Source organism: Hwangdonia seohaensis, from assembly GCF_031932625.1.
Lineage (GTDB): Bacteria > Bacteroidota > Bacteroidia > Flavobacteriales > Flavobacteriaceae > Hwangdonia > Hwangdonia seohaensis.
The window spans coordinates 1-57671 of the sequence record NZ_JAVSCK010000003.1; the positions used below are offsets into that span (position 1 = coordinate 1).

Sequence of the window (57671 nt, forward strand, 5' to 3'; positions counted from 1 at the left end):
AGCGGATTGCCCTATGATGAGAACTTTGTTTCTAAATTAGCTTAAAATTGCTTGTTTTTTAACTCAGTTCTTTGTTGTAACACGTTTTTTATTCCGCTAAATATTGTATTCAGTTCTATTTCTCTCTTTTCAATTCCGTCCATTTTGTCAATTTTCTGTCCAAAAATTTTTTTCCAAAAACCTCTTTTTGTAAAGTCATATGAATAGCTAAAGTTCGAGTCAGATTCCGCAATGTAAAGTTTGGATTTCAGAATTTTGTCGTTTTTAACGAATTGAACTTCTTTTCCTTTAAGTCCTTTTTCGAGAATTGAGATAATTCCGTTTCGATTCCGCTCATTAAATTCCAAAGCTGGGTCTCCATAATCTGGCGGTTCGCTAAAATGATATTGATAAAAATATTCTCCGTAAACATATTTATTATAACCTGGAACTGTCGGATTGAAAATATGAAGATAAATCAGTTTATTTTCTTCTGTAAAATATCCAACTCGTATTTCAGTCAGAGATTTTTTGTCAGTCGATTTGAATGTTTCGATTTCCGTTGCATTTGTTATATCAGAAGTTGGATTTTCAAATTTTCCGCTGTCAATTAATATTCGGTTAATAAACTCTTTCCAATCTTTAAATTCCTGCATTTTCTTGATTTGGTCAAATGTGTTACAACAATTATATATAATTAATATTAACTATATACAAATTATGTGTGTCATAGTTTTAATGCTGCAAACGAATTAAGATATTTTTTCTGACAAAATCAAAAGAGGCGTAATCAAAAAAAACTTTTATTTTTAACCCTTTTTGGCTTGACTTTAATTCTTTTTGTAGTTTTAAAAAAGTCATTCTGTTAATTATTACCATAGGCACAAAGAAGAAAGGCATAAAAACAGGAAAACTTAGTCCGCTTTCTTGGTAATTAAAAAAGCTTGCTACAAACATTATTAAAACGAGTATGTTAAGCACAATTGTAGCCATTTTATAAGTTTTGGTCTTTTTTTCGAGTTCTTGAATACTCATTTTTTCGATGTGTTCTTTTTTCATATTACTATCAGTTAATTGAATTTATACTTTTTCAGATTAACACAGAGTTCAATTAACATTTTTAATTTTTTTCTTCCATAAATATTTTCTCAAAGGCACTATATACTGCTAAATGAAGGGTATCTCCGTGATTTTGCTTTTCAAAAAACTCAAAATATATATTCGTATTTTCTTTCTTAAGTAGGTTTAATTTATGGTATAAAGCTTTAGCTGTCCGTTCCATAATTTGGCCTTCTTTTCCAACTGCAATATAAATGGATTTTTTGGACGAGTATGGCCTCGGTGTGTATTTAAGCAACGATTCGTCGTCCCACCATAAACTAGGACTTGCGATAATATAATTATCAAATAAATTGGGGGTTTTAAATAATATTTCAGTTGCCAAAAGGCCTCCAAGTGATTGCCCAATCAAAGTTTTAAGTGAATCTGTTTTATAATTTGTGTCAATATATGGCTGCAATTCCTTTTCAATAAAATTGATGAATCTTTCGGATTTTCCCGTTGTTGGAAAGTCTTCTTTGTCTTTTTTGTTATTCGTTGGAAATGTAAAATCTCTTTTTCTATCAACATTAGAAATTCCAACAACAATTGATTCCGGTATCATATTAATCCAAGAGAAGGAACCAAATTGTACAATTCCAGAAATATGAATAAAATCCTCATCAATGGAACCATCTAATACATAAATTACGGGAAATTCTTTTATTGAATCCGTGGTGTATCCGTTTGGCAGATAAACGTTTAAAATTCTGTTTTCATTAAGTATTTTCGATTGGAAATTTATTTTCTCTCCAATCGAGAGTGGAGTTATCTTATTCTGTTCGTTTTCGTTTTGGCCAAAAATAAAATTGCATAATATTATACTAATAAATGTTAGGATTATTTTTATTCGAATCGTTTTAATTGGCGACATTTATGATATAGGTTTAATGTTTTGTATTGGTAGTTAAACGAAGGTAGTAGATTTTTTTACAAGGCCAAATGCAATTAAGTTGAGTTTTTATAAATTATTTAGGAAACAAATACTCTACAATAACTTTTGCCGCTGCTTCACTTCCTTTTTTAGAAGGGTGAAATCCGTCGGCGCCATAATAATCATAGTTGTTTGTCGCGTTAAAATGTTTTTTCCAAATCGCGCCAACGGGACAAAGAATAGCGTTATTTATTTTGGCGGCATAACTATGGTTGTTTATTACACCTTTAAAGCGTTCGGGATGATTTATCGGCGGCCATACCATAAAATAGGCGAGTTTTGCATTGCTGTTTTTGCATAGTACACTATACTTTTTGCCATAATCTACCAATAATTCTTTGCCGTTTTGTAGCGACGATGGGCCTTGTTGAATAATCACAAAATCGTAGTTTTTACTTGTTATTAATTTTTGTACCTCGCCTTCTTCCCAATGATCTGAAATCGCATAATTGGGTTTGGCAACCATTTTTGTTTTTACAGTAATGCCGTGTTTTTTGGCTTGCTTTTTAACCAATTGCGGTAAATTGTTGGAATAGGTTAAGCTATTGCCAATAAACAGAATATGAAACTCGGTTTGTTTCGACTGACTTTCTAATTGCAAAAAAAGACAGATGCACGTAAAAAAAGTTCCTATATATTTAAAAAGATTCATCTTAACTAATTCCCAGTTTCCTTATTTTTAAAGGCGTCAAATTCACTTTCTGTTTCAACTTTAGGAAAACTATTGTTGGTGGTATCAACATCGGCAAACTCAAAATTTGGGTCAAGATTAACCTCGGTAACTTCCTTTTCTTTTATAAAGGTCTGCTTTACTTCGTATTCGTTTCTGCGCCAAATTTGAGCCGGTAGTTTATCGATTTCTTTAGAGCCATCGGTATAAATCCACTCAATGGTTACGGGCATAATTAAGCCGCCTTTATTTTTAATGCTTACTTCGTAAATATTTTTTCCCAACACTTGTTTTCTAATTTTGGTTTCATCAAGTCGCGATAAAAACTGACCATAAGCTGCATCGGGTGTGGTGGTCATATTTATAACCTCGGGACCGCTAGAAAAATCTTTGGCTTTTACCGTAGTGTTTTCGCCTTCAATTTTAAATTGCGATTTTTGCTTTTGGTCTTCAATATTCGTGTTTTCTTCAAAAACCTTGAACCATTTTACATCGGTTAATTCCATATCCACATTATCGGTTGTAAAAAACCAACCTCTAAAAAACCAATCTAAATCGGTTGCGGTGGCATCTTCAAGCGTTCGGAATAAATCTGCTGGATTGGGGTGTTTGAATTTCCAACGGTTGGCATATTCCTTAAATGCTTGGTCGAATAGCTCTTTACCAATAATGGAGTTGCGCAACATTTGTAATCCAACGGTGGGCTTTAAATAGAAATTGGCTCCAAACTGACTCATTAATTCATTATCGGAGGTCGTCATTATAGGGCGCAAAATGTTTTTATCGCCACTCATAAACGGCACGATGCTTTTTGGTGTTGTGCTGTTAAAATCCGGGTAGCGTTCGGCAACGGTGCGCTGGTGCAAAAAGGTGTTTAAGCCTTCGTCCATCCACATCCATTTACGCTCGTCTGAACTCACAATCATGGGGAACCAGTTATGTCCCACTTCATGTATTATTGTTCCTATCATACTTTGTTTGGCGGCATCGCTCATTTTGCCATTAATTGCACGACCGCCATTAAAACTAATCATCGGGAATTCAATTCCAATATTGGAGGTGTTAACCGAAATACATACCGGATATGGGTAATCAAAGGTTGCTTCAGAATACACTTCTAAAGCATGCTTAATGGCTTTTGTAGATTCCTCTTGCCACACCGGCAAACCTTCTTTGGGGTAAAACGACATGGCCATAACCGTATTGCTTGGCAACTTTACAGCTTGCGCATCCCACAAAAATTTTCTGGACGATGCAAAGGCGAAATCGCGAACATTGGTTGCCTTGAATTTCCAGGTTTTTAGTTTTTTTGATTTTGTTTTTTCGTTTGCTTCGGCTTCTTCTTTGGTAATAATCATAACGGGTTTATCAAACGATTTACGTGCCGTTTCGATTCTGTTTTGTTGCGTTTTTGATAAAATATGGTCACTGTTTTGAAGGCTTCCGGTTGAAGCGACAATATGGTCTTCGGGAACCGAAATTTCAACCTCATAATCACCAAATTCGAGAGCAAATTCACCTAACTTTTGAAACTGCTGATTCTGCCAACCCTCGGTATCGTTATAAACAGCCATTCGCGGAAACCAATGTGCAATTAAGTAAACAGTGTTATCGTCTTCAGGAAAATACTCGTAGCCTTCTCGGGATAATAAATACATGCTTCGATCGGTTATGGGATACGACCAGGCTATGGAAAAAGTCATGGAAGTGCCCGATTTTAAAGGCTCTTCAAGCAATACTTTCATCATGGTGTTATTAACGAGTGATTTTATGGCATGCCCATTTTGGTCTTTTATATATTTAATGGAATAGCCCGCAGGAAAATTGATGGCTCTGCTAAGAAACTGCATTTGTCTGGCATTCATGCCATCTTTAATACTGTTGTTTATACTGCCAAAGTCTTCATTCCCTTTTTTATTCACATTTTGTTCCAATTGAATCCATAAATAACTTAAATCGTCTGGAGAGTTGTTGTAATACGTAATGGTTTCTTCGCCAGAAAGTGTGTTGTTAGCTTCGTTTAAAACAGCCTTTATTTTATAATCGGCACGTTGTTGCCAATACGCTTTTCCCGGAGCACCACTTGCAGTACGATAGGTGTTTGGGGGTGTTATCATGCGGTCAATCGGTTCAAATTTACCTTGCCATTTTTGGGTTTGGGCTTGCAAGGATAAACATAAAATAGCTGTAATTAGGAAAAATAGAAAACGACGCATAATATTGATTTATAATTAATTATAACAGTGAAGCAATATAATAATTTTTAAGTCTTACAGCTGGTTTTATACTTGGTTTTAAGCAAAAAACAAATAGATTTTGTTGTTAAATCTTAACATGTTCAGTACCTTTGCAGGCCAAAATAATAAAGATGACTAAGAAAAAAGACGTGACTTTTGATGTATTAATTGAAATACCAAAAGGGAGTAGAAATAAATACGAATACGATTTTACACTGAATAAAATACGTTTTGACCGTACCTTGTTTTCGTCCATGATGTATCCAGGCGATTATGGTTTTATTCCAGAAACATTGGCTTTGGACCAAGATCCGCTTGATGTTTTGGTTTTGGGCATAGAGCCAACGTACCCCATGGTTGTTATGGAAGTAAAGCCTATAGGCGTTTTCCATATGGCGGATGAAAAAGGACCGGATGAAAAAATTATTTGTGTACCGGTTTCAGACCCGATTTGGAGCAAAAATAAAGATTTGAGTGATTTGAACCCGCACCGCATAAAGGAAATCGAGCACTTTTTTCAGGTTTATAAAGATTTAGAAGAAAAGAAAGTAGATGTTGGCGGTTGGGGAGATGCCGAAAAAGCCATAGATATTTATCATAAATGCGTAGAGCGTTATGAGCAAAGTGAGCACAAGAAAAAAAGAACTTTTACAATATAGTATCGTTATTTTACGACGGGACAAAAAAACAAACCATTTTAATATTTAAGGTGGTTTTTTTTATCACTTATATTTTCCTATTTTTAGCCCCGTTAAAAAATATTAACTAAATAAACTAACTGAATAAATATGGAATTAATAGTAAATTTTTTACCCGCTTTTGGTGTTTTGGCACTAGTGTTTGTATTAATAAAAAGTGGCTGGGTTTCAAAACAAGAAGTGGGAGATGCTAAAATGGCTAGAATTGCAAAAAACATTGCAGACGGTGCCATGGCATTCCTAAAAGCGGAATACAAAGTTTTAGCAATTTTCGTGGTTGCAGTAGCTATCTTATTGTTTTTTAAAGGGAATAATGAAGTGGGTTCAAACTGGATGGTAGCCATATCGTTTATAGTTGGCGCTATTTGTTCGGCGTTGGCTGGATTTATTGGAATGAAGGTTGCAACTAAGGCCAATGTTAGAACCACACAAGCGGCAAGAACATCATTGGGAAGAGCCTTAGAAGTGGCTTTTGCAGGTGGTGCTGTAATGGGATTGGGCGTTGTTGGTTTAGGTATTTTAGGATTAAGTGGCTTATTTATGGTATATCAAATGATGTGGCCGGGAGCAGATAATATTCCAATGGTACTAAACGTACTTTCCGGGTTTTCTTTAGGTGCATCTTCAATTGCTTTATTTGCACGTGTTGGTGGCGGTATTTATACCAAAGCAGCCGATGTTGGTGCAGACTTGGTTGGTAAAGTAGAAGCTGGTATTCCAGAAGATCATCCATTGAATCCTGCTACAATTGCAGATAACGTTGGTGATAACGTTGGTGATGTTGCTGGAATGGGTGCCGATTTATTTGAATCGTATGTAGGTTCTATTATAGGTACCATGGTATTGGGAGCTATTATTATAACACCTAATTTTGATGGTTTAGGCGCCGTATATTTACCATTGGTTCTTGGAGCCGTAGGAATTATAATGTCAATTATAGGAACGTTTTTCGTAAAAGTAAAAGATGGTGGGAATCCACAAACAGCATTAAATATTGGTGAATTTGGTTCAGCGGGATTAATGATTGTAGCATCTTATTTCATAATTAATGCATTAATTCCTGAAGCTGTTGAAGGTTTACCTTTCGGAGCTATGGGTGTATTTTGGGCAACAATCGCTGGTTTAGTTGCTGGTTTGGGTGTTGGTAAAATAACTGAGTATTATACGGCTACGGGTAAAAAACCTGTGTTGTCAATTGTTAGACAATCTGAAACCGGAGCAGCTACAAATATTATTTCTGGATTGGGTGTAGGTATGATGTCAACAATGATTCCCATTTTGTTGATCGCTGCGGCTATTATGGTTTCACATCATTTTGCAGGTTTATACGGTATTGCTATTGCTGCGGTAGGTATGCTGGCAAACACGGGAATTCAATTAGCTGTTGATGCTTACGGACCAATCTGTGATAATGCAGGTGGTATTGCTGAAATGGCTGAGTTACCTCATGAAGTTCGTGAACGTACCGATAAATTAGATGCTGTGGGTAATACAACTGCCGCTGTTGGAAAAGGTTTTGCTATTGCTTCTGCGGCCTTAACGGCGCTAGCTTTATTTGCAGCTTTTATGCAAACAGCTGGTGTATTATCAATTGATGTGTCACAGCCTAGAATTATGGCAGGCTTATTAGTTGGAGGTATGTTACCATTTGTGTTTTCGGCCTTATCTATGAATGCCGTTGGTAGAGCTGCTATGGCAATGATTGAAGAAGTTCGTCGTCAATTTAGAGATATTCCACAATTAAAAGCCGCTTTAGAAGTTATGCGTAAGTATGATTCTGATATGACAAAAGCATCAGATGCGGATAGAAAAATATTTGATGATGCCGATGGTGTAGCTGATTACAGAAAATGTATCGATATTTCAACCAAGGCATCGATTAAAGAAATGGTGTTACCAGGATTATTGGCAATCGCTGTTCCTGTGGCTGTTGGATTTATTGGAGGCGCAGAAATGTTAGGAGGTCTTCTTGCTGGCGTAACTACTTGTGGTGTGCTTATGGCCATCTTCCAATCGAATGCCGGAGGTGCTTGGGATAACGCTAAGAAAACTATTGAAGAAGAAGGTCGTAAAGGAACAGAGGCTCACAAAGCCGCTGTTGTTGGTGATACCGTTGGTGATCCTTTTAAAGATACGTCTGGACCATCATTAAACATTCTTTTAAAATTAATGTCTGTTGTAGCGTTGGTTATCGCGCCTAGTATCGCTATTACTTCCGATGGTGTTGCAGCTTATACCGAAGAAAAAGAAGCTACTGAATTGGTAGCCCAAAATATTTCAAAAGAAATTAAAGTAGAAATGAATGAAGTTGAAACTGGCGTTTTTAAAGCAGTTGTAACTACCGTTATCAACAAAAACGGTGAGAAAACGACCAATTATGAAACGTTTGAAGGTACTGAAGCCGAAGTAAAACAAGCGGTTTCAAATTTGAAGAAAGCAGATAATAGTTAATTATAATATTCCTTATAATAACAAAAAAAACCACATCAATCGATGTGGTTTTTTCGTTATAAAATATCTAAATAATTCTTTTAAAAAAGCCCATTAATTTCAGCCTCCACTTTATTGATAATGTACCCTAAATCTTCGGGATTCGAAACAAAATCCAATTGGTCGACATCAATAATAAGCAAATTGCCTTTATCGTATTTTGATATCCAAGCTTCGTAACGCTCGTTTAATCTGCTTAGGTAATCAATACTTATGGAGTTTTCGTAATCGCGACCGCGTTTATGGATTTGATCCACTAAATTAGAGATGGAACTGCGCAAATAAATAAGCAAATCCGGCCCTTGTACAAACGATTCCATAAGTTCAAATAGCGATGAGTAATTCTCAAAATCACGATTGGTCATTAAGCCCATGGCATGTAAATTGGGGGCAAAAATATGCGCATCTTCGTAAATGGTGCGGTCTTGAATAATGTCTTTTCCGCTTTCACGGATTTGAGCCACTTGACGAAATCTGCTGTTTAAAAAATACACCTGCAGGTTAAAGCTCCAGCGTTCCATTTGATTGTAAAAATCGTCTAAATACGGATTGTCCACAACGTCTTCAAGCTGCGCTTCCCATTTATAATGTTTTGCCAATAATTTTGTAAGCGTTGTTTTTCCCGCGCCAATGTTTCCTGCAATTGCAACGTGCATAATTTAATCTTTTATTAGTTGGTATTCATGAAGAAATTCATTGTCGTAAAGATACAAGCTTCCTCTGTTTAGTAAAAACTGATTTATTAACAATTTTGGTGTTTCAATCGAGGAAATAACCTGACTGTTTTTTGGTAAATAGTACAAGCTTTTATCGTTGGATTGAAGCACTATGTTGCCATAATTTAAAGCCATGGCTATATAGTTTTTATTTTCGATTTTATAAATAAGACTACCATAGGCATCGTATTTATACAAGTACTTTTCTGTAAGCAACCAGCAATAGGTATAGCTGCTTACAAGCTGAATTACAAGCGACTGCACGGGGAGTGCTTTTGCCCAAACCTCTCCGGTTTTATAGTTGAAAAGCTCTAATTGTTGCAAATCCTGATTGAAAACCCAAAGTTTGCTGCCAAAACCTGTAGAAACATGCGATATATTTTTATACGGTTTTATGGTGTTGAAATCGATTTTATCCATTTCGGAAAACCGATTGTCTAAAACCACAATCGTATTAAAGTTTTTGTAAAAGACTTTGATTTTTAAAGGACTAAAAGCATCAACCGATGTGATGTCGCCCAATTGTACGTTGCTGTAATTATAAATAATAGCGTCTTTATGCTTTCTAAATAACGTGTTGTTATCGATGTATTTAATGACTTCGAAATTGCTGACTTTATCAACGGAAATTATGCTTTCTGCTTTAAGCTCAATTTTTTTAACGAATGTTGTTTTAATCCTTTTTTGTGGAAACGCGACTGTGGAAACAAAAAAGAAAAAGAAGGGTATTAATCTCATTAATTTAAACTGAACAAACCTTAAGCAATCATAAAAGAAGTAAAGTTCGTTTCTGCATTTTATCCTAAATACCCATTATGGGTTTTCATTGTATTCGGAAAAATACAAAAATCAAACCACATTCAGCAAATTAGTTTATATCCAAACCCACGAACATTTAAAATTTGAATGCTTTCGTCTTGATTTAGTTTTTTGCGAAGTTTGGTTATAAAAACATCCATACTTCTCGCCGAGAAAAAATCATCATTACCCCAAAGTTTTTTCAGAATTACAGACCGATTTAAAACCGCGTTTTGGTTTTTTATTAAATGAAACAATAAGTGCGCTTCGCGGTGAGTTAATTGCACGGGTTCTTCACTGTTAAATTGCAGCATTTGCTTGGGGAAATTAAAGGTATAGTGCCCAATTTTTAAGAGTTCCACGGTTTTTTGAAGCTCGGTTCTACGCAATAAATTGTTGATTCTAACAATTAACTCTTCTATGCTAAAAGGCTTTTTTAAATAGTCGTTTCCGCCAATGTTAAAGCCTTCAACCACATCTTGGGTTTGCGATTTTGCGGTTAAAAATATAATAGGAATGCTGTCGTCAATCGTTCTAATGTCTTTGGCTAAGGTAAACCCGTCTTTTTTTGGCATCATCACATCCAAAACCAACAACTCGGGACTTTCATTTTTATACACTTCGAAAGCCTTTTCGCCATTTTCGCATAACAGCACATTAAAGTTTCGGGTTTCTAAACTTTCTTTTATAATTTGCCCTAAAGCTTGTTCGTCCTCCGCTAAAAGTATGGTTGTGGGCTTAGTCATTTGGGAGCGTAATTTTAAAAGTGGTTTGGTTGTTTTCTAAATTTAAATGAATGCTGCCGCCGTGTTTTTCTGCAATTTTTTTGGCATAATACAAGCCAATTCCAAAACCTTTTACATCGTGGGTATTGCCTTTTGGTACGCGATAAAATTTTTCAAAAATCTTTTCTTTATTTGCTTTCGTTAATGTGTTCCCATCATCTGAAACAGATACCGTAAAAGCAATGGCATTTTGTGATAAATCAATATTAATGGTGTTTCCGCCGTATTTTATGGCGTTATCTAAAATATTATTTATGGCATTTTCAAAATGAAAGGCATCAATTTTGGCGGTAACTTTATCCGAAGTCGCTTTAAAATGTATCGGTTTTTCGGTTTGTATTTTATGTTTGTCAACTATGGTTTGCAATATATCCGCAATATGGCAATGGTCTTTTTCAAGTGTTAAACTATCGCTATCCAAAGTGGCGGTTTCCAGTAGTTTTTCAACCATAATATTGAGTTTTGACAATTGATTGTTAGACATATCCAAATAGGTTTTTGTCTTCTCTTTATCATCAATAACATTAAAGTTTTTAATGCTTTCAATGGCAACACCAATAGTCGCAATTGGGGTTTTAAACTCGTGGGTAATATTGCTGATTAAATCGTTTTTTACTTCGGCCAATTGCTTTTGGTTTTTAATGATTTTTAAAAGATACAGCAAACAACCAATAACGGCCAAAACAAGAAAGGTAGATATTAAAATACTAAGTGCGCTTCTTTTTAATATGATTTTTGTGGCGTTCGGATAAGCAATTTCTAAACTTTCATTTTGCTTTAAAAAAGTGGATTTGGATGTGGTTCTTAAATAATCGGGGCTTTCAATTGCGGTATTAAAGGTGTTAAAAACACGGTCGTTTTTATAATGTTTTAATGCAAAATTGATGTTTAACTGTTTTCTTTCAAACTCATTTTTTATAATGGGATTTAGCTTTTTAAAATCTAAAGTATCATTTTGAATGGATATAAAAATAGAAGTAATGCCTTTTACGAGTTTTAGGCTATCGGCGGCTTTTTTACCTTTTATAACCTTAATTTGTTTGATGTGGTTTTCGGCTTTCGAAAAAGTAAAACCGCTATCGGAACCGTTAATTTGTGTAAAGCCCGAAATTTCTTTATCAATGTCGCCTCTATAATCTTCTTGTATTTTTCTGAAAATAGAATCGTTGCGTAACCCATTCAACCGGTTTTTAAAATTTAAGCTATCCGTTTCAATGTCTATAAAAGTCATTTGGTTCGCTTCGGCAAGATCGGCATAATAGGTGTCTAAAGCATTATCAAAACCAACCTGTACTTGATTTATAAAATTCTGTTTGTTCTGTAAATAATTTTTGTAATTCCAATAGCATTGCACAACTATGGTTAGCAATATAGTGGTTACAATTAAATATAAAATCCATTTATATTTCTTCTCATTCATATTTCAAAAGTAAGGGTTAAACCGTTACAAAACCAATGGGTTAACACACGTTAACACTCGTTAACTATAAAAAGCCCATATAGTTTTAATATTTGTACTTCATCAATCAAAAAACGAACAGTAATCAATTTTATTAAAAAAAGATATTATATGAAAACAATTATGAAATGCATTTTTATGGTATTTACTTTGGTGGTAGCAAAAGGAAATGCGCAAGATTTTCAGGGTGTGGCCACCTACAAATCGCACAGAAAAGTGGACTTAAAAATGAACGACGAGAACACGAATGCAGAAATGCAAAAGCAAATTCAAGAGCAATTGCGAAAACAGTTTCAGCAAGAATACACATTAACGTTTAATAAAAACGAATCGATTTATAAGCGTAATGAAAAGTTGGAGGCACCATCGTTGGCAAATTCTGGTGCTCAATTTAAAATTAAAATTTCCCAGGGATCCGATGTGATGTACAAAAACGTAAAAGAAAACAGATACACCAATAAAACAGAAATTTACGGTAAACAGTTTTTAATAAAAGACACGCTAAGCAACCGAAAATGGGAATTGGTAAACGAAACCAAAAACATTGGCGATTACACTTGTTTTAAGGCGGTTTTTAAAGATGATTATACCACACAAACATTTAATGAGAAAGGTGAAACAGAAGAAGTAACCAAAGACCGGACCACCACGGTTTGGTACACACCGCAAATTCCCATTAATAATGGGCCAGATGATTTTTATGGGCTTCCCGGGTTGATTTTAGAAGTTAACGATGGCGATCTAACCTTGGTTTGCAGCAAGATTGTAATAAACCCAAAAACGCCTCTAAAAATTGAAGAACCCACAAAGGGAAAAGAAGTCACCCAAGCAAAATTTGAAGAGATTATGGAGAAAAAATCCAAAGAAATGTTGGAGCAATTTCGGTCCAGAAGAGGTAGGGACGATGGCGAAAGAGTTATGATTAGAGTTGGCGGATAAATAAACGGATGGCCGTATTAAACCATAGTGATTTTTAGTAGTCTTATAGATATTATTTAATACCTAACCAAAAGACTTTATAAAATGAAAATCACTGATTTTTTTAAATATGCTATTTCTAGTTTAATCCTGTTTGTTGGCGTTTTCGCTTTTGCCCAAAACGACTTTCAAGGTAAGGCGTACTACATGTCGAAAACCTCTATCGATATGGATAATTTTGGGCGACCCGGAATGAGCGAAGATCAAAAAAAGCAAATAGCAGAACGCATGAAAAGCATGCTTGAAAAAACATACGTATTAATCTTTAATAAAACAGAATCCATTTATAAAGAAGAAGAAAAATTGGAAGCTCCCGGTCAAGGTCAAGGCGGCCGATTTAGAGGAATGATGTCTAGTTTTACAGGTGGCGACCAATACAAAAACGTTAAGGAAAAAGCGTTTTTGCAAGATCAAGAATTGTTCGGGAAACAGTTTTTAATAAAAGATTCTTTACCTCAAATAAATTGGGTAATGGGTAGCGAAACCAAACAAATAGGACAGTACATGTGTTTTAAGGCCACGGCAACAATTGCAGATTCCAGTTTCGATTTTACAAGATTTAGAAGACCGCGGGAAAGCAGAACCAGTGAGCAAGATTCAACCCAAACCAAAGAGCCAGAAACCAACGATTCCGAGAGGTTAATTCAGGTTGAAGCGTGGTATACACTTCAAATTCCAATCAGCCAAGGCCCAGGTGAATATTGGGGACTTCCCGGTTTAATTTTAGAAGTAAGCGCAGGGAGAACTACCGTTTTATGTTCAAAAATAGTGATGAATCCCAGTGAAAAAGATGCCATTAAAAAACCTTCAAAAGGAAAGGAAGTCACCAAGGTGGAATATCAGGAAATCTTAGAAAAGAAAATGGAGGAATTACGCGAAAACTTTAGAGGACGAGGTCGAGGCGGTAGAAGAGGGTAACATCATAAATTAACCAATCAAGAATCACTTAATGAAATTAAAAATAACCACGCTATTTATTTTAATAGCAAGCTCAGCTTTTGCCCAGATAAAATTAGAAGGCGTCGTAAAAGACAGTATAGGCAATCCGCTTGAATTGGCCAATGTGATAGCCATAAATCAAGAAACCCAGGCTTTGGAATCTTACGGTATTACCAATGATGACGGGCGTTATAAATTAAATTTAGAAAAAAACACAACCTATAGTTTACAAGTAAGTTATATAGGCATGAAGGCTTTTAAGGAAACCATTTCCACCAAAGAAGTGGATCTTGTTAAAAATGTTTCCATGATGCCGGACAATGCTTTGGACGCTGTTGAACTCACTTACGAAATGCCGGTAACGGTAAAAGGGGATACCTTAATTTACAATGCCGATTCGTTTAAAACGGGCACAGAACGAAAACTTGAAGATGTTTTGGAAAAATTACCGGGTGTAGAAATTAATGACGATGGGCAAGTAGAGGTAGAGGGTAAAGTGGTTAATAAACTTATGGTTAACGGAAAGGATTTCTTTGATGGCGACACCAAATTGGCTACCAAAAATATCCCATCAAATGCTGTGGATAAAGTGCAGGTATTGCGAAATCATTCCGAAGTTGGTCAGTTAAGAAGCGTTACAAATAATCAAGATAATGTCGCTATAAATATCAAACTTAAAGAAGGTAAAGAAAATTTTTGGTTTGGTAATATTACTGCTGGCGGTGGCGAATCGCCAGACAACGAACTCTATTTAGTGCAGCCCAAACTGTTTTATTACAGTCCCGAGTTCAGTCTTAATTTTATTGGCGATTTAAATAACACGGGAGATTTGGCATTAACACGTCGCGACCTTCGCGGATTTGGAGGTGGTTTTAGGGCTCCGAGCAGAGGCAGCGGAACCAGCATTAATTTGGGCGATAACGGACTTAATTTTTTAACGAGCCAAAACAATGCGCTCGAAATCGAAAACAAATTAGCGGCTTCAAACTTTAGCTATTCACCTAAAAAAACACTCGATTTAAGCGGTTTTGCAATTTACAACAGTAGCCGAATATCATCGAAAGAAACAAGTTTTGTACAATACACCGATGCCGATTTGGGCATTCCTGATGAGGCCACCGAGCAAAGTAGTAAAGAACGCTCCAATCAAGGATTAGCCAAATTAAGTGCGTCTTACAAACCCAATTTAAACAATCAATTGGATTACGATATTTTGGCACGTTTTTCTAAAGATGAACAAAATCAAAACCTGTTTTCTTCGGTTGTGGGCAATACAAATCAGTTGGATGAGGTTACGCCATTCAGCATCAATCAAAACCTGAATTATTATTACACACTTAACGATACCAATATTTTTGCTTTTGAAGCACAGCATTTAATAAAAAACGAAGACCCATTTTACAATGCATTACTGGTTAACGACCCCAATAATAACGATGAAATAGATCCAAACGATAGAGATGCCTTTGATACAACGGCACAAGCCATGGGTTTTAATACCATGTTAAATAATTATGATTTGGCCCAAGACAGGCGTATAAAATCCAATCAGCTTGATGCCAAATTGGATTATTACAATATCCTCAATGCAAAAAGCAATATCAATTTTACTTTGGGAACAATTTTGAGCCGACAGGAATTCAACTCCAGTATTTTTCAATTTTTAGACGATAATACACAATTTAAACCCACGCCAACCTTTAATAACGGTCGCGCCACAAACGATACCGATTACAATTTTACCGATGTGTATTTAGGCGTTCATTATACATTAAAAACCGGTAAGTTCACCATAACTCCAGGGTTTTCCGTGCATGCTTACGGTAATAAAAACAGTCAGTTTGGAGAAACCTTTAAAAACAACTTTTTGAAGTTTTTACCAGATTTCGAAACCCGTATTCAATTTAAAAAGAGCGAAAGCTTAACCCTGCGTTATACTATGCAAAATCAATTTACCGATGTTACGCGATTAGCACAGGGCTTGGTGTTTAACAATTACAACAGCATTCAGTTTGGCGAACCCGATTTGCAAAATGCCCTATCGCACAATGTAAGCTTGTTTTACAGCAGCTTCAATATGTTTAATTACACCAATGTTTTTGGGCGTCTTTCCTATTCAAAAAATATCGACCAGATTAGAGGCTTAACAGATTTTGAAAACGTGATTAGAACCAGCACCTTTTTCAACTCAAATTTTGCCGACGAAAGTGTATCGGCAAACGGACGCATACAGCGCACCTTTGGTAAATTAAGAGCTGGTTTATCCGCCAATTTCAACTACAGTAAAATCAATCAATTTGTACAAGGCAGGCAATCGTTAAGCGAGCGGTTTACCCAGAGTTACAACCCCGAGTTGCGCACTAATTTCAGGGAGGCACCAAACCTAAGGTTTAGGTATCGTTACAGCGTTTCCAACAACAATTTGGGCACAAGCACAACCAAGTTTATTACCAAGGCACCATCGGTAGATTTTGATGCTTACATCTGGCAATCGGTTACTTTCAGAACCGAATATACCTATACCAATCAAAACAGCGGTTCACAGCCATCGCAGTCCTTTAAAACCTGGGATGCGTCGTTGGCTTACCGAAAAGATAAAGATGCCAAATGGGAATACGAAATTAAGGCCACAAACCTATTGGATATCGACTCGCGCGTGCAAAACAGTGCCAGCAATCTCGCCGTTTATAATTCCGAAACCTTTATACAACCGCGCTTTATAACATTGCGGGTGCGTTACGAGTTATAATACAATTATATTAATTTCTTTAAGTTTAACACTTTTTATTTGGGCGTTACCACAACCCTTCAACTACGTTCAGGGCAAGTGGTCGGGCTTTCGGCAGTCGCTTCCTCCTACGTCGACGAGCTCCAACAAATGCCTCAATCCCTAACGCACATATGTGCTAGCTCAAGTTTTTTAACCGAGGATTGTTTTATTTTTGTAGGGGGTCAATTAGCCATTTTGTGTACCATGGGTAGCGTCACGTTAGGCGTTAAGGCCTATTAGGTTTAGTTGTAGCGCGTTATTGTTCCTTTGGTGGATTCAAGATAATATCTCTTTTTCCTACCCAAATGTTTTCTTCATTTCTTGAAAGTTCAATGATATTCGAAAAACCTCCCGTCCGATTTAGTTTTTCGGTCATTTCTTTCGTAATTATCTTGTCTCCTTTAAACCAAGTGGCATTTATCCAATATTCTTTAAAATCTTCCCGCATGAGGGTCATGTGCACATGGGCGGGTTCTACATGATTCGGATAGGGTGCTGGTTTTATTGTGTGAAATCTATAATTACCTAAATGGTTTGTTTTAGCCCATGCTCGTAAATAGCCGTGCCGTACGCCATTTCCTGTTTCATTTCCTTTCTTTTGATAGCGTCCTTTGGCATTGGTGTGATAAGCATAAACGATTACATTTTTAGCAGGGCTTTTACCATCGGCTTCAAAAATTGTCCCTTCCAAAATTAGGCGTTCCTCCTCTGTACTTTCATCAGCAATGCTTGTTTCCCAACTTATGTTTGCAGGTGCTTCACCGGCTCCGCACCATTCACAGTTTGGTGTTTTTTGATGGGTTGTTGTGCGCTCTACTCGAGGCTGTTTAACCGCAATGGTTAGAAAAGTAACAAGTGTACTATCATCCGTTTTTCTCAAATCTGCAAGGAAATGTTGGTCACTTCCTGAAATGAAATTTTTACCCATGTGTCCCGTAAATTGTTTGAAGTGTATATCGTAAGCTTCAGGTTTGGCATTTTCAACAGTGGTATGAATATGTCTATTATCGGCTGAACTTCCATAATCACCTGGCAATATAGTTTGAACAAATACCTGCCCCTTTTCATTTGTAAAAACCTCGCCATTTAAACGAGCAGTAGATTCATCATTGGGGTTTGAAGGTTCATATTCCCCTTTTGAAGACGTATGGTACATTTGAATCTTTTGGTTTATTAGAGGCTCATTGTTTTCTTTTGACTCGAACGTAAGACATAACCATAATTTTTGTCCAACCTCGCTTTCATCACTTATTTGAATCCGGTTATTTGGTTCAAAATCTTTGAATGTTTCTAACCTTTCAAGCTCAATGTTGTTCAAAGGCAGAATATTTCTGTCTATTGAACAATGAGTATATAAGAGACTTGTCAATATTAAAGCTACAAGTTTTTTCATATTCATTTCGTACGGTTTTTAACTACCCTTTCCAACGCTTTTATTTTATCCGATGGTTTTCCACGCTCTCCAATCCTTACTATAAAAAATATAAGGCGCACCACAATTTTATGAACGGTTATAGATTTTGATAAGGCTGCTATTTTATCGTCCCGTAAAGCCATATAGTGTTCTCTGCTTTTTAATTCTTTTTGGGCCACCAACTCATTGGCAAATTTCCATGCGCCATCTCGGGCTATGCTCATGCTAAAGTTTATAAAAAAGTCATCCACCTTGTTTGCAAACTTCAAGATTTTGACTAAAGTGGGCCAAATCTTCGATAAATCTTCCTGCACTTCTTCTACTAAAGAAGCCAATACCCCATTGATTTTGTTAAAATCGGAGTGTAATGTATTAATGGATGATGCATCCGATATTTCGGCAGCAGCGATGCCTAAATCCAAATTAATATGGGCATTCATACCAAGCAATAAGTGTTGAAGCACAATTAAACTGTTGTTGCTTGAGGCCTGAAAAGCCATGTCCCAGGATTTTGTAATGGGTTTGCCTTGTTTGTAATCTGTATAAGCCAATAAATATCGGTTGGCGAACAGAACATCCAGCTGTTCCATTCTTGCGTCATCATCAAAATAATTGGTGTGTAGTTTGTCTTTTACGCTAATGGTTACTTTTTGGTACAAGCAAGCAAAATACCCTAAAGTACTTTCGTCATTTCGTGAAGATTCAATAATATCTCCTAAAATGTCTATGACTTCATCAATTGTATTGGCAACCATTTTGCACCTTAAAGTTTAGAGTTTTATGGTACAATTTACATTTTTTATCGCAATGAAGTTAAAAGAAGCTGGATTTTGGTTTTAATTGATTGGACGTAACACAATCCTCATACCGCGCTTGTAATTTATCTTGGGCGCAGTCTAAGGGCTACAATCTTTGTGTTCGTGCCTCACAAAAAGATTTCTACTGCAATCGCTAACACGGAAACAAAGGTTTGATTGTTGGTCTTGCTATTACATTTTAATCGTAGGGATTTTAAAAGTGTCAATTTTCAACGTTCGTTTGAAATGCTCTTTCCGAAACATGTACATCTTTCGTTCCTCTATATTTAAAAGTGATTTTTACTAGTATGTGAGTCCAATTTTTAGGAATCTTTAGGACAATTGGAAATCTTTGTTTTACTCCAGGTCTTACAAAATAGGGTATATACTTTTTAGGTATCATTTCCCACTTGTTTTTGGAATTTAATGGAAAAACAAGTCGGGGTTTATGTTTTTTTAGCTCATTCAATTCACTGTTTTTATCAATTCCTCGAATTCGAAGTAGCATACTATCAAATTTTTGCTCTACATTACCTTTATTTTCTGCTAACGCTCCAATTTCTATAATTCTATCAGTGTTCAGTACTCCCAGATTATAAAAATCAATATCAAATTCAATACGTTGCTTATGTGTTCCTTCTCGAAAAAATTTATAGTATGTAAAAAGAGCTGCTAATACAATTAGAGTAAATTTGATTATCTCGAATATGATTTGACCTTTTTCCATGACGCTTTTTAGCTTTCGCTTAGAAATTGCTCCTTACGAATTTAGAAAAAGTTTCTGACGAAATCAAGTTTTACAAAAAACAAAAAGCCTTGTAAAACAAATTACAAGGCTTTTTAAATATTATAAAACGTTTTGGTGTTACAAACCAAAGGCTTTTTTTACTTTGTCAACATAATCCAGTTTTTCCCAAGTAAATAACTCAACGTCTAAGGTTACGCTTTCACCATTGGGTTGGGTAAAGGTTTTGGTAACGGTTTCATTTTCGCGTCCCATGTGTCCGTAAGCAGCGGTTTCGCTGTACATTGGCGCGCGTAATTTTAAGCGTTCTTCAATGGCAAATGGGCGTAAATCAAATAATTTAGAAACCTTTTCTGCAATTTCGCCATCGGTCATATTAAAAGGGCAAGTGCCATACGTGTCAATAAAAACACCCATAGGCTCAACCACCCCAATAGCGTAACTTACCTGTACCAAGATTTCATCGGCAACACCTGCGGCAACCAAGTTTTTAGCAATATGGCGTGTGGCATAAGCGGCACTTCGGTCTACCTTACTTGGGTCTTTTCCAGAAAACGCACCACCACCGTGAGCGCCTTTACCGCCATAAGTATCAACAACTATTTTACGTCCGGTTAATCCTGTATCGCCATGCGGCCCGCCAATAACAAATTTCCCGGTTGGGTTAATATGATAGGTAATACCATCATTAAACAACACTTGTATTTGCTCTGGTATTTTGGCAATTACCCGCGGTATTAAAATCTCTACGATGTCCTTTCTTATTTTGGCGAGCATAGCCTCGTCTTCATCAAACTCGTCGTGCTGTGTCGACACAACAATGGCGTCAATACGTTGCGGGACATTATCATCGCTATATTCAATGGTAACCTGACTTTTAGAATCTGGCCTTAAATAGGTGATGTCTTTGTTTTCTCTGCGCAATTCGGCAAGTTCTTTTAAAATCCGGTGCGACAAATCTAAAGCCAAAGGCATAAAGTTTTCAGTTTCTCGCGTGGCATAACCAAACATCATACCTTGGTCGCCGGCACCTTGCTCTTCTTTATTCGCTCTATCCACGCCACGGTTTATATCATCAGATTGCTCGTGAATGGCCGATAAAACACCACACGAATTGCCATCAAACATATACTCGCCTTTGGTGTAGCCGATTTTATTGATGGTCTCTCTCGCTATTTTCTGAACATCTAAATAGGTGGACGATTTTACCTCGCCAGCCAAAACAACTTGTCCCGTAGTTACTAAGGTTTCGCAAGCTACTTTCGAGTCTTTGTCGAACGCTATAAAGTTATCGATTAAAGCATCACTAATTTGGTCTGCTACCTTATCCGGGTGTCCCTCAGAAACACTTTCCGAAGTAAATAAATAAGCCATATTTTAAATTTTATTACAGATTTGACGATAGCGTCGAAGGAAGTTTACACTGCCTTTAGCATTTTTACTTGTGCTTAACCCGCTTCACCTGTATTTATTCAGGTTTTTTGCATAATTATTTGTAAAACTAGGTCTGCACAAAGAGGTTGCAATCAGTCAAATCTTTCCTCTGTTATTTGTGTTGGCAAAAGTAAAAAAATAAAAGAATATGCGAGCCGATTTTTCTTTTTTTAAGAAAAAGAATTGTCATGTAAATATTATTTACAATATTTGTGGCAACAAATGAAAAAGCAAATTTTAAATATCATTTCAATTATTATCATTGTGATTATTTCACAACGTTAGGGAATGCTATATTAAAACTTAAAATAATTTTAAAAGCCTTCCCTAAACGGAAGGCTTTTTTTATTGCATATTTTAAAGGTTTTTGAACGTCATAAAAAATACGCTCTAAAACATTGATAATCAATCTAATAAATTGGTTTTATTGGTGCTGGATTTAACCATAAAATCCAGCGAAAAACAGATTTAAAAATGTAATAATTTAATTTCGTAGCCGTTTAAGGAATTTTGTTGATTTTTTAATCAAAATCTTAAATCGCAAGAATATTTATACTGAAAACAAAGTAAAGCAAAAAATTTTGCAATAAATATGAATAAACTTAATAAACATAGTAGGAGATTAACACAAGATGAATCTCAGCCAGCATCACAAGCCATGTTGTATGCCGTGGGTTTATCTGATGAAGATATGCAAAAAGCCCAAGTGGGCATTGCAAGTACAGGGTACGATGGCAACCCGTGCAACATGCACTTAAACAATTTGGCCGCAGAAGTAAAAATAGAATGCAAAATAGCCAACATGGTTGGTTTGGGCTTTAATACCATTGGGGTGAGCGATGGTATTTCAATGGGTACTTCGGGTATGAACTATTCGTTGGCGTCAAGAGATATTATTGCAGATTCTATTGAAACGGTAATGAATGCCCAAAGTTACGATGCGCTGGTTTCTGTGGTGGGTTGCGATAAAAATATGCCCGGAGCCGTTATTGCGATGCTGCGTTTAAATCGCCCATCGATAATGATGTATGGCGGTACCATAGCTTCGGGAAGTTACAAAGGTAGAAAACTAAATATCGTTTCGGCTTTTGAAGCGTTGGGACAAAAAGTGGCAGGCGAAATTGATGAGGAAGAATATAGAGACATTATAAAAAGAGCCATCCCGGGCGCAGGAGCTTGCGGCGGTATGTACACCGCAAATACCATGGCTTCGGCTATTGAATGTATGGGCTTTTCGTTGCCTTATAACTCATCTATTCCGGCTGAAAATCCAAATAAATTATCGGAAAGCGAAAGAACAGCAAGAGCCATTAAAAACTTATTGGAATTAGATTTAAAACCTTTGGATATCATTTCTAAAAAATCTATTGAAAATGCCGTTGCACTTGTTAACGCCTTAGGTGGATCAACCAATGCGGTGCTGCACTTTTTGGCTATTGCACATGCTGCGGATATTGAATTTACTTTAGAAGATTTTCAACGTGTTAGTGATAAAACACCGTTGATTGCAGATTTAAAACCATCCGGAAAATATTTAATGGAAGATGTTCACGGCATTGGTGGTACGCCCGCGGTTATGAAATATCTGTTGGACAACGGTTATTTACATGGAGATTGTTTAACCGTTACGGGTAAAACTTTAGCTGAAAATTTAGCAGATGTTGAACCACTTAAATTTGAAGACGACCAAGATGTTATCTATCCAAAGGACAAAGCTTTGAAATCTTCAGGAAACCTACAAATTCTTTATGGAAACTTAGCCACTGAAGGTGCTGTTGCCAAAATATCAGGAAATGAAGGTTTGTTGTTTGAAGGAAAAGCGGTGGTTTACGATGGCGAACAGGCTGCGAATACGGGTATTTCAAATGGCGAAGTAGAAAAAGGCGATGTGGTTGTTATTCGTTATGTCGGCCCAAAAGGAGGTCCGGGCATGCCGGAAATGTTAAAACCAACCTCACTGATTATGGGAGCAGGCTTAGGAAAGTCGGTGGCTTTAATAACCGACGGACGTTTTTCCGGAGGGACACACGGTTTTGTGGTTGGGCATATTACACCTGAGGCACAATCGGGTGGCACAATCGGATTGATTAAAACAGGCGACAAAATTAGAATTAGCGCTGAAGACAACTCTATAAATGTGTTGTTATCAGAAGAAGAAATAGCCGAAAGAAAATCGCAATGGGTTGAACCCGAATTAAAACATAAAAAAGGAATATTGTATAAATACGCTAAAACAGTGGCATCGGCATCTCAAGGCTGTATAACTGATGCGTTTTAATTGAAATTTATGGAAACAAAAACCATGACAAAAGCAAAATACTTAGAGCAACCAAGCGAACGCATTACAGGTAGTGAAGCGATAGTTAGAAGTTTAATAGCCGAAGGTGTTGATATTCTTTACGGATATCCCGGAGGTGCTATTATGCCAGTTTATGATGAATTGTTTAAATACAGAGATGAAATCCATCATGTATTAACACGTCACGAACAAGGTGCAGCACATGCGGCCCAAGGGTTTGCTAGAATTTCCGGACGTGTAGGAGTGGCCATGGCAACTTCCGGCCCGGGAGCAACAAATTTAATTACTGGAATCGCCGATGCGCAAATAGACTCCACACCGTTGGTTTGTATTACAGGGCAAGTGCCATCGCACTTATTAGGTAGCGATGCCTTTCAGGAAACAGATATTGTTGGTATTTCTACACCGGTTACTAAATGGAATTGTCAGGTTACAAAAGCCGCGGATATTCCCGAGGTTTTAGCCAAAGCATTTTTTATTGCAAGAAGCGGAAGACCGGGACCCGTTTTAGTCGATATTACAAAAGATGCCCAATTTGGAGAACTCGATTTTAAATATAAAAAATGTACAGGGGTACGTAGTTATATTCCGGTGCCTAAAACGAATTTAGAGGCGGTTAAAGCTGCTGCCGATTTAATCAATGCCGCTAAAAAACCCATGATTGTTTGGGGGCAAGGTGTTATTTTAGGACAAGCCGAGGCAGAACTGAAAGCGGTTGTTGAGAAAGCGGGAATTCCTGCAGCGTGGACTATTATGGGGGCTTCGGCCTTACCAACCTCACATCCATTAAATATTGGTATGGTTGGGATGCACGGTAATTATGCGCCAAATAGGTTAACCAATGAGTGCGATGTGCTAATTGCCATTGGGATGCGTTTTGATGACCGTGTTACGGGGAGTTTGGATACCTATGCCAAACAAGCTAAAGTTATTCACTTTGAAATAGATCCTGCCGAAATTAATAAAAACGTATTTGCAGACGTGGCTGTTTTGGGTAATTCCAAAGATAGTTTAGCGCAGTTATTGCCACTATTAAACAAAAATTCGCATGAGGCGTGGCATCAAGAATTTAAGGATTTATATACGATTGAATACGAAAAAGTTATAAAAGACGATCTTCATCCAACCAAAGAAGGCCTAACAATGGGTGAGGTTTTAAAGGAAATAAACATACAAAGCGAAGGTAATGCGGCCATTGTTTCAGATGTGGGCCAGCATCAAATGATCGCTTGTCGCTATTCAGAATTCAACAAAACCAAAAGCAACATCACCTCAGGAGGTTTAGGTACCATGGGCTTTGCATTACCAGCAGCAATTGGTGCAAAAATGGCTGCGCCAGAGCGGGAAGTGGTAGCCATTATCGGCGATGGGGGGTATCAAATGAATATTCAAGAATTGGGGACTATCTTCCAGCAAAAAGCCGCGGTTAAAATCGTGGTTTTAAATAACGAATTTTTAGGCATGGTACGTCAGTGGCAACAGTTGTTTTTCGATAAGCGATACGCCTCTACCGAAATGATAAACCCAAACTTTGTGGCCATTGCAGAAGGTTATTACTTAAAAGCCAGAAAAGTTGTTAAGCGCGAAGATTTGGCCGAAGCCGTAAAGGAAATGATGGCATCAAAAGAGCCTTACTTCTTAGAAGTTTGCGTAGAAAAAGAAGATAACGTGTTTCCTATGATTCCTTCGGGCGCATCGGTTTCAGATATCCGTTTAAGTTAAATGAAGAATAAAGAATAAAGAAATAGAACAAAGAAAAAAGATGTTTAATGAATGAAAATAAACTTGTAGCATTGTTGAATCAGTCTATTTTCTAGCATCTATTTTCTATCATCTTAAAGAACATGAACGAAGACATAAAAACATTCACATTTTCAATATATACTGAAAATACCATCGGGTTGTTAAACCGTATCTCTGCCATTTTTCAGCGCAGACACATGAATATTGAAAGTTTAACCACATCGCAATCTGAAATTGAAGGTGTAAATAGATTTGTAATAGTTGTAAATATTACCGAGCATCAAGCAAAAAAAATAATCGGACAATTTGAAAAGCAAGTGGAGGTGATTCGTGCCTATTATCATACCGAGGATGAAACGATTTATCAAGAATCCGGTATGTTTAAAATAAAGTCCGATTTACTGTTTGAAGAGCCTCAAATTCAAAATATAATTAAAGAAAGTAACGCTAGAATTGTAACGGTAAATAAAGAGTTTTTTGTGCTGGAAAAATCTGGAAGACGACAAGAAATAGAACTGTTACGACGCGAACTGAACGCGTTTGGCATCATGCAATTTGTGCGTTCTGGCCGAATAGCCGTTACTAAAGAAGAAATGAAAATAACTGAAATGCTAAAAGCATTCAATAACCAATAATTAACAATAAAATTAAAAATGGGAAATTATTTTAACACCCTTTCATTAAGAGACAAATTAAGCCAATTGGCAAAGTGTAGATTTATGGATTCTTCAGAATTCCAAGATGGTGTAAATGCGCTAAAAGGTAAAAAAATAGTGATTGTAGGCTGTGGCGCTCAAGGTTTAAACCAAGGTTTGAACATGCGGGATTCCGGATTGGATATTTCGTATGCCTTACGTGATGCTGCCATTGCGGAAAAACGTGCATCTTTTGTAAATGCCACCGAAAACGGATTTACAGTTGGTACATACAAAGAGTTGATTCCATCAGCAGATTTGGTGCTAAATTTAACACCGGATAAGCAGCACACCAATGTGGTAAATACCGTAATGCCTTTAATGAAACAAGGGGCTACATTATCGTATTCTCACGGTTTTAATATTGTTGAAGAAGGCATGCAAATCCGTAAAGACCTTACCGTAATTATGGTGGCGCCAAAATGCCCAGGTACCGAGGTGAGAGAAGAATACAAAAGAGGATTTGGCGTACCAACCTTAATTGCGGTGCACGATGAAAACGATCCAGAAGGTAAAGGTTGGGCACAAGCAAAGGCTTACGCCGTAGCTACCGGTGGAGATAGAGCAGGTGTGTTGGCATCGTCTTTTATTGCTGAGGTTAAGAGTGATTTAATGGGTGAGCAAACCATTTTATGTGGCTTGTTGCAAACTGGTTCTATTCTTTGTTTTGATAAAATGATTGAAAAAGGCGTGGATGCTGGCTATGCTTCAAAATTAATTCAATACGGTTGGGAAACCATTACCGAAGGTCTTAAATATGGTGGTATTACCAATATGATGGACAGACTTTCAAATCCAGCAAAAATTAAGGCTTTTGAATTGTCAGAAGAATTAAAAGAGATTATGCGTCCGTTGTTCCAAAAGCACATGGACGATATTATTGAAGGTCGTTTCTCTGCAGGTATGATGGCAGATTGGGCTAACGATGATAAAGATTTATTAGGATGGCGAGCTGAAACTGCTGAAACCGCTTTTGAAAAAACACCGGCGGGTGATGTTGAGATTTCCGAGCAAGAATACTACGATAATGGCGTATTAATGGTCGCTATGGTTAGAGCCGGAGTAGAATTGGCTTTTGAGGCCATGACAGAGTCTGGAATTATCGATGCTTCTGCTTACTACGAGTCGCTGCACGAAACACCGCTTATTGCGAACACCATTGCCAGAAGAAAATTATACGAAATGAACAGTGTAATCTCTGATACTGCGGAGTACGGATGTTATTTGTTCGATCATGCTTGTAAGCCTTTATTAGCCGATTTTATGAAAAACGTAGATACTGATGTTATCGGTAAAACTTATGCTGCCGATAATGGTGACGGTGTTGATAACGCTCGATTAATTGAAGTTAATGCAGCTTTAAGAAATCACCCGGTTGAAAAAGTAGGTGAATTTTTAAGAGCCTCAATGACGGCTATGAAGCCTATAGTTTAATATGAAAATTCATCCTGCAAGGTTTCAAAAACCTTGTAGGTATTTTTAAAATACAATTAATGAATAAGGAGAAAACCACATATTTTCCTAATCTTAATGATATAAAGCTAGCTGCCGATACCATTAAAAACGTATCGGCAGTTACGCCTTTAAGCCTTAGTTTTAGATATTCCGATACGCATAATGCACAAATTTATTTTAAACGCGAAGATTTGCAACAAGTCCGTTCGTATAAAATTAGAGGGGCTTATAATAAAATAAGTGCATTGTCAAAAGAAGAAGCTGAAAAAGGCGTGGTTTGTGCCAGCGCCGGAAATCATGCTCAGGGTGTTGCGCTATCTTGTAAACTATTAAAAATCAAGGGCACAATTTTTATGCCTGCACCAACGCCAAAGCAGAAAGTAGAACAGGTTAAAATGTTTGGTGGGGCATATGTTTCTATTGTTTTGGAAGGCGACACATTTGATGATGCCAATCAATTGGCCATTGCCGAATGTGAACAATTGCACAAAACCTTTATTCATCCTTTTAACGATAAAAAGGTTATTGAAGGACAGGCCACCATAGCATTGGAGATTTTAGAGCAGGCTACAGAACCTATCGATTATGTGTTTATAGCCGTTGGCGGTGGCGGATTAGCTGCAGGTTTATCAACGGTTTTTAAGCAACTGTCTCCAAAAACCAAAATTGTTGGTGTTGAGCCTAAAGGCGCGCCATCTATGTCGGTTTCAATCAAAAACAATAAAAACACTACTTTAGAAAGTATTGAAAAATTCATTGACGGTGCTGCGGTTAAACGCGTTGGCGATTTAACTTTCCCGATATGTAAACAGAATCTCGATGATATGATTAGCATTCCAGAGGGTAAGGTTTGTCAGTCTATTTTAGACTTGTACAACAGAGATGCCATTGTAGTGGAACCTGCGGGTGCTTTAAGTATATCGGCGTTGGATTTTTATGCCGAAGAAATAAAAGGCAAGCACGTAGTTTGCGTTGTAAGTGGAAGCAATAACGATATTACACGAACCTCCGAAATTAAGGAGCGCGCTTTGCTTTATGCCAATTTAAAGCATTATTTCATCATTAAATTTCCGCAACGTGCCGGAGCTTTAAAAGAATTTGTAGTTGATATTTTGGGCGAAAACGACGATATTACCTATTTTCAATATGCTAAAAAAACCAATCGTGAAAACGGGTCTGCCGTGGTTGGAATTGAGTTAAAATCGTCATCAGATTTAGAGCCGTTAATCACTAAAATGAAAGCGCAAAATTTTTACGGCGATTACTTGAATAACAAACCCGATTTGTTTCAGTTTTTGGTGTAAACATGCATCGTAATCAAATCAATATTTTAATTCGAGCAATTCCTTTTCACTAAAAGTGCCACCATCTTTTGGTTTTATTTCTCGTAATGATTTTATTTTTTCAATACTGATGTTATTGGGCTTTTTGGCAAAGGCATTGTTTAAATAACTAATAATGTCTTGCAAATCTTTATCGGTGAATTCTGGGTTCCCAGCTAAACCGGGCATTGTTGCATTTAAATCATATAACTTGCCGTTAACGTGGATAGGACCCGATAAACCATGTAAAATAATTAAAGCCAATCTTTCGGCTGATTTTGTTACGTACTCTGAATCTTTTAAAGGCGGCGCAAGTCCATCAACCCCATTGCCGTTTATTCCATGGCACGCCGCACATGTGTTTTTGTAAAGTTTATATCCAGCTGTTCGGGCATCGGTGCCTACCGTTGTTTCGGTAAATATGGCATTTTTTACATCTTTGCTTTTATTGTTTATAGTTTGAGTTAATAACTCGAATAACATAGTCTCGGAAGAATCTTTTTCAAACTGATTTAAAAACATAAGAAAATCTTCCTCAACACTTCTTAAACTATTTATGATGCCTTCTTGATATGCTTTTTCGGTTTTATATTTGTGTGATAATTCCATTAATAAAGGAAAAAACGTTTCGGTTGAAAACGGGATCCATTCCCCTAAAGTGTTTGCTATATACAAATCGATTTCTTTATCGTTTTTTTGAAGGAAATGGCTTATTATTTTTTTAGTTGAAACCAAGTTATCAGCCGAAGCAAATTGTTCTAACAATGTTAAAGCATGATTTATAACGGCACTGTCACTGTTTGAATACAATATGTTTTCCAATATAATGTAATCGAGAGCCTGCAACCCATTTAAAGTATGCATGGCATGTATTTGGGAAATGGGATTCGTTATATCCGCAGTTATCTCCTTTATAAGAGGTATGGTCTTTTTGTCGTTTTTAAATACAAGCAATTGTTGTGTGCGATCTCTTATCCATCCATTGGAATTTTTAAGTAAATCAACTAGTGCTTTGCTTTTTAATTCTTCAATTTTAATGGTTTCTTTAAAAGTGCTGTTTTGGTGGCTTACCTTTAGTATGCGTCCCATGCCTATAATCGTGTCAAGCTTTTTGTCGGCATAATGTTTTTGTAAATAAGGGGTTAAAAAGGCTTTGTCCTGTATGATTCCGCGGTGCATGTCTACTATATACATATGGCCATCGGGACCGTTAAATAGATTTACGGGCCGAAATCCTTCATCAGTAGAGGCTATAAATTCTTTCTCTGGAATGGCTTGATTAGCGGTTATTTTATAACCTGAAAAGGTTAAGATATTACGCTTCACAAGATTAGCTTCTGGAGCACAAACAAAGGCGTTTTCAAAATAATTTTCTGGGAACTGACCACCTCGATAAACCAAGGGGCCACAGGCCGAAGTAACATTAACCAAAATACTATCTTTATCTAATACCCCTTTTTGATAGCCTCTATTCACAGAGGTTGCATGCAAGGGATACACGCGCTGGTCTGGGGTTAAGGTTTTGTTTAACGTTGCATTTGGTTTGTAATAAGGGTTTTTTATCACGGTATTGGGTAGCACATAATCGCCTATTAATTGTGTGGAGTTGTTGTTGTAATACAGTCTTCCAAAATTATCTTTGGTTATTCCCCATTGCCCTCTAAACGAGGTGGGTTCTTTAATCCACTTCCCATTTTTCATTTGATAACGAAAATTCGATTTGGCATTGTAAATCCAATTATCAATGTGTATCATTAATCCATTGGGTTGATGCTCAACATTTCCGCCATCGGCATATAAAGAATCTACTAAAACCTTATTTACAGGCTTGTCATTTTTTATATTGACAAACCACAGATTTGGTGGTTCGGCATACAATAAACCGCCATAAACATGGGCAATAGCTCTTGGAAGTATAAGCCCATCAATAAATATCTTTGAATGGTCGGTGATTCCGTCATTGTCTAAATCCTCCAAAATAGAAATAGTGCCGTTTGGCATGTCGGCACCACTATCTTCTAAATTTTGCATATAGCCTTTCATTTCAACCACCCACATTCTACCTTTGTTGTCAAAGTCCATGGCTACGGGGGCTTCAATAAAAGGTTCTGAGGCTATAACATCAAGCTTAAAACCTGGTTCAATATGGTAATTGTCCAATGATATGATGGGCTCATCATACGAAACGGTGTTGCATCCTGCCATAATAAGCGCAAGCGCAATAGTTGATAAGATGCCTAAAACTGATTTTTTATTATTCAAAAAATTAAAAGATTTTTATGGGTAAATGTGTTATCGATTGACTAAAATTCCCTGATTTTGATGCTTCTAAAATACACGGTATCGCCATGGTCTTGCAATAAAATATGACCACCTTGCCATTGCCCAAACCCCTCCCATTTATTGAATTTGCTATAAGCTACAAGGGTTTTAAACATTTGTGAATGCCTATCGTATTCAATCACTTTTTCATTGTTTAACCAATGCTCTACATGCGAGCCTTTAACGATTATTCGTGCTTTGTTCCAGCTGCCAACACCTTTAAATGTCTTATTTCTTTCTGGTATCGAGAGGTTTTCTGCTTTAATTAAATCGTATAGCGACCCAAGGGTTCTGTTTCCATTTATACCCGCTTTTGCATCGGGATGGTTTTTATCATCTAAAATTTGAAATTCACAGCCAATGGCAGACCCCGTTTCTTTATTAAGTTGGGCATCGACGAAATATTTAATGCCACTATTCGCACCTTCAGTAATTTTGAATTCTAGTTCTAACTCAAAACTGCTGAATTGTTTTTCGGTAACCAGGTCTCCGGGACCTGTCGATTCGCCTCCGTCCGTAGCCAAAATAGCTAATTCACCATTCTTAATTTCCCACCCAGATTCTGGGAAATGATCCAGTTTTGCGCCACGCCAACCTTTGTTGGTTTTACCGTCCCAAAGCAAACGCCAACCTTTATCTATTTCGTTTTGGGTTAGCGTGTTTACCAAATAACTCATTTCCTTAACTTCTGGATTCGAGGGCAAACGCGCCTCATTTAAGTTATTTGTTTTAATTCTAATATTCCTCCATTTAATTTCTTTTCCGGCAAGATTTTCATTGGTGCCGATACCGTGAACCTGCAATGCAATGAAACCTGAAGGTGTTAAATCGTCCACCAAGTTTGAACATGGTACACCATTTATCCAAGTTTTAACAGACTTGCCAATGGCCTCAATTCTACAGTGGTTCCATATCCCATTTTTAAAAGCCTTTCGGCCTTTTTGGTTTAAGGATAATGGGTACAACCAGCCTCTTCTGCCTTCGTCGTAAATGCCGCCACTAAAAGCACGATCGCTGGGGTCCAACTCGAATTGATAGCCATGAACCCTTCCGTTGTTATACGCTTCAATACTGTTGGACCTAAATTGTACACCGGAATTAATTGTTGGATCGACTAAAACCTCAAATTCCAAAATAAAATCGCTATAATTTTTTTCAGTAGCTAAAAAACTATTTGGGATTTTGGTTTTGGTGGTTCCTATTATTTCTCCGTTTTCAACACGGTATTTTGCCGTACCGTTTAGCTGTTTCCAACCCGTTAAATCTTTACCGTTAAAAAGGGCTATCCATTCATCGCTAAATGCTTGCGCACATACATCATAGTTACCAAAGCCTATTGTTAAGGCACAAATTAAAAAGTATAATTTAAATGTTGACATTTTAAAATTCACGATAATCCCCATCTAAATACTGATTGGCTTTTTCCTCAGAAAATTTTGCATTTTCACTATCCCAATGCAGTGTTTGATTTGGAAAACGACCCGCAATAACCCCTAAAAGAATGGTTTCTGTTAATTTTGAGGCATACGAAAACGGTGCCGTACATTCATCTTTACCAAAGCAGGCATCTACAAATTGATGGTAATGTTTTGGTCCTTCGGAAGCATAATTGCGTATGGGTTTGCCCATATTATTTGCTTTTTCAACCGCTTCAATTTCCGAGGATATATCAACATACTCCCCGTTTACAATTTTCTTTGGTAATTGCATAAAATGAGGTAAAAGCAAGCGTCCTTTTTCGCCAACAAACATGGCGCCTTGTTCGGGTAAAACACCTTCTGAAGCAACTTTGGTATCAAGGGACATTTTGTCTTCTAAACTTTTGTCTTTTGTCGCTGAAGAAGTCTCTTTTTTTGCGCCCGGTAATATTAAATCTTCGTGTTCTTTTGGCGCTCCTGGGCCGTCGTACCAAATCCATTTTAAGGTTTCGGTAGTGTACTTTGTTTTAGGAAATACATAGGTTACCGTGTTTTTTTCCGGAAAACCGAAACCGTTGGGCTCACGGCATTCGTTTTTTATGGTTTTAGGGACGTCAAGCTCAAGAGCGTTGTACGGTGTATCAAAAATATGAACACCCATATCGCCTAAAGTGCCACAGCCGTAATCCATTAATTTACGCCAATTTCCTGGGTGATAAACCCCTTCTTTGTAGGAGCGTTTAGCCGATGTGCCTAACCATAAATTCCAATCTAAAGTGTCGGGAATGGGGTCGTTGCCTTCAGGTGCCGGACCATCGTATCCCCAGTTTTTTGGCGACCAAGCATGTACAGTATGTACTTTTCCTATTATCCCGGATTGGATTAATAAAGTCGCCAATTTATAATCATAAAAAGAATGTACTTGAATACCCATTTGTGTCACCAAGTTTTTCTCTTTGGCGAGCTGGCTCATCGCACGAGCTTCAGAGACGTGGTGCGTCAATGGTTTTTGGCAATACACGGGTTTATTCATGTTCATGGCAAGCATAGAAGCTGGAGCGTGGGTGTGGTCTGGAGTTGAAACAATTACGGCATCAATTTCGTCTTCCATCTCCTTTAGCATAACCCTATAATCTGAAAACGTTTTTGCGTTCGGGTAAAGTTTTTTGGCTTCGTTAAGAAAATTTGAATCAACATCACATAATGCGGTAACATCAACCAAAGGATGCGAAGCGGTATCTTTAAGGTCGGCCAGTCCCATGTTGCCAACGCCAATATGTGCGGTTCTAAGACGGCCATTTTTAGTTTTGGCAGCACTCATTAATAACGTAGGTGCAATGGCCAAACCTGCCACGCCTAATCCGCTCTTTTTTAAAAAGTCTCTTTTATTCATTTTCGTGTATGTTCAGTTATAATTTTTTAATTTTTATGTTTCGTAACCATAAGGGGCTATCGTGGTCTTGAATAGCAATGTAGCCAGACTTAAAAGTACCATATTTTGGAAAATCTTTCCATTTACCTTCTTTTTTTCGACTTTCCCAATCTTCAGACCAGGGCACAAATTCAAGCAGTTTTTTGCCATTTAGCCAATGTTCTACTTTTTCTGTTGTGAAAATGATGCGGGAAGTGTTCCATTCCATAGCTGGTTTAACTATTTTTTGACTTAAATCCGGTACATACATGGCGTAGTCAGCTCCTGTTTTCTGCCATTCTTCCAAGGTCGCATCATTGATTTCTTCCCATTTTAAATCATCTAACATTTGATATTCTGGAGCCACTTCGTACGGCGGCCAATCACCTTCTTGTATATGATACATTATACCGCTATTTCCGCCTTCAGGAATCTTCCATTCCCAATACAGTTCAAAATTATCGAATTCTTCCGCAGCATAAATAATGTCTTTGCCACCTTTACGATTGGCTTCTGTACGTATTTCGGTATCAAAAGTCAATTCACCATCTTTTATAACCCAGCCCGGGGGCAAAGAATCTCCATTATAAGCTCGCCACCCATCTAGACTGGAGCCATCAAAAAGATAAATCCATTCGTTGTTTACTGTATTGTTTTCTGTGTTTGATTCTAATTTTTCACTTTTTTTCTCTCCTTTACAAGCTAGAATTACGAGTCCGATAGATAATGCTAAAATTGCTTTTTTCATGTTTAATAAAAATTTTAGGTAAATATAGTATTAATTTGAATTACTCCATAGTAAGAACCAAATCATCTTGTTTAACCATGGTGCCAGAATTTAAAGTTATCGATTTTATTTTACCTGCATGAGATGCAACAATGGTGGTTTCCATTTTCATGGCTTCAATAATAAATAGCGGTTCGTTTTCTTTAACTTCCTGACCTCTTTTAACCAAAACTTTGTATAGCGAACCTTGTAAGGGCGCACCTATTTCATTTGCGTTTTCAGGGTCTATCTTTTTATTTTCCTGTTTTACGATGTTTAATTTATTATCGTGAACCTCAACATATCTGTTTTCCCCATTCACTCTAAAAAACACGAGTCTGATGCCATCTTCATTGGGTTCGCTTACCGAGAGTAGTTTTACGATAAGGGTTTTACCCGGTTGCAGCGTAACCAATATTTCTTCGCCGCTGGTTAAGCCGTAAAAGAAACTTTTGGTTGGGAGTCGGCTTAAGCTGCCATAGCGCTTGTATTTGTTATGTGCTTCTTCAAAAACCTTAGGATATAAGCAGTACGATAAAAAGTCTTCGAACTCGATGGGTCGTGTAAACCCTTTTTGGAATTTTTTTGCGAATGCCTTAAATTCCGTATCAAAATCTATGGGTTTTAAATGGGCGTTAGGCCTGTCTTTATAAGGTTTTTTGTCTTTTAAAATAATCTTTTGAAGTTTTTTGGGAAAGCCACCAACAGGCTGCCCTAAATCGCCCTTAAAGAAATTTATAACGGATTCCGGGAACGAAATTTCATGCCCGCGCGCCATAACTTCTTCGGGGGTTAAATTATTTGTCACCATAAAAATAGCCATGTCACCGACCACTTTAGAGCTAGGGGTGACTTTTATTAAATCGCCAAACATGGTATTTACCTCTCCGTACATTTTCTTAACATCATCAAACCGGTCTGCCAATCCTAAAGCTGTAGCTTGCGGACGTAAATTTGAATATTGTCCACCAGGGATTTCATGCTGAAAAACCTCGGCAGTTCCAGATTTTAAACCAGATTCAAACGGATAGTATAGTTCGCGGGTATCTTCCCAGAAATTTGAAAATTGATTAAGCGTACCCATATCAAAATGATGGGCTCGTTTTTCATATCTCATCATTTCAACAATGGCGTTAAAATTGGGTTGCGAGGTTAACCCCGATAATCCGCCAAGGGCAACATCAACCACATCTACACCCGCTTCAATGGCTTTTAAATAGGTGGCTGTTTGTAAAGAAGATGTGTCGTGTGTATGTAATTGAATGGGCAAATTAACGGTGTCTTTTAAAGCAGCGACCAACTCTGTTACGGCATAAGGTTTTAATAAGCCCGCCATATCTTTAATGGCAATCATGTGGGCGCCGGCATTTTCTAAATCCTTGGCGAGTTGCATGTAATATTTTAAGTCGTATTTGGTTTGTTTCGGGTTTAAAATATCACCTGTATAACTTATTGCAGCTTGGGCTATACCGTCTGTTTTTTTACGCACATAAGATATACTGGGCTCCATGGCGGTAACCCAATTGAGTGAATCGAAAATCCTGAAAACATCAACCCCATTTCCCCATGCCATTTCAACAAAAGCTTCAATTAAATTGTCAGGATAAGCTTTGTAGCCCACACCATTTGAACCCCGAAGCAGCATTTGCAATAAAATGTTTGGGGCTGCGGCACGAAGTTCTCTTAGTCGGCCCCATGGGTTTTCGTGTAAAAACCGTAAACACACATCAAAAGTGGCGCCTCCCCAAACTTCCATACTAAAGGTGTTTGGGTGGTTTTTCGCAAAACTTTCGGTCACCTTCAGCATGTCGTAAGTCCGCATTCGGGTTGCCAATAGCGATTGGTGCGCATCGCGCATGGTGGTATCGGTATAATGGATTTTAGTGTCGTTTTTTAACCATTCGCAAAATTTTTCAGGACCCAATTCGGTCAACAGGTTTTTGGTGCCTTTTGGGTATGCATCAATATGATTGAATTTTGGCACTTTGGGGTCTCTAAACACTTTTGAGGCATCGGTAAACTTCACATCTGGGTTTCCGTTTACGGTAACATCGCCCAAATATTGAGTGATTTTTGTGGTACGATCCTGCGGTAATTTTATTTTAAATAAAGCCGGTGTATTTTGAATAAAATTAACGGAAGCTTTACCGGCTTTAAAGGTTTTGTGCTGAATTACGTTTTGAAGAAAATGAATATTGGTTTTTACACCACGAATACGGAACTCCCTTAAAGCGCGTGTCATTTTTCTAACCGCACCATCTAAAGTTCTGCCCTGCGCTGAAACTTTTACGAGCATGGAATCGAAAAACGGACTTACACTGTATGATTGGTAAATGCTCCCCGCATCCAAACGAATACCCATGCCAGAGGCACTGCGGTAGGTTGAAATCGTGCCGTAATCTGGGGTGAAATTATTTTCAGGGTCCTCGGTTGTAAGTCGACATTGCAACGCAAAACCATTTGTAGATAGACTTTCTTGGTCAAATATCTTAATTTGTTTGTCGGATAATTTATAGCCACCTGCCACGAATATTTGGGTTTTTACCAAATCGATGCCGGTTACCATTTCGGTAACGGTGTGCTCCACTTGTATTCGTGGGTTAACTTCAATAAAATAAATGTTATGGTTTTTATCCAATAAAAACTCAACGGTGCCAATATTATTATAGCTCACTTCTCGGGCAATAGTAACGGCGTAATTGTATAGCTCTTGTTTTACCCGCTCCGGTAACCCAAACGAGGGCGCGACCTCGACTACTTTTTGATGGCGACGCTGCACCGAGCAATCACGCTCAAATAAATGGCGAATATTACCATGGTTATCGGCAACTATTTGCACTTCAATGTGCTTTGGGTCTTCAACATATTTTTCCAAAAACATGGTGTCATCACCAAAAGCGTTTAAGGCTTCGTTTTTTGCTGAATCAAAATTCTGCTCTAAATCTTCCGCAGTTCTAACAATTCGCATACCGCGACCACCACCGCCCGAAGCGGCTTTTAGCATTAACGGATAACCAATGGTTTCGGCTTCAGATAAAGCGATTTTTAAAGAGGATAATTTCTTTTTATTGCTTTCAATAATAGGAACGTTGCATTTTACCGCTATTTTTTTAGCCATTATTTTGTCGCCCAAAGCATCCATAACTTCAGGGTTTGGGCCAATAAAAACAATGCCGTTTTCGGCACATCTTCTCGCAAATGTTGAGTTTTCGGATAAAAAACCATAACCCGGATGAATGGCATCAACGTTTTTTGATTTTGCCAATCGGATGATGGCATCAATATCCAAATACGGCTTTAAAGGCTGGTTGTTCTCTCCAATTTGATACGATTCATCGGCTTTGTATCGATGTTGCGAGTAGCGGTCTTCGTAAGTGTAAATGGCAACCGTATCCACGTTTATTTCGCTACAGGCTCTTAAAACCCTAATGGCAATTTCACTTCTATTGGCAACTAATATTTTTTTTATTTTCATGGTTGGTTTTTAAAGCGTGTTTAATTGTATAAAAATATAAGTATTTATAATTAATTGCCACGCTTTTTTGAATTAAAAGAAGTTTTTTGTTAAAAACACTGGATATCTTTCATTGTTCTTTTATTAATAAATCGGATTGCCATAAAATAAACAGCCGAAAACGTTTGAGCCATAAATATTATATCAACATGTAATTAAACTGTTAAGAATATCGTATTTCTTAAAACAAACCCTTGTTTTTAAAAGTCTTTAAGCTGAAAAATAAATATCTTAGCAGTAGTTTAAAACTAAAAGTTGGACTTGAAATTAGCCATGAATCATTCTTAAAACCAATAAAAATGTTTACTGGCAAATGACCTCTGACGGATGAAAAACAAAAAAACATAAACAGATGAAAACGACTTTTTCAGAAATTCCGGACGCCTATAAAATCGAATCCCTTTTACATCAAAAAACGTATTTGGTTGATGGCGAATTAAAACAATGGCATGGCGATACGGCAGAAGTTTATTCAACGATTTCTTCAACAGAAAACTATAGCCCAACGCTTTTAGGCACCATTCCGCAGTTGGGCGAAAAGGAAGCCTTAGATGCTTTGAATTCTGCTTGTTTAGCTTACGATAAAGGTCAAGGTTTATGGCCAACCATGAAGGTGATTGACCGTATTGCGTGCATGGAAAAGTTTGTGGAGCAAATGAAAACCAAACGCGAGGAAGTGGTTAAGCTTTTAATGTGGGAAATAGGCAAAAATCTACCGGATTCTGAAAAGGAATTTGATAGAACCGTCGATTATATTTACGATACCATTGAAGCTTATAAACAAATAGATAGAAGCTCGGCAAAGTTTGAAAAAAATTCAGGTGTTAATGCGCACATTCGCCGTGGCCCTTTAGGTGTCGTGTTGTGTTTGGGGCCTTATAATTATCCGCTTAACGAAACGTTTACTTTGTTAATTCCGGCTTTAATTATGGGAAACCCCGTAATTTTTAAACCGGCAAAAATTGGTGTTTTATTAATTTCCCCATTGTTGGAAGCGTTTCAAAACAGCTTTCCAAAAGGTGCGGTAAATGTAGTTTATGGCCGCGGTCGTGTTTTGGCAACGCCCATAATGCAATCTGGAAAAATAGATGTGTTGGCTTTAATTGGTAACAGTAAATCTGCCAACGCATTGCAAGCGCAACACCCGAAAGGAAATAGATTGCGTATGGTTTTAGGTTTGGAAGCGAAAAACCCAGCCATTGTGCTGCCCGATGCCGATTTGGATTTAACTGTTGAAGAATGCATTGCAGGAACGCTATCGTTTAACGGGCAACGTTGTACGGCTTTAAAAGTGCTGTACGTTCACGAATCTATAGTGGATGCGTTTAACAAGCGTTTTTCAGAAAAAGTAGATGCCCTTAAATTTGGGAATCCTTGGGAAGCCGGCGCGAAATTAACACCGCTTCCAGAAGTTGAAAAACCAGGTTATATTCAAGAATTAATTGATGATGCTTTAGAAAAAGGAGCTAAAAAGCTTAATGAAAAAGGGGGCGAAACATCTGATAATTTTATTTTTCCAGCGGTATTATATCCAGTAACGAAAACTATGAGAGTGTTTAAAGAGGAGCAATTTGGCCCTGTAATTCCTATTGTACCGTTCACCGATATTGAAACTCCTTTAGATGATATGGCAGAATCCAATTACGGCCAACAAGTGAGCTTGTTTGGTAAAGACATTGATACACTTTCGCCGTTAATTGATACTTTGGTTAATTTAGTTTGTAGGGTGAATTTGAATAGTTCTTGCCAACGCGGACCCGATGTATACCCTTTTACCGGAAGAAAAGATTCGGCCTACGGGACATTAAGTGTGCATGATGCGCTACGTTCGTTTTCAATAAGAACCTTTGTGGCATCAAAAGACAATCCTTATAACAATGCCATTTTAAAAGGATTGTTAGACAAAAAAGCCTCTAATTTTATAAGCACCGATTATATCTTGTAGCCATGGGAAATGATAAAAATTAAAAGTGTCACATTGAGCGCAGTCGAAAGGCTATTAAATAAGATATTTTCAATGTCTTCGACTGCGTTCAGACTGACCTCCCATATTCTAACCATTTTTGTTATATACTCAATGTAGCCAATAAAAAAAGATATTTTAAATATAATCGCTTACAAATGAAGAATTAAAAGCAAAAAGCATCATTTGAATAAAATTTCATAATTATTTTAAAAAATCATAAAACTTTAAGCCATTAATAAAATTTAATTTTTAGTTTTACACCAATGAATTCAAATAAAAATAAAATACGTACGTTTTCCCCCAGTTTGCGCTTGCGCAACCGCCGCCGCTAATTCTTCTATTTAGCCTTAATAACCGTATACGTTTAATTTTATTTTTTATCATGTTTATATCAAATTCCACATTACAACTTCAAAAAACAATTATTTCTTTAAATAATAGAAACGTTGTACGCCGTAACTTTCCACGTCGCCCGTAAGGGTATGCTATAAATTATTGAACTTAGGTGAGTCCGGTTCAGCTTTTCAAAAAACCAAAATAATTTTAAAATCAAATCAAATAAATCAAAATAATGAAAGTCATTATTGCTGATAAATCTCATAGTATTTACGCTCAAATAATATGCGACACCATTGCGGAGTCCGCAAATGTTAGAGGCACGGGAATCGCCAGACGAACTCCTGAATATATTATGACCAAAATGGAAAACGGTAACGCCGTTATTGCTTTAGACGGTAATAACTTTGCGGGTTTTTGCTATATTGAGAAATGGGGACATGGCAAATATGTTGCCAATTCGGGCTTGATTGTGCACCCAAATTATAGGGGCGCGGGTTTAGCCAAGAAAATTAAACACAAAATCTTTGAGCATTCCAGAAAAAAATTCCCAAAGGCTAAAGTTTTCAGTATTACCACAGGATTGGCAGTAATGAAAATGAATAGCGATTTAGGTTACAAACCGGTGCCGTTTTCTGAATTAACCGACGACCAATCGTTTTGGGATGGTTGTCAAACCTGTAAAAACTACGATGTTTTAACAAGAACCAACAGGAAATTGTGTTTGTGCACGGGCATGTTGTACGATCCGGAAAAAGCTAAAAACAAGGTAACCAAACGAGTCAAGGAAAAGACTTTTAAACGATTAAAAAAGATTAAAGAAACCTTGCTTTTAAAAAAGAATAAAAAATAAATTAACGCCGAAGCTTAACTACGGCGGTTGCCGAAAGGCGGACATTATAAAATAATTTAAAATGAAAAAATTAGTAATAGCATATAGTGGCGGGTTGGACACCTCGTATTGTGCGGTAAGTTTATCAAAAGAATACGACGTACATGCCGTAAGTGTAAATACGGGCGGATTTACCCAAGAAGAAATAAAAACTATTGAAAGTAACGCATATAAAATGGGCGTTACAACCTATAAAAATATTGATGCCATTGCCACGTTTTACCAAAAAGTAGTCAAGTATTTAATTTTTGGCAATGTACTTAAAAACAATACTTACCCATTATCGGTAAGTGCCGAACGTATTATTCAAGCCATTGAAATTGTGGAGTACGCTAAAAGTATCGGCGCCGAATATATTGCCCACGGCAGTACGGGCGCAGGAAACGACCAAGTGCGTTTCGATATGATTTTTCAAACCTTGGCGCCAAATATTAAAATCATAACACCCATTAGAGACCAAAAATTATCGCGACAAGAAGAGATTGAGTACCTAAAAAGTAACGGTATCGATATGTCCTGGGACAAAGCAAAATACTCGGTTAATAAAGGACTTTGGGGCACGAGCGTTGGTGGCGAAGAAACTTTAACCTCAGAAAAACCATTACCCGAAGAAGCGTATCCGTCGCAATTAAAACATGCCAAGGACGAAAAAGTTACCTTAAGTTTTTTACAAGGCGAATTGGTAGCCGTTAACGGTGTAGAAAACGACCCTGAAATTAATATTGAAGTGTTGCATAATTTGGCATCGCCTTATGCCATTGGCAGAGATATCCACGTTGGAGACACGATTGTTGGTATTAAAGGTCGCGTTGGTTTCGAGGCTGCAGCAGCGTTAATTACCATTAAAGCACACCATTTATTAGAAAAACATACGCTTACCAAATGGCAATTGCAGCACAAAGAATATTTGTCTAGTTTTTACGGGATGCATTTGCACGAAGGCCAATATTTAGACCCTGTAATGCGAAACATTGAAGCCTTTTTGCAAAGTAGTCAGGACAAGGTTTCGGGCGAGGTAACGGTCACTTTAAAACCCTATCACTTTACTTTAGACGGGATTGTGTCAAAACACGATTTAATGTCTGCTAAATTTGGAAGTTATGGTGAGGAAAACAAAGCGTGGACTGCCGATGACGCCAAAGGGTTTATTAAAATTTTAGGCAATCAGAATAAAATATATCAACAAGTAAATAATTAATTATGTTACAAGTAGGAATTATTGGAGGCGCGGGATACACCGCAGGCGAATTGATTAGATTGTTGATGCATCACGGCAAAGCTGAAATTGATTTTGTGTATAGCACATCGAATGCCGGGAATAAAATTAGCGATGTTCATCAAGATTTGGTGGGCGATTTAGAGCTTAAATTTACCGATACCATCAATCCGAATGTCGATGTCTTGTTTTTGTGTTTGGGCCACGGAAATTCAGTTAAGTTTTTAAAGAACAATACTTTTTCAGATCATACAAAAATCATCGATTTAGGTAATGATTTTAGATTGGAAAAAGATAAAGTCTTTAACGGAAAAACCTTTGTTTACGGTTTGCCCGAATTGCAAAAAGAAGCCATTAAAAAGGCAGAATATATTGCCAATCCCGGTTGTTTTGCAACCACCATCCAATTGGCATTATTGCCTTTGGCCAAAAATGGATTGCTGCAAAACGATGTACATATTAACGCCGTAACGGGAGCCACAGGCGCAGGAACATCGTTATCTAAAACCACACATTTTACATGGCGTGATAATAACTTTTCGTATTACAAACCGTTTACGCACCAGCATTTGGGGGAAATCAACCAATCGGTAAAGCAATTGCAAAATAATTTTTCGTCAGAGCTTATTTTTATGCCCAATCGTGGGAATTTTTCAAGAGGTATTTTTGCTACACTTTACACCCATTTTAATGGCAGTTTAGAGGAAGCAAAAGCGCTTTACAAGGATTATTATAAAGATGCAAAATTCACCTTTGTGTCGGATAACGAGTTGCACTTAAAGCAAGTGGTAAACACCAACAAATGTTTAATCCATTTACATAAACACGACAATAAATTACTGATTACCAGCTGTACCGATAATTTATTAAAAGGCGCATCGGGTCAAGCGGTTCAAAACATGAATTTAATGTTTGGTTTTGATGAAACCGAAGGCATTCAACTAAAAGCAAATTTCTTTTAAAATAAACTTAGACCTGTCGGGTTTTAAAAACCTGACAGGTCTGGAAAATGAAAAATCATAAGAATAAGCCATTAATTTAAAGACTTTGTTGTCTAAAAAATATTCGTGAATTCGTGGCAAAAAAACATAAATATGAAAATAGCCATAATAGGAACAGGGAACTTAGGAAAATCGATTGCAAAGGGTTTAATTACGAGCAATGCGATTACCACTTTGTACTTAACAAAACGAAATTTGGACGCTATTCAAGAATTTGAGGGCTACCAAAATGTGTATTTAACATCGGATAATGCTGAGGCGGTTAAACAATCGGACATCATTATTTTTGCGGTACAACCGGCGCATTTTGAAACCATTTTAAGGGATATTAAACCTTTGCTAACTGAGAAACATGTGCTGATTTCGACCATTACCGGATTTTTAATTCCGAAAATGGAAGCTATTGTTGGTTCGGACCAATTTATTATTCGCGCTATGCCAAACACCGCCATTGCCGTTGGGAAATCGATAACCTGTTTATGTAGTAACGAAAAAGGGGCGGAGCGCATTAAAATTGCCGAGGCCATTTTTAACCGTTTAGGCACATCGATTGCGATTCCGGAAAACCAAATGCAAGCGGCAACCGTTGTTTGTGCAAGCGGTATTGCCTTTTGGATGCGACTGATTAGAGCCACTACACAAGCGGCCATTCAGTTGGGTTTTGAGGCCGAAACGGCTCAGGATTTGGCAATGCATACTTGCGAAGGTGCGGCGAGTTTACTAATTGCAACGGGCAACCACCCAGAACAGGAAATTGATAAAGTAACCACGCCAAAAGGCTGTACGATTGAAGGGTTGAATGAAATGGAACACAAAGGATTGAGCTCCTCGTTAATTCAAGGTATGGTAACCTCGTTTAATAAAATCAACACTATAAAAACAGAACAGTTATGAGTCTATTTGATGTCTATCCGTTGTTTGATATTACTCCCGTTAAAGCAAAAGACGTTTTTGTTTACGACGAAAACGGGATTGAATATTTAGACCTTTATGGCGGACATGCCGTGATATCCATAGGGCATTCGCATCCGGAATATGTGTGTTCGTTGAGCAATCAATTAAATAACATTGGATTTTACAGCAACTCCATTCAAAACCCGTTACAGGTTGAATTAGCTGAAGCAATTGAAGCGCTTTCGGGTTGTAAGGATTACCAATTGTTTTTATGCAATTCTGGTGCCGAAGCTAACGAGAATGCTTTAAAATTAGCCTCGTTTCAAACAGGAAAATCTAAAGTGATTGCTTTTAAAAATGGCTTTCACGGGCGTACATCGGCAGCCGTTGCAGCAACCGATAATGCTAAAATTATTGCCCCAATTAATGCGCAACAAGAGGTCGAGCTTTTCGAATTTGGTAATTTAAAGGGCGTTGAAAAGGCCTTGGCAAAAAACGATGTTTGTGCCATTATTATTGAAACCATTCAAGGTATTGGCGGATTGGATGAAGTTACAACCGAGTTTTTAAAGGGATTGGAACGCTTATCGAAACAGTATAATACCCTTTTAATTGCCGATGAAATTCAATGTGGATTTGGACGAACCGGCGATTTTTTTGCCTATCAAAAGCACGGCATTACGCCAGATATTATTTCGATGGCAAAAGGTATGGGTAACGGGTTCCCGATTGGCGGTATTTTAATTCATCCGTCCATAAAAGCCTCTTACGGCTTGTTGGGAACAACCTTTGGCGGTAATCATTTAGCCTGTGCCGCATCATTGGCCGTTTTAAAAGTGATGCGATGCGAAGGTTTAATGGAGAATGCGAAAACAGTTTCGGAATATTTTATCGAAAAAGCCAACACCATTCCGCAAATAAAAGCCGTAAAAGGAAGAGGGTTGATGTTGGGACTGGAATTTGATTCTTCCATAGCCGCCCTAAGAAAAGATTTGATTTTTAAACACCATATTTTTACAGGAAGCGCTAAAAATCTTAATTTACTGAGAATTCTTCCGCCTTTAACGCTTCAAAAAGAGCATGTTGATGTGTTTTTTGAAGCTTTAAAAAAAGTATTATAAATGAAAAAGTACACCAACATTTCAGACATTAAAAACTTCCCTAAAGCCATCGAGGAAGCCATTCAACTTAAAAAAAATCCGTTAGAGTTTTCAGACTTAGGAAAACACAAAACTTTAGGATTGTTATTCTTCAATTCCAGTTTACGCACGCGGTTAAGCACTCAAAAAGCCGCTTTGAATTTGGGAATGAATCCTATAGTGATGAATGTTTCCGGTGACGCTTGGGGCATCGAGTTTGAAGATGGCAGTGTTATGAACGGTACAACTGCCGAGCATATAAAAGAAGCTGCAGCTGTGGTGTCTCAATATTGCGATATTATTGCCGTTAGGGCATTTCCAACATTAACAGATAAGGTTAAAGATGAGAGCGAACAGGTGCTTAAATCGTTTGCAAAATACGCCATGGTGCCTATAGTAAACATGGAAAGTGCCACAGCGCACCCGTTACAAGGTTTTACCGATGCGATTACCATAACCGAACACAAAAAAAACAACAGACCCAAAGTGGTGTTAAGTTGGGCGCCACATATTAAAGCATTGCCGCACGCCGTTGCAAATAGTTTTGTTAATGCGATGCAAAATATGGATGTCGATTTTGTAATTACCCATCCTAAAGGTTACGATTTGAATCCCGAAATCGTAGACAATACGCTGGTGAATTACAATCAAGAAGAGGCTTTAAAAGATGCCGATTTTGTTTATACAAAAAACTGGAGCTCGTATAACGATTACGGTAAGGTGTTAAAAACAGATTCGGATTGGATCATTACCAAAGAAAAATTAGGCGATGCCAAATTTATGCATTGCTTACCCGTAAGGCGAAATGTGGTGGTTGAAGATGCGGTTTTAGATAGTGAAAACTCATTGGTAATACAGCAAGCAAATAACCGAACCTATGCGGCGCAATGGGTTTTGAAGAGTATTTTGGAAGATTTATAGTAATCCGTTATTCTGAATTTATTTCAGAATCACATAAAAAAGTAATGAGAAGCTGAAACAAGTTCAGCTTGACGAAAATTAAAAAAATGCAAACACTAAAGGTTATAAAAATAGGTGGCAATATTATTGATGACGAGCAGGCATTGCATCATTTTTTGGAAGGCTTCTCAAAAATTAAAGGGCCGAAAATATTGGTGCATGGTGGCGGAAAATTAGCAACAAAATTGGCTAATCAAATGGGTGTTGAAGTAAAAATGACCAATGGCCGTCGCATAACGGATGCCGATACTTTAGACATTATTACCATGGTTTACGCCGGTAAAATCAACAAAAATATAGTCGCAAAATTACAGGCAAATCAGTGCAATGCCATTGGGTTTTCTGGAGCCGATGGAAACGCTATCGTATCGGAAAAACGCCCCGTAAAGGATATTGATTACGGATTTGTTGGCGATGTGTTAAAGGTAAATACAAACACTTTAGAGGTGCTTTTAAACAACCAAGTAACACCCGTTTTTTGTGCCATTACCCACGATGAAAACGGACAGCTTTTCAACACCAATGCAGATACTATTGCATCGGAATTGGCCATAGGTTTCGCAAAAATTTTTAAAACCGAACTGTATTATTGCTTTGAGAAAAACGGCGTGTTGCAAAATGTAAATGACGATGATTCGGTTATCGAAAACATCAATTCCGAAAATTATAAAACATTAATCAACGAAGGTATTATTGCAGATGGCATGCTGCCAAAACTGAATAATTGCTTTCACGCCATAAAACACAACGTGCATAAAGTTTGCATCGGGAAACCAGAAATGCTTTTCAGTTTAAACACAAAACACACTACAATTCAAGCTTAAAAAGTGCCATGGAAAAACTAACAAACGAAGCGATAGAGCTTCTTAAAAATCTTATTGAAACCGAATCTTTTTCATCAGAAGAAGACCAAACGGCTGCACTAATTGAAGATTGGTTCAAAACTAAAAATATTGATTACACACGCACCAAAAACAATGTTTGGGCCATCAATAAGTATTTCGATAAAAGCAAACCTACACTATTGCTAAACTCGCATCACGACACCGTAAAACCCAATAACGGCTACACCAAAGACCCGTTTAAAGCCATTGTTGAAGATGGTAAACTCTACGGTTTGGGCAGTAATGATGCCGGTGGTTGTTTGGTATCTTTAATTGCAACGTTCACGCATTTTTATGCGCAAAAAAACTTAAAATACAACTTGGTTATTGTCGCTTCCGCGGAAGAAGAAAGCAGCGGACCAAATGGTTTAAATAGCATGTTGTCCATTATTCCAAAAGTGGATGTCGCCATTGTGGGCGAACCCACTTTAATGCATTTGGCCGTTGCCGAAAAAGGCCTTGTGGTTTTTGATGCCGTAGTAAAAGGCACACCAAGTCATGCCGCACATCCTAACAACGATAATGCCATTTACAATACGATAGACGTTTTAAAATGGTTTAGGGATTTTAGTTTTAAAGAAACCTCAAAAGCCTTGGGAGACGTAAAAATGACGGTAACTCAAATTAACGCAGGACAACAGCACAACGCAGTTCCTGCCGATGTAAAATTGGTTATCGATGTTCGTGTAAACGATAAATATTCAAATCAAGAAATTGCCGATTTATTAGTGGCCAATGCACCCTGCGATAGTATAATACCACGAAGTTTGAGGCTGAATTCCTCATCCATTCCGCTAGATCACGATTTAGTAAAAGCAGGACTTTCTATTGGGCGAACAACCTATGGATCGCCAACATTATCAGATCAAGCGGTACTTAGTTGCCCAAGTTTAAAATTAGGTCCGGGCGATAGCACACGCTCGCATTCGGCCGATGAATTCATATATTTGAATGAAATCGAAGAAGGCATCAAAATTTATATTGAATTGTTGAATAAAGTGATTGTTTAACGATGCTGTCATTCCTGCGAAGACAGGAATCCATTAAAGTAAAAGTAAAATTTAAAAAGATTCCCGCCTTTGCGGGAATGACAAAAATAGACAAAATGAAACTCTGGGATAAAGGATTTACAATAGACAAACAAATTGAGCAATTTACGGTTGGCAACGATAGGGAAATAGATATTCATATTGCAAAATACGATGTTATTGCATCGAAAGCGCATGCTAAAATGCTTCAAAAAATTGGCATTATTACCGTTGAAGAATTGGTTGATTTATTAAGCGGATTAAAAGTTTTGGAAGATCAGATTGAAAACGGCAGCTTTGTCATTGATGCCCAATTTGAAGATGTGCATTCAAAAATAGAATTCGAGCTCACCAAACAATTGGGAGAAGTGGGCAAAAAAATCCATACCGCGCGCTCGAGAAACGATCAGGTTTTAGTGGCGCTTCATTTGTATTTTAAAGACAATTTATTGGATGTAAAGGCAAAAACAAAAACATTTTTTGAAACCCTTTTGCAATTGGCCGATACGCATAAAGAAAAATTATTACCAGGTTATACGCATTTGCAAGTGGCTATGCCATCATCGTTTGGGTTGTGGTTTTCAGCTTATGCCGAATTGCTGATTGACGATGTCTATTTATTAAACGCCGCCATTAAAACGGTAGACCAAAATCCTTTAGGTTCGGCTGCGGGTTACGGCAGTTCTTTTCCGATAGATAGAAATATTACAACCCAAGAGATGGGTTTTGAAACCTTAAAATACAACGTGGTTGCTGCGCAAATGAGCCGGGGTAAAAGTGAGCGCACCATTGCCGCTACTTTAGGCAGTTTAGCCAATACCATGAGCCGTTTTGCCATGGATGTGTGTTTGTATATGAGTCAGAATTTTGGTTTTATCACTTTCCCAGACGAACTAACAACGGGCAGTAGCATTATGCCACACAAAAAGAATCCGGACGTGTTCGAACTCATTCGTGGCAAGTGCAATAAAATACAAGCTTTACAAACCGAAATGATTTTAATTACCAATAATTTACCGAGTGGTTACCACAGGGATTTTCAGTTATTAAAAGAAAATACTATTGCTGCTTTTGAAGAGTTAAAAACCATTTTAGACATTTTTAATTACGCCATTCAGCAAATTGTTGTAAAGGATATTGATTTGAACGACGATAAATACAAGTATTTGTTTACGGTTGATAATATCAATAATTTGGTAGTTGATGGCATGAGTTTTAGGGAGGCTTACCAGAAAATTGGCGGACAAGTACAAGCGGGAACTTATAAGCCAGATATGAGCAAAGAACACTCGCACATTGGCAGTATTCATAATTTGTGTTTAGATGACATTAGGGCTAAGTTTCCTGAATAAATAGGTTTCAATTTTGTAAAAAAAATTAAAAAAGTTAGCGCAACGCTCAAATACTCAAAATCAATTAAAAACATTTAGCACAACAAACCCTGAAAATCACAAAGGATTCAATATCCATATTTGTCTTTCCATCGTTGTTTTAAAAATTCCCGATGTGCGTTTTCCCGGGCGTTATTTCCGGGGTCGTAAAGCTTGGTGTTTTTTATCTCGTCCGGCATAAATTCCTGATTGGCAAAGTTAGCCTCGTAGTTGTGCGCATACTTGTAATTATCGCCATAACCGAGTTCTTTCATCAGTTTTGTAGGCGCATTTCTCACCTCCAAAGGCACACTTAAATCGCCGGTTTCCTTTACCAATTGTTGGGCGTTGCCAATGGCTTTGTAAGCAGCATTGCTTTTTGGAGAACAAGCCAAATACGTAGCGCACTGGCTTAAAATAATTCTAGACTCTGGATAACCAATAGTCGTTACCGCCTGAAATGTGTTGTTGGCAATCACCAAGGCCGTTGGGTTAGCGTTGCCAATATCCTCACTGGCCAAAATAAGCAAGCGGCGCGCAATAAACTTAACATCTTCGCCACCCTCGACCATACGCGCCAGCCAATATACCGCCGCATTGGGGTCGCTGCCACGAATGGATTTTATAAACGCCGAAGTAATATCGTAATGCTGCTCGCCCGTTTTATCGTAGCGTACCGTATTGTTTTGTATCTTCTTTAAAACGTCCTCATCGGTAATGGTAACCGTGTCCGAGTCGTACGAATTTACAATAAGCTCAAAAATATTAAGCAGTTTCCGGGCATCACCACCAGAGAGTTTTAAAAGCGAGTTGGTTTCCTTTAAATCAATGGTTTTTTTAGAAATCAATACGTCCTTTTCAATCGCGCGCTTTAAAAGCGTTTCCAAATCGTTTTTATCAAAAGCATTTAAAATATACACTTGGCACCGCGATAAAAGTGCCGAAATTACCTCAAAACTCGGGTTTTCGGTGGTCGCCCCAATTAAGGTAATCCAACCTTTTTCAACCGCTTGTAGCAACGAATCTTGCTGCGATTTACTAAACCTATGAATTTCGTCAATAAACAAAATAGGGTTTTTCGTGGTAAACAAACCACCACTTTGTTTTGCATTATCGATCACGTCACGAATATCCTTAACCCCTGAGTTTATCGCGCTAAGCGTATAAAACGGTCGGCCAGATTCGGTCGCAATAATGTTGGCCAAAGTGGTTTTTCCGGTTCCCGGCGGGCCCCAAAAAATCATCGACGGTATCAAACCCTGCTTAATATGCTGCGTTAACGCACCGTTTTTGCCCACCAAATGCGTTTGGCTCACATAATCATCCAAGGTTTTCGGTCGTAAACGTTCGGCTAAAGGCTCATTCATAACTGTAAAATTAAAACAATTCCTTTGCAAAAAGGAATCTCTACACTAATAAATTTTATTTTTAGGGCGTGCCCCCGATAAAAATCGGGGTCGGGCTTTACGTTACTAGTTTTGGCTCGATGCGCGCCTCGCCAAAAGCTAACCACTGCAATCCCTCACGCGGGCAAATCTGCCATTTTAGCACCCCAATAAATCGTGGTTAAGTATTTGCTATATTTAGAGCCATGGACACTAAAGAACATTTTAAATTCTCAACGGGTGTTATTGCCTATCCGGTAGTATTTGTACTAATTATATGGTTGGTATTTTGGTTCGAGGTGCGTTTTGGCGTAAACTTTAGTAAATACGGCGTTTACCCACAGACTTTAAAAGGGTTGCGCGGTGTTGTTTTTAGTCCGTTTATTCACGGCGATATTCAGCATATTTACCACAATACCGTTCCGTTGTTTGTATTGTCAACAGCCTTGTTTTATTTCTACCGGCCAATAGCTTGGAAAGTGTTGTTCTTCGGTATTCTAATTTCGGGGTTCCTCACTTGGTGCATTGGTAGGCCGTCGTACCATATTGGTGCCAGCGGACTTATTTATGTGTTGGTCAGTTTTACCTTTTTCAAAGGTGTATTTGCCAAACATTACAGACTCATTGCACTATCGCTCGGGGTTGTGTTTCTTTACGGAAGTATGATTTGGTACGCTATTCCCAGTGAAGAAGGCATCTCTTGGGAAGGGCATTTATCCGGGTTGATTACGGGTTTGGTATTTGCTTTGTTCTTTAGAAAAGAAATTGCAAAGCCGAAAAAATATGCTTGGGAACGCGACGATTTTAACGAAGCCGACGACCCCTTTTTAAAACATTTTGATGCCGATGGAAACTTTATAGAAACTCCGGAAGAACCCGAAGAAGAGCAGGGGCAATTCCATATAAATTACCACTTCAAAAAAGAAAACCCTGAAAAAGAATAAAGGTGTTAGGTTCAAATTTAGATGAGGACAACTGTAGCTGAAAACAGGTACCGCTTACTTCAAACGTTGCCGCACAACTTCGTATAAAAAAGCACCACAAGCCACCGATACGTTTAACGACTCAATATCGCCCAAAATAGGTAGTTTCGCTTTGGCATCAACCACCTTTAATGTGGATGGATTTATGCCTCTGCCTTCCGATCCCATAATAATAGCACACGGTTCTGTGAAAGACACGTCGTATAGCGTGTCGTTGGTTTTTTCGGTAGCGGCAATCACTTTTATACCAGAGGCTTGCATGTAAAACACGGCATCTTTTATATGGTCTACTTTACAAATCGGGATTTTAAAAACCGCTCCGGCACTTGTTTTAATGGTGTCTCCGGTTACGGGCGCGCCACCTTTTTTCTGAATAATAATGCCATCAACACCGGTGCATTCCGCAGTACGTATGATAGCACCAAAATTACGAACATCGCTAATTTGGTCCAACAACAAAAACAAGGGTGTTTTACCAGTTTCTATAACAGACATTACAAGCGTCTCTAAATCGTGAAATTCAATAGGCGATATTTGCGCCACAACACCTTGGTGGTTTTTCTTTGTAAGCCGGTTTAGTTTCTCAACAGGCACATAGGATTTGTTAATCGAATTTCTGTTTAATAAAGATTCAAGTTCACTAAAAAGTTCACCTTTTAATCCTTTTTGAAGAAATACCTTATCTACATTCTCGCCCGCATTTACAGCTTCTATAACGGCCCTAATACCAAAAATTTGAGTTTCATCTTGCATGGGGTAAATGTATAAAAAAGTTATTGGTCTAAGAAGTTTAACCTACAAAGAGTTTATTTTGTGTTTTTGCCTCATTAAACTAATTTTATTTGGCACTTTTTAATCATAAATTTAGAACTTATAAGTTGTGTTAAAACCTATAAATGGTTTATAATCAGCGTAAATATGATTATATTTACGGTAAATCAATCAATCAAAATCCATCACCATTGAAAACCAAGATATTACTTTTAATATTTGCCCTTTCTGTTTGTTTTGTTTTTTCACAAAAACAATCGGCCAATTGGTATTTTGGCGAATATGCAGGTCTTAATTTTAATACACCAAACCCAACGCCACTTACAGATGGTCAATTAATTACAAAAGAAGGCTGTGCGACAATATCAGACCCAAACGGAAATCTTTTATTTTATACCGATGGTGTAACCATTTGGGATAGGCGACATCAAATTATGCCTAACGGACAAGGGCTTTTAGGCCACAGTTCGAGTACCGAATCTGCGTTAATTGTACCAAAACCAGGAAGCACATCCAAATATTATTTATTTACCATAGATAAGCCAAGTTATTATTTAACCGAGGCAGAACCCATTGATGGCGTTAACTATTCAGAAATCGATTTGTCTTTAAACGGTAGTTTTGGCGATGTGGTGCCTGGGACTAAAAACAGTCATTTGGTTACTTATGACACCAATGTTGCTGTTCAAAACGAGTATAAATCTTCAGAAAAAATAACGGCTGTTTCACATAGCGATGGTAGTTCGGTGTGGGTTATCACTCAGTTTATGGATAAGTTTTATGCTTTTCTAATTGATGGAAATGGGGTTAACGAAACGCCAATAATATCTACGGTATCGCAAATGGTTCGCCCCGTGTTTAATAGCGATGGGGCCAATATTACGGCAATTGGCTATTTAAAAGCATCGCCAGACGGAAAGAAAATTGCTATTGCCCATAGCTCCACTAATATTGGCGGTGGTGGGCCAAGGTCTCCGAGACGGGAGTCGGGGAGGGTTTTGTTATACGATTTTGATAACTCAACCGGTGTCGTGGCTAACGATAAAATTATCATGGATAATACTTATCCTTACGGTGTGGAGTTTTCACCAAATTCAAAAGTATTGTATATCACAAACAATGTGTTTGATGACGATAATATTTTTAATCACAGTCATATTTATCAATATAATTTAGAAAGTTCTGATATTGTTGGAACTAGAGAAACGATTAGTAATTCTCAAAATGTTGCCGGCGCTTTACAATTAGCGATAAACGGAAAAATTTACAGGGCAGGATTTAGGTCTTCTTCGGTTGGCTTAAACCTTTCGGTTATAAACAATCCAAATGAAATTGGGAATGCTGCTGATTATTCGGAGAACTCTGTTAGTTTGGGTGGTAAAGCGGTTCAATTGGGGCTTCCTCCGTTTGTGCAATCACTATTTTTATACACTTTCGACTATGAAGATATTTGTTTGGGAGACCAAACCCGTTTTTTTATTACCTCTGAAGAGCCCTACGACAGTGTCCTTTGGGATTTTGGTGACGGTCAAACTTCAACGCTCGACGAGCCGTTACATACCTATGCGCAAGCAGGTGCCTATACCGTAAGTTTAACCATGTATTTAAATGGGGTAGAGCAAGGGCCTTTTTTAAAACAAGTCATTATTTCCCAACCGCCAGATGTTTTGCAAACCACTTTTGATTTAGTGCAATGCGACTCTGCCGATAATAATCCTAACGATGGCATAGCACCTTTTAACTTACAATTGGCCAATGCGCCGCTAAGTTTGTTTACTCAGGATGCTATTCAGGTTTACTACTATAATTCAATGGCGGATGCTATTAATGACACTGATAATTCTAATTCTATTGATGAAATTTACACCAATCAATCCAATGGCGAAATAGTATATGCCAAAGTGTTTAAGGCCAATACCGATTGTTTTAGTATGGCTACAGTAAGATTAAATACCACACAAGGCGTAGATATTAGTACCCATAATTTGGGAGCATGTGACCCCGATGAAGATAATCTTGCAGATTTCGATTTAGAGTCTGAAGGGATTAGAATAGCCTCAGTTTTAAACCTTCCAACAAATGTCGATATATCATTTTACGAAGATGAAAATGATGCTGCCATTGGTATCAATCCGTTGCCAAATATATACACATCAACCAATAATACAGTATATATTAGAGCCGAAAGTGATAATGCGTGCTATGGTACTGGCATTTTAAATTTGGAAGTAAAATCTTTTCCTCAATTGGAAGATCAAGTTATAAATGTTTGCCTTTCGGATTTTCCGATAACTATTAATTCAGGGCTTCCTACAAGCCAGATAAGCAATTATAATTACGATTGGAGTACCAATGAGGTTTTAAATGAGATTTTAATTTCAGAAGCAGGAGTTTATACCGTTAGTGTTATTGACCCCTTACTTAATTGTGAAGACACGGTAACCATCACAGTGAATCAGAATGAAATCCCCGTAATACAGGATTTGCTTATTGATGATCGGGATTTAACCGTTGTACTTAATAATTCGACCAAGGATTTTGTGTATGCTGTTGATGATGAGTTTGGTGTATATCAAGACGGTAATTCGTTTTTAAATTTAACTTACGGAAAGCATACGCTCTATATTATGGATGCCCTAAATTGTGAGCGGATATCAAAAGATTTTTACATTTTAGGATTTCCTAAATATTTCACCCCAAACAATGATAGTGCTAATGATACTTGGAATGTTGCAGGCTTAGACCCAGCCATATTTGATTCTCAGCTATTAACGGTGGAGATTTTTAATCGGTATGGAAAATTGTTGAAAACCTTTAATCCCAATCTATCCAGCGGTTGGAATGGCACCTTTAACGGAAACCTTTTGAGCGATGATGATTATTGGTATTGCTTAAAACTTCCCAGTGGAGAGGAGTACAGGGGGCATTTTTCATTAATAAGATAAATAGATCTATTGATTTGATAAGTTAATCGTGAAAAACTATGGTTTCAAAGATATCCCTAAAAGCCCACTCTGCAGCAACATAAGATTTTGGGCTATCAAGCTTAGTGCCTTGTCTGCTACCTGAAACCGCATAACCAAAAGCATCCCAAATATTACCTTCATTATCTGTTAACACATTGGGGAATTCATTCACATCTAATGCCGTAAATGTTAAATTACCAGGTAAATAAAAGGCATTAAAATATACGTTTTCTTTACTTCCAACTATTATTACATCTTTACTGTTTACAGAAGTATAATCTAATTCTATTCCGTTTTTAAAATTATTATAGTTGAATAGGTGCACAATATCGTCAAATACATGTTCGTGTATCACGCCCAATAGATTGCTGAAATCAATAGGAACAGGAGTTTCATCGCAATTGCAGTCTGTTACATCAGGATGATTAAATACCAAAGCATTGGGGAAATGTGTTTTAACACCAAGCCAGTAAGATTCGATTATGTTATAGGTGTTGAGTCTTATTTCCTTGCTTGCGTCCCTAAGACCACGTATTGCCATTTGAGACCAATAATATTTTAAATCTACATCAGTAGTAATAAGATTATCTTTATATAAGAACCCTGAAGCTTTCATGGTAATAATTTCACCGTTGGTTAGCCTTCTATCAAAGGAAAGTGCACTTTCGGTGATAGGGCAATATGTTATGGCTAAGGGAACATCTCCAAAGGTGTCGTTTATAACTTCAAAGTTATTCGTGTAGTCGTACGGATAGGCATAAACTTGTCCGTTTATTTTTAAAAGCGCAAGTCTTGAATTGTCATTTAAAAAACCAGTCGCGTCAATTTCTAATACGGTTTTGTAATCTGGGTTTTCCTTTACGGCATATGACCCTCCACCTGCAATGTCGGTTTTAGGCACACACCATAAATTATCTGAAACTTCATCACTGTTATCTTTTACGGCAGTGTTTTCTGTTGAACAACTTACTAGCAAAATTAAAGTTATTATAATTAGCCGTTTCATTTTTGAGTGTATTTAATTTTAGGTCGGTAATTGAATGGGCATCTTACAAAAAAAGCCTTATAAGTTTAAACTTATAAGGCTTTAATATTATAATGGAATTTAAAACTTAGTTTACATCCCAGAATACTTTGGTTTGTTGTGAATCTCCACCAATTGCAGCTGATGCAGCTTCCCAATTAGTACCATTTAAGTTTTGCTCATCAATAGGATAAGTATATCTGTATGGTAGTGGGTTACCTGAGTCAACTGGAAGTTGTAAGGTTGGCGTATCGTATCTTCTCCACGCTGTAAACCCTTCAAATCCTCTGTTGTACATGGCTACCCATAATTGGTTTCCAATTTTCTCTTTATCTGTGCCAGGAGCCGTAGCCCAAGCAACATCTGGATTAGCCATAAAAGCAGCTAAATCGCTTGCTCCCCAATAATCAAAAGATGCGGCAATACCATTATTGTAATGCTCTTCTGCTGTACCACCTACAGACCAACCTTCAACGGCTGCTTCTGCCAAATAAAATGAAACCTCGGCAAAGTCTAATAAACTTGCAGGATTTGTTGGCTCGTAAATAGCATCTCCAAAATGTGAGTGTAACGGAAAACTTGCTATAGTTCCGAAGTTTCCACCCATGTAAACTCCAGCTCCTAAATTGTCATCGAAATATTGAGCCCTTCTAGGGTCATCAAGATTATTCATAAAGTCAACAATAGTATTTGCAGGAAGGTGATCGGCACGGCCAGATTGAACAATATCAACCCAAACAGGATTTGTGTTAGGTGTGGTACCTTCATATTGAACGGTTGCATTATCAGCATTTGATGTAAATGCACCTCCGCTATAACCAGCTTCAATAGTAGATTGAGCTAATGACGGATTAACATCTACAAGGCGATTTCCTATACGAATCAATAACGAGTTTGCAAATTTAACCCAAGCTGCAGAGTTTCCTCCGTAAAGCTGATCGGCTGAACTATAACCAGACCCGCTTAGACC

44 protein-coding genes (1 of these 44 running past the window's edge) are annotated in these 57671 nt (G+C 37.5%); 22 read left to right on the forward strand and 22 right to left on the reverse strand.

Features of this window, described 5'->3' with window-relative positions; translation table 11 throughout:
* Positions 1–41 precede the first annotated feature (41 nt).
* From RNZ47_RS09125 to RNZ47_RS09145, 5 genes are all read right to left on the reverse strand, one after another.
* Positions 42–635, reverse strand: coding sequence for a hypothetical protein (locus RNZ47_RS09125; RefSeq protein ID WP_311939076.1), 594 nt, complete (start codon positions 633–635; stop codon positions 42–44).
* A gap of 79 nt (positions 636–714) precedes the next feature.
* Positions 715–1038 (reverse strand): hypothetical protein, encoded by a 324-nt coding sequence (locus RNZ47_RS09130; RefSeq protein WP_311939077.1) that lies wholly within the window; start codon positions 1036–1038, stop codon positions 715–717.
* A gap of 61 nt (positions 1039–1099) precedes the next feature.
* Entirely contained in the window at positions 1100–1951 is an 852-nt protein-coding gene (locus tag RNZ47_RS09135; protein WP_311939078.1) for an alpha/beta hydrolase, read from the reverse strand.
* A 94-nt stretch (positions 1952–2045) separates the two neighbouring features.
* The gene (locus RNZ47_RS09140) at positions 2046–2612 is read right to left on the reverse strand and encodes an SGNH/GDSL hydrolase family protein (protein ID WP_311939079.1); all 567 of its coding nucleotides are present in this window, start codon (positions 2610–2612) and stop codon (positions 2046–2048) included.
* Positions 2613–2668: 56 nt separating this feature from the next.
* A complete protein-coding gene (locus RNZ47_RS09145; protein ID WP_311939081.1) occupies positions 2669–4798 on the reverse strand; it encodes a M1 family metallopeptidase in 2130 nt (709 codons plus the stop codon).
* A gap of 251 nt (positions 4799–5049) precedes the next feature.
* Here RNZ47_RS09145 and RNZ47_RS09150 point away from each other — a divergent pair, with 251 nt between their 5' ends.
* Entirely contained in the window at positions 5050–5577 is a 528-nt protein-coding gene (locus tag RNZ47_RS09150; protein ID WP_311939083.1) for an inorganic diphosphatase, read from the forward strand.
* Between the two features lie 129 nt (positions 5578–5706).
* The gene (locus RNZ47_RS09155) at positions 5707–8067 is read left to right on the forward strand and encodes a sodium-translocating pyrophosphatase (RefSeq protein ID WP_311939085.1); all 2361 of its coding nucleotides are present in this window, start codon (positions 5707–5709) and stop codon (positions 8065–8067) included.
* A gap of 80 nt (positions 8068–8147) precedes the next feature.
* Here RNZ47_RS09155 and RNZ47_RS09160 read toward each other — a convergent pair whose 3' ends face one another.
* The 4 genes from RNZ47_RS09160 to RNZ47_RS09175 form a co-directional block, all read right to left on the reverse strand.
* A complete protein-coding gene (locus tag RNZ47_RS09160) occupies positions 8148–8762 on the reverse strand; it encodes a deoxynucleoside kinase (RefSeq protein ID WP_311939087.1) in 615 nt (204 codons plus the stop codon).
* 3 nt (positions 8763–8765) lie between these two features.
* The gene (locus RNZ47_RS09165) at positions 8766–9560 is read right to left on the reverse strand and encodes a hypothetical protein (protein ID WP_311939089.1); all 795 of its coding nucleotides are present in this window, start codon (positions 9558–9560) and stop codon (positions 8766–8768) included.
* 122 nt (positions 9561–9682) lie between these two features.
* Complete coding sequence (locus tag RNZ47_RS09170; RefSeq protein WP_311939091.1) at positions 9683–10366, reverse strand: response regulator transcription factor; 684 nt, start codon at positions 10364–10366, stop codon at positions 9683–9685.
* The gene (locus RNZ47_RS09175) at positions 10359–11825 is read right to left on the reverse strand and encodes a sensor histidine kinase (RefSeq protein WP_311939093.1); all 1467 of its coding nucleotides are present in this window, start codon (positions 11823–11825) and stop codon (positions 10359–10361) included. Before RNZ47_RS09175 ends, RNZ47_RS09170 begins: the two co-directional genes overlap by 8 nt.
* A gap of 150 nt (positions 11826–11975) precedes the next feature.
* Here RNZ47_RS09175 and RNZ47_RS09180 point away from each other — a divergent pair, with 150 nt between their 5' ends.
* The 3 genes from RNZ47_RS09180 (at position 11976) to RNZ47_RS09190 (ending at position 16530) form a co-directional block, all read left to right on the forward strand.
* A complete protein-coding gene (locus RNZ47_RS09180) occupies positions 11976–12803 on the forward strand; it encodes a GLPGLI family protein (protein ID WP_311939095.1) in 828 nt (275 codons plus the stop codon).
* An 84-nt stretch (positions 12804–12887) separates the two neighbouring features.
* Entirely contained in the window at positions 12888–13760 is an 873-nt protein-coding gene (locus RNZ47_RS09185) for a GLPGLI family protein (RefSeq protein WP_311939097.1), read from the forward strand.
* A 31-nt stretch (positions 13761–13791) separates the two neighbouring features.
* Positions 13792–16530 (forward strand): carboxypeptidase regulatory-like domain-containing protein, encoded by a 2739-nt coding sequence (locus RNZ47_RS09190; RefSeq protein WP_311939099.1) that lies wholly within the window; start codon positions 13792–13794, stop codon positions 16528–16530.
* A 277-nt stretch (positions 16531–16807) separates the two neighbouring features.
* On the opposite strand, the gene RNZ47_RS09195 is transcribed toward RNZ47_RS09190, so the two are convergent.
* The 4 genes from RNZ47_RS09195 to metK form a co-directional block, all read right to left on the reverse strand.
* Positions 16808–17869: a dioxygenase family protein gene (locus tag RNZ47_RS09195; RefSeq protein WP_311939101.1), complete on the reverse strand. Its 1062-nt coding sequence runs from the start codon at positions 17867–17869 to the stop codon at positions 16808–16810.
* A gap of 77 nt (positions 17870–17946) precedes the next feature.
* A complete protein-coding gene (locus tag RNZ47_RS09200) occupies positions 17947–18720 on the reverse strand; it encodes a DUF5995 family protein (protein ID WP_311939103.1) in 774 nt (257 codons plus the stop codon).
* 265 nt (positions 18721–18985) lie between these two features.
* On the reverse strand, positions 18986–19489 hold the full coding sequence (locus RNZ47_RS09205; protein ID WP_311939104.1) for a hypothetical protein: 504 nt from the start codon (positions 19487–19489) through the stop codon (positions 18986–18988).
* Positions 19490–19627: 138 nt separating this feature from the next.
* On the reverse strand, positions 19628–20881 hold the full coding sequence (gene metK / locus RNZ47_RS09210; protein ID WP_311939106.1) for a methionine adenosyltransferase: 1254 nt from the start codon (positions 20879–20881) through the stop codon (positions 19628–19630).
* 652 nt (positions 20882–21533) lie between these two features.
* On the opposite strand from metK, the gene ilvD reads away from it, so the two are divergent.
* The 5 genes from ilvD to ilvA all read left to right on the forward strand — a co-directional run bounded on the left by ilvD (position 21534) and on the right by ilvA (position 28437).
* Positions 21534–23219, forward strand: coding sequence for a dihydroxy-acid dehydratase (ilvD, locus tag RNZ47_RS09215; protein WP_311939108.1), 1686 nt, complete (start codon positions 21534–21536; stop codon positions 23217–23219).
* Positions 23220–23228: 9 nt separating this feature from the next.
* A complete protein-coding gene (ilvB, locus tag RNZ47_RS09220) occupies positions 23229–24962 on the forward strand; it encodes a biosynthetic-type acetolactate synthase large subunit (RefSeq protein WP_311939110.1) in 1734 nt (577 codons plus the stop codon).
* A gap of 122 nt (positions 24963–25084) precedes the next feature.
* Positions 25085–25618 carry an acetolactate synthase small subunit gene (ilvN, locus tag RNZ47_RS09225; RefSeq protein ID WP_311939112.1) on the forward strand — a complete coding sequence of 178 codons (534 nt, stop codon included), beginning with the start codon at positions 25085–25087 and terminating at the stop codon, positions 25616–25618.
* Positions 25619–25636: 18 nt separating this feature from the next.
* Positions 25637–27112, forward strand: a complete 1476-nt coding sequence (gene ilvC, locus RNZ47_RS09230) for a ketol-acid reductoisomerase (protein WP_311939114.1) — start codon at positions 25637–25639, stop codon at positions 27110–27112.
* 59 nt (positions 27113–27171) lie between these two features.
* On the forward strand, positions 27172–28437 hold the full coding sequence (gene ilvA / locus RNZ47_RS09235) for a threonine ammonia-lyase IlvA (RefSeq protein WP_311939117.1): 1266 nt from the start codon (positions 27172–27174) through the stop codon (positions 28435–28437).
* 18 nt (positions 28438–28455) lie between these two features.
* Here ilvA and RNZ47_RS09240 read toward each other — a convergent pair whose 3' ends face one another.
* Genes RNZ47_RS09240 through RNZ47_RS09260 form a run of 5 tightly spaced genes read right to left on the reverse strand, consistent with a single transcriptional unit; the run spans position 28456 to position 37847 of the window.
* Positions 28456–30717 (reverse strand): DUF7133 domain-containing protein, encoded by a 2262-nt coding sequence (locus RNZ47_RS09240; RefSeq protein ID WP_311939119.1) that lies wholly within the window; start codon positions 30715–30717, stop codon positions 28456–28458.
* A 41-nt stretch (positions 30718–30758) separates the two neighbouring features.
* Positions 30759–32156: a 3-keto-disaccharide hydrolase gene (locus RNZ47_RS09245; RefSeq protein WP_311939121.1), complete on the reverse strand. Its 1398-nt coding sequence runs from the start codon at positions 32154–32156 to the stop codon at positions 30759–30761.
* Position 32157: 1 nt separating this feature from the next.
* On the reverse strand, positions 32158–33588 hold the full coding sequence (locus RNZ47_RS09250; RefSeq protein WP_311939123.1) for a Gfo/Idh/MocA family protein: 1431 nt from the start codon (positions 33586–33588) through the stop codon (positions 32158–32160).
* Positions 33589–33604: 16 nt separating this feature from the next.
* Entirely contained in the window at positions 33605–34354 is a 750-nt protein-coding gene (locus RNZ47_RS09255; protein WP_311939125.1) for a 3-keto-disaccharide hydrolase, read from the reverse strand.
* Positions 34355–34394: 40 nt separating this feature from the next.
* Positions 34395–37847, reverse strand: a complete 3453-nt coding sequence (locus tag RNZ47_RS09260; protein ID WP_311939127.1) for a pyruvate carboxylase — start codon at positions 37845–37847, stop codon at positions 34395–34397.
* 391 nt (positions 37848–38238) lie between these two features.
* On the opposite strand from RNZ47_RS09260, the gene RNZ47_RS09265 reads away from it, so the two are divergent.
* The 10 genes from RNZ47_RS09265 to argH all read left to right on the forward strand — a co-directional run bounded on the left by RNZ47_RS09265 (position 38239) and on the right by argH (position 49554).
* Positions 38239–39831: an NADP-dependent glyceraldehyde-3-phosphate dehydrogenase gene (locus RNZ47_RS09265; protein ID WP_311939129.1), complete on the forward strand. Its 1593-nt coding sequence runs from the start codon at positions 38239–38241 to the stop codon at positions 39829–39831.
* A gap of 592 nt (positions 39832–40423) precedes the next feature.
* Positions 40424–41041, forward strand: a complete 618-nt coding sequence (locus RNZ47_RS09270) for a GNAT family N-acetyltransferase (RefSeq protein WP_311939131.1) — start codon at positions 40424–40426, stop codon at positions 41039–41041.
* Between the two features lie 61 nt (positions 41042–41102).
* Positions 41103–42278, forward strand: coding sequence for an argininosuccinate synthase (locus RNZ47_RS09275; RefSeq protein WP_311939133.1), 1176 nt, complete (start codon positions 41103–41105; stop codon positions 42276–42278).
* Positions 42279–42280: 2 nt separating this feature from the next.
* Positions 42281–43258: an N-acetyl-gamma-glutamyl-phosphate reductase gene (gene argC, locus RNZ47_RS09280; RefSeq protein WP_311939135.1), complete on the forward strand. Its 978-nt coding sequence runs from the start codon at positions 42281–42283 to the stop codon at positions 43256–43258.
* A gap of 132 nt (positions 43259–43390) precedes the next feature.
* Positions 43391–44191, forward strand: coding sequence for a pyrroline-5-carboxylate reductase (proC, locus tag RNZ47_RS09285; RefSeq protein WP_311939136.1), 801 nt, complete (start codon positions 43391–43393; stop codon positions 44189–44191).
* The gene (locus RNZ47_RS09290; protein ID WP_311939138.1) at positions 44188–45312 is read left to right on the forward strand and encodes an aspartate aminotransferase family protein; all 1125 of its coding nucleotides are present in this window, start codon (positions 44188–44190) and stop codon (positions 45310–45312) included. Before proC ends, RNZ47_RS09290 begins: the two co-directional genes overlap by 4 nt.
* Complete coding sequence (locus tag RNZ47_RS09295) at positions 45313–46251, forward strand: N-acetylornithine carbamoyltransferase (protein WP_311939140.1); 939 nt, start codon at positions 45313–45315, stop codon at positions 46249–46251.
* An 86-nt stretch (positions 46252–46337) separates the two neighbouring features.
* Complete coding sequence (argB, locus tag RNZ47_RS09300; RefSeq protein ID WP_311939142.1) at positions 46338–47114, forward strand: acetylglutamate kinase; 777 nt, start codon at positions 46338–46340, stop codon at positions 47112–47114.
* Positions 47115–47122: 8 nt separating this feature from the next.
* Positions 47123–48184: a M20 family metallo-hydrolase gene (locus tag RNZ47_RS09305; RefSeq protein ID WP_311939144.1), complete on the forward strand. Its 1062-nt coding sequence runs from the start codon at positions 47123–47125 to the stop codon at positions 48182–48184.
* Positions 48185–48279: 95 nt separating this feature from the next.
* Positions 48280–49554: an argininosuccinate lyase gene (gene argH, locus RNZ47_RS09310; RefSeq protein WP_311939145.1), complete on the forward strand. Its 1275-nt coding sequence runs from the start codon at positions 48280–48282 to the stop codon at positions 49552–49554.
* Between the two features lie 107 nt (positions 49555–49661).
* Here argH and RNZ47_RS09315 read toward each other — a convergent pair whose 3' ends face one another.
* Entirely contained in the window at positions 49662–50939 is a 1278-nt protein-coding gene (locus tag RNZ47_RS09315; protein ID WP_311939147.1) for a replication-associated recombination protein A, read from the reverse strand.
* Between the two features lie 224 nt (positions 50940–51163).
* Between RNZ47_RS09315 and RNZ47_RS09320 the strand changes: the two genes are divergently transcribed.
* Positions 51164–51901, forward strand: coding sequence for a rhomboid family intramembrane serine protease (locus RNZ47_RS09320; RefSeq protein ID WP_311939150.1), 738 nt, complete (start codon positions 51164–51166; stop codon positions 51899–51901).
* A gap of 54 nt (positions 51902–51955) precedes the next feature.
* Here RNZ47_RS09320 and rlmB read toward each other — a convergent pair whose 3' ends face one another.
* Positions 51956–52693, reverse strand: a complete 738-nt coding sequence (gene rlmB, locus RNZ47_RS09325; RefSeq protein WP_311939152.1) for a 23S rRNA (guanosine(2251)-2'-O)-methyltransferase RlmB — start codon at positions 52691–52693, stop codon at positions 51956–51958.
* A gap of 143 nt (positions 52694–52836) precedes the next feature.
* Between rlmB and RNZ47_RS09330 the strand changes: the two genes are divergently transcribed.
* On the forward strand, positions 52837–55656 hold the full coding sequence (locus RNZ47_RS09330; protein WP_311939154.1) for an FIDD domain-containing protein: 2820 nt from the start codon (positions 52837–52839) through the stop codon (positions 55654–55656).
* 22 nt (positions 55657–55678) lie between these two features.
* Here RNZ47_RS09330 and RNZ47_RS09335 read toward each other — a convergent pair whose 3' ends face one another.
* Together RNZ47_RS09335 and RNZ47_RS09340 are read right to left on the reverse strand one after the other, a co-directional pair.
* Complete coding sequence (locus tag RNZ47_RS09335; protein ID WP_311939156.1) at positions 55679–56683, reverse strand: DUF3179 domain-containing (seleno)protein; 1005 nt, start codon at positions 56681–56683, stop codon at positions 55679–55681.
* Positions 56684–56789: 106 nt separating this feature from the next.
* Positions 56790–57671, reverse strand: partial view of a SusD/RagB family nutrient-binding outer membrane lipoprotein gene (locus RNZ47_RS09340; RefSeq protein ID WP_311939158.1) — the 3' portion only. Its footprint extends 546 nt past the window's final position; the window shows 882 of its 1428 coding nt (coding positions 547–1428); the start codon falls outside the window, past its right edge; it ends in the stop codon at positions 56790–56792.

Bases quoted from the DNA above. Each gene is read 5' to 3' on its own strand.
- RNZ47_RS09275 (WP_311939133.1), top strand. From the start codon at position 41,103: ATGAAAAAATTAGTAATAGCATATAGTGGCGGGTTGGACACCTCGTAT.
- ilvA (WP_311939117.1), top strand. From the start codon at position 27,172: ATGAATAAGGAGAAAACCACATATTTTCCTAATCTTAATGATATAAAG.
- RNZ47_RS09180 (WP_311939095.1), top strand. From the start codon at position 11,976: ATGAAAACAATTATGAAATGCATTTTTATGGTATTTACTTTGGTGGTA.
- RNZ47_RS09135 (WP_311939078.1), bottom strand. From the start codon at position 1,951: ATGTCGCCAATTAAAACGATTCGAATAAAAATAATCCTAACATTTATT.
- RNZ47_RS09330 (WP_311939154.1), top strand. From the start codon at position 52,837: ATGGTTTATAATCAGCGTAAATATGATTATATTTACGGTAAATCAATC.
- argB (WP_311939142.1), top strand. From the start codon at position 46,338: ATGCAAACACTAAAGGTTATAAAAATAGGTGGCAATATTATTGATGAC.
- RNZ47_RS09320 (WP_311939150.1), top strand. From the start codon at position 51,164: ATGGACACTAAAGAACATTTTAAATTCTCAACGGGTGTTATTGCCTAT.
- RNZ47_RS09125 (WP_311939076.1), bottom strand. From the start codon at position 635: ATGCAGGAATTTAAAGATTGGAAAGAGTTTATTAACCGAATATTAATT.
- RNZ47_RS09130 (WP_311939077.1), bottom strand. From the start codon at position 1,038: ATGAAAAAAGAACACATCGAAAAAATGAGTATTCAAGAACTCGAAAAA.
- RNZ47_RS09145 (WP_311939081.1), bottom strand. From the start codon at position 4,798: ATGATAACACCCCCAAACACCTATCGTACTGCAAGTGGTGCTCCGGGA.
- RNZ47_RS09255 (WP_311939125.1), bottom strand. From the start codon at position 34,354: ATGAAAAAAGCAATTTTAGCATTATCTATCGGACTCGTAATTCTAGCT.
- RNZ47_RS09295 (WP_311939140.1), top strand. From the start codon at position 45,313: ATGAAAAAGTACACCAACATTTCAGACATTAAAAACTTCCCTAAAGCC.
- RNZ47_RS09260 (WP_311939127.1), bottom strand. From the start codon at position 37,847: ATGAAAATAAAAAAAATATTAGTTGCCAATAGAAGTGAAATTGCCATT.
- argH (WP_311939145.1), top strand. From the start codon at position 48,280: ATGAAACTCTGGGATAAAGGATTTACAATAGACAAACAAATTGAGCAA.
- RNZ47_RS09165 (WP_311939089.1), bottom strand. From the start codon at position 9,560: ATGAGATTAATACCCTTCTTTTTCTTTTTTGTTTCCACAGTCGCGTTT.
- proC (WP_311939136.1), top strand. From the start codon at position 43,391: ATGAAAATAGCCATAATAGGAACAGGGAACTTAGGAAAATCGATTGCA.
- ilvB (WP_311939110.1), top strand. From the start codon at position 23,229: ATGGAAACAAAAACCATGACAAAAGCAAAATACTTAGAGCAACCAAGC.
- RNZ47_RS09290 (WP_311939138.1), top strand. From the start codon at position 44,188: ATGAGTCTATTTGATGTCTATCCGTTGTTTGATATTACTCCCGTTAAA.
- RNZ47_RS09265 (WP_311939129.1), top strand. From the start codon at position 38,239: ATGAAAACGACTTTTTCAGAAATTCCGGACGCCTATAAAATCGAATCC.
- RNZ47_RS09205 (WP_311939104.1), bottom strand. From the start codon at position 19,489: ATGGAAAAAGGTCAAATCATATTCGAGATAATCAAATTTACTCTAATT.
- RNZ47_RS09335 (WP_311939156.1), bottom strand. From the start codon at position 56,683: ATGAAACGGCTAATTATAATAACTTTAATTTTGCTAGTAAGTTGTTCA.
- metK (WP_311939106.1), bottom strand. From the start codon at position 20,881: ATGGCTTATTTATTTACTTCGGAAAGTGTTTCTGAGGGACACCCGGAT.
- rlmB (WP_311939152.1), bottom strand. From the start codon at position 52,693: ATGCAAGATGAAACTCAAATTTTTGGTATTAGGGCCGTTATAGAAGCT.
- RNZ47_RS09305 (WP_311939144.1), top strand. From the start codon at position 47,123: ATGGAAAAACTAACAAACGAAGCGATAGAGCTTCTTAAAAATCTTATT.
- RNZ47_RS09150 (WP_311939083.1), top strand. From the start codon at position 5,050: ATGACTAAGAAAAAAGACGTGACTTTTGATGTATTAATTGAAATACCA.
- RNZ47_RS09315 (WP_311939147.1), bottom strand. From the start codon at position 50,939: ATGAATGAGCCTTTAGCCGAACGTTTACGACCGAAAACCTTGGATGAT.
- RNZ47_RS09175 (WP_311939093.1), bottom strand. From the start codon at position 11,825: ATGAATGAGAAGAAATATAAATGGATTTTATATTTAATTGTAACCACT.
- RNZ47_RS09200 (WP_311939103.1), bottom strand. From the start codon at position 18,720: ATGGTTGCCAATACAATTGATGAAGTCATAGACATTTTAGGAGATATT.
- RNZ47_RS09160 (WP_311939087.1), bottom strand. From the start codon at position 8,762: ATGCACGTTGCAATTGCAGGAAACATTGGCGCGGGAAAAACAACGCTT.
- RNZ47_RS09245 (WP_311939121.1), bottom strand. From the start codon at position 32,156: ATGTCAACATTTAAATTATACTTTTTAATTTGTGCCTTAACAATAGGC.
- ilvD (WP_311939108.1), top strand. From the start codon at position 21,534: ATGAATAAACTTAATAAACATAGTAGGAGATTAACACAAGATGAATCT.
- RNZ47_RS09190 (WP_311939099.1), top strand. From the start codon at position 13,792: ATGAAATTAAAAATAACCACGCTATTTATTTTAATAGCAAGCTCAGCT.
- RNZ47_RS09250 (WP_311939123.1), bottom strand. From the start codon at position 33,588: ATGAATAAAAGAGACTTTTTAAAAAAGAGCGGATTAGGCGTGGCAGGT.
- ilvN (WP_311939112.1), top strand. From the start codon at position 25,085: ATGAACGAAGACATAAAAACATTCACATTTTCAATATATACTGAAAAT.
- RNZ47_RS09170 (WP_311939091.1), bottom strand. From the start codon at position 10,366: ATGACTAAGCCCACAACCATACTTTTAGCGGAGGACGAACAAGCTTTA.
- ilvC (WP_311939114.1), top strand. From the start codon at position 25,637: ATGGGAAATTATTTTAACACCCTTTCATTAAGAGACAAATTAAGCCAA.
- RNZ47_RS09185 (WP_311939097.1), top strand. From the start codon at position 12,888: ATGAAAATCACTGATTTTTTTAAATATGCTATTTCTAGTTTAATCCTG.
- RNZ47_RS09270 (WP_311939131.1), top strand. From the start codon at position 40,424: ATGAAAGTCATTATTGCTGATAAATCTCATAGTATTTACGCTCAAATA.
- argC (WP_311939135.1), top strand. From the start codon at position 42,281: ATGTTACAAGTAGGAATTATTGGAGGCGCGGGATACACCGCAGGCGAA.
- RNZ47_RS09155 (WP_311939085.1), top strand. From the start codon at position 5,707: ATGGAATTAATAGTAAATTTTTTACCCGCTTTTGGTGTTTTGGCACTA.